This window comes from Variovorax sp. 01N425, assembly GCF_056399465.1.
The window spans coordinates 275,085-330,667 of sequence record NZ_JBFTRJ010000001.1 but is presented as its reverse complement, the minus strand read 5'-3'; the positions used below and the strand labels follow the sequence as shown (position 1 = coordinate 330,667).

Genomic DNA, 55,583 nt, shown 5'->3' with positions numbered 1-55,583 from the left:
CGGCCAGCTCAAGCTCGATGTGGCGATCGACGGACCCACGGTGGTGATCGACATGGAATCGCCACTGGACAACATCGTCGGCTTCGAGCGCGCGCCCAAGACCGACGCCGAGAAGAAGACCGCCGAAGACGCTATCGCCCAGCTGCGCGCAGCCGACAAGCTGTTTGCCATCGACCCGGCCGCCAACTGCAAGCTCGGCCCGGTCGAGCTGCGCTCCAGCGCACTGGGCCTTGGCAACCCCGACCCGGCAGAGCCCGCGGGCCATGCCGACCTCGACGCGACCTTTTCGTTCAACTGCACCCATGGGGCCGCGGCAAAGTTCATCGATGTGAATCTGTTCTCCGCCTTCAAGGGCACGCGCCAGATCGATTCGCAGATTGCATCCGCCCAAGGCCAGTTCAAGCGCCAGCTCAAGCGCCCGGCCGGCGCACAGGCCGCCCAGCCCGTTCGCCTGAACCTGGGCAAGTGACACTGTGAGCACCGTCCCCCAGGGCGAGGCCGCGCCGCCGCTGCGCGTGGTGCTCGCCGCCGAAGGGTTGCGCTTCTCGTGGCCCGGCATGCCAAGGCCGTGCATCGATATCGAGGCCTTGCGCATCACCGCGGGCGAGGCCGTCTTCCTGCACGGGCCGAGCGGCTGCGGCAAGAGCACGCTGCTGTCGCTTCTGGCCGGCGTGCTGGTGGCGGACGAAGGCCGCGTCACGCTGCTGGGGCACGACTGGTCGCAGCTCTCGGGCGCCGCGCGCGACCGCTGCCGCGTTGCGCACGTCGGCTACATCTTCCAGCAGTTCAACCTGCTGCCCTACCTGAACGTGCTCGACAACGTGCTGCTGCCCTGCCGCTTCTCGCAGCGGCGAGAGGCGCAGGCCGCACGCGGCGGCAGCGCGCGCGAAGAGGCCGAGCACCTGCTCGATCAGATGGGACTCGACCGCAACCTCTGGAAGCGCCAGGCGATGCAGCTCTCCGTGGGCCAGCAGCAGCGCGTGGCCGCGGCGCGCGCGCTCATCGGCCAGCCCGAAGTGGTGATTGCCGACGAACCCACCTCGGCGCTCGACGAGGACCGGCGCGAAGCCTTCCTCGACGTGCTGCTGACGGCCTGCGCCGTGAACAACAGCGCGCTCGTGTTCGTGAGCCACGACCAGCGCATTGCGCAGCGCTTTGCGCGGCACGTGCTGCTGCCCGAGATCAACCGCGCGGCGCCCGCGGCCATGGCGGCGGACAGCTGAGATGAAGGCACTTTTTTCCATTGCCTGGCGCAGCGCCTGGAATCGGCGCTTCACGCTGGCGCTCACGGTGTTCTCGATCGCGCTGTCGACCTTCCTGCTGCTCGGCGTGGAGCGCATCCGCACCGAGCTGCGCGAGAACTTCGCATCGTCCGTCTCGGGCACCGACCTGATCGTGGGCGCGCGCACCGGCGCCACGCAATTGCTGCTGTACTCGGTGTTCCGCATCGGCGCGGCCACCAACAACATTTCCTGGAAGAGCGTGCAGGCCCTGGCCGCGCATCCGGGCGTCGACTGGGTGGTGCCGCTTTCGCTCGGCGACTCGCACCGCGGCTTCGCGGTGCTCGCAACCTCGCCCGAATACTTCGCGCGCTTTCGCTACGGCAACCGCCAGCCGCTCGCGCTGCGCGAGGGCAAGCCCTTCAGCGCGCTGTTCGATGCGGTGGTGGGCGCCGAGGTGGCCGACAAGCTCGGCTACCACGTCGGCCAGAGGATCACGCTCGCGCATGGCAGCGGCGAACTCAATGCGTCCGAGCATGCCGACAAGCCCTTCACCGTGGTGGGCGTGCTCGCGCGCACCGGCACGCCGGTCGACCGCACGGTGCACATCGGCCTCGAAGCGATGGAAGCGATCCACCTCGAATGGGTGGGCGGCGCGCCGATGCCGGGCGTGAAGATCCCGGCCGAGCAGGTGCGCAAGTTCGACCTCACGCCCAAGAACGTGACGGCCGCGCTCGTGGGCCTGAAGAACCGCTCGGCCGTGTTCGGCGTGCAGCGCTGGATCTCCACCTACACCGGCGAGCCGCTGATGGCCATCCTGCCCGGCGTGGCGCTCGACGAGCTGTGGAGCGTGATCGGCATCGGCGAGAACGCCCTGCTGCTGATGTCGGCGCTGGTGGCGCTGGTGAGCCTTGCGGGCCTGGTCTCGGTGGTGATGGCGGGGCTGAACGAAAGGCGGCGCGAGCTGGCCGTGCTGCGCGCCGTGGGTGCCGGCCTGCGCCATGTGCTGGCGCTGCTTGCGCTGGAGGGCGCCATGGTCACCGTGCTGGGCGTGGCCCTCGGCGTGGTGATGGCGGTGCTTGGCATTGCCCTGCTCGCGCCATGGCTGCAGGCGCAGTTCGGGCTGACATTGAGCCTTTCGCCACCTACACTGAATGAATGGCTGCTGATGGCGAGCCTGCTGGTCGCGGGCTGGCTGGCAAGCCTGCTGCCGGGCATCCGCGCCTATAGGCTCTCGTTGGCCGACGGCCTTTCCCCGAGGATTTGAACCATGCGCATCGCAAAGAAGAACTCCACGGTCAACGCCTTCACGCGGCTTTCGATGCTGCTGGCTGGCGCCGGCCTTGCCGCCGCCACATGGGCCGCCGACCCGGCACCCAAGGACACGACCGCATCGAACCCGCTCGGCGGCAAGGCCGCACCGCCTGCTGCCGCAGCCAAGGCTGCGCCGGGCCAGCCGCGCCAGATCACCTGGGAAGAGCTCGTGCCCAAGGACTGGGACCCGGCCAAGGAATTCAAGGGCATGGACCTGAGCGCGCTCAACGACGGCGACCCGCGCGCCAACGAGCTGCTCATGAAGATGCAGGAAGTGTCGAACAACGCACCGACCAACCCCTCCATGAACGGCGCGGACATCAAGATCCCGGGCTTCATCGTGCCGCTCGAGGAAGCCAAGGGCGAAGTGACCGAGTTCCTGCTCGTGCCCTACTTCGGCGCCTGCATCCACACGCCGCCGCCGCCGGCCAACCAGATCCTGCACGTGGTCACGCCCAAGGGCGCCAAGTTCCGCGCCATGGACACCGTGTGGGTCACCGGCAAGCTGCAGACGCTGCGCAACGATTCGATGATGGGCGTGAGCGGCTACCACGTGAACGCAACGAGCGTCAGCAAATACACAGGCGGCGCCAAGTAGAGCCTGGGGCTTGTGGTTCTGCGCCGACAGCGCAGGCGGCGCAACACCGACACAGACCGTTGCATCGACGATGCAGGCTGGCGTCGTCGCTACAGGTGGCGCGCCGTTGAAGAGTTTCGAAGGCGCGGCTTCTGCGCCCATAGGAACTCCAGATGACAACATCACTGCGCCGCACACCGCTCGCGCGGCTCCTGACGATCTCGCTGTGCATCGGCGCAATCGGCATCGCCGGCTGCAACAAGACCGACAGCACGCCTTCGGCCCCGGCACCTGCGCCCGCGCCTCCGGCAGCTGCCGCGCCGGCACCCGCGCCAGCCGCCCCCGCTCCCGCGGCCTACACGCCGCCCTCCGCCGAGCAGCTCTACCAGCTGGTCGCGCCCATCGCGCTGTACCCCGACAAGCTGGTGGCGCAGGTGCTGGCCGGCGCCACCTATCCCGACCAGATCACGGCCGCGCACGGCTGGCTCGCGCAGAACGCGTCCCTCAAGGGCGGCCCGCTCGCGGACGCGGCCAATCAGCAGCCCTGGGACCCGAGCGTGAAATCGCTCACCGCGTTCCGCCCGGTGCTGGACCAGATGGCCGGCAACATCGCGTGGACCGAAGCGCTCGGACAGGCCTACTACAACGATCCCGCCGACGTGATGAACGCGATCCAGGTCATGCGCCAGCGCGCATCGGCAGCGGGCCGGCTCAAGAACAACGACAAGCTGCGCGTGGCCAGCGCCGCCACACCGCGCAACTACGCACCGGCGCCTGACGTGCAGCCCGTCTATGCGGGCCCCGCCGTCGTCGAGCCGCCGCCGCAGTTCATCACCATCGAGCCTGCGCAGCCCGACGTGGTCTACGTGCCGAGCTACGACCCGCAGCGCATCTACGGCGAACCCGTGCCCGTGTATCCCGGCTATGCGTACACCCCGCCCGTCGAGGTTGCGCCCGGCTACAGCCGCGGCCAGATGGCGGCGGCCGGCGCGTTCACCTTCGGGCTCGGCGTGGTGGTGGGCGCCGCGCTCGAGCGGCACGACTGGGGCTGGCGCTCGTGGGACGTGAACTGGGGCGCGCCGCGCTACCGGGATCGCGACCGCGCGGTGCCGCCGGCCTATGCGCGGCCCGCCGTGGTCTACAACAACAGCACCTACATCTCGCGCTCGACGACCGTGGTCAACAACGTGCGCAATGTCTACAACAACAACGCGCCGCGCGGCCTGCCGCCGGGCGCGCCCCCGCCCAATTTCGCGGCCGCGCCGGGTCTGCCCCCGCCACAGAACGCCCAGTTCGCGCAACAGCAGCAACAGCAGCAACAGCAGCAACAGCAGCAACAACAGCAACGGGAGCAGCAGGCACGGCAGCAGCAAGCCTTCATGCGCCAGCAGCAGGAGCAGCAGCAAGCCGCACAACAAGCACAGCAGCTGCAGGCCCGCCAGCGCCAGCAGGAGCAGCAGGAGCGGCAGGCACGCCTTCAGCAGCACCCGCAGCAAGACCCATTGCAGCGCCAGCAAGCGCAACAGGCGCAGCAACAGGCGCAGCAACAAGCACAGCGACAGGCGCGGCAACAGGCACGACAACAGGAGCGGCTGGCGCGGCAGCAGGCGCACAACACGCCCCCGCAAGCGCCGCAGGCCTTGCTTCAACAACAGCAGCAGCAGCAGGACCTCGCGCGGCGGCAGCAGGCGGCCCAGCAGCAACAGCAACAGCAACAGGCGCGCGCGGCCAGCCAGGCCCAGCAGCAGCAGGCCATGCAGGAGCGCCAGCAACAAAGGCAATCGGCGCAGCAGGAGCAATCACGGCGCCAGCAGATGCAGCAACAGCAAGCCCAGCAGCAGGCCCGCGTGCTCCAGCAGCAGCAAGCGCAACAGCAGCAGATGCAGCGGCAGCAGGCGCAGCAGCAGGCCCGGCAACAGCAGCATCAAGAGCAACTGCAGCGGCAGCAGCAAGAAGCGCAAGCAGCGCGCCAGCAGCAACAGCGGCAGCAGGCGATCCAACAACAGCAGCAACAGCAGCAGCAACGCCAACAGCAACAGGCTCAACAGCAAGCGCAGCAGGCACAGCAAATCCGCCAGCAGCAGCAACAGGCCCAGCAGCACGCGGCCGCCGCCGCAGCGGCCCATCGGCGCCCGCCCGGCCGCCCCGGCGAACCGCCCAAGGACCAGCCCTGAAGGCGGCGGCCGCGAGGCCGGTTACTGCTTGCCGATTTCCGTCAGCAACCGGGTGACGAGATAAAGGCGCGGCACGATCGAGTCGACCTCGATGTATTCGTCGCGTGCGTGATAGCCGAAGCCCGCGAGGCCGAAGCTCTCGACCACGGTGGCCTTGCCGGAGCGGCCCGCATAGCCCGCATCGGTGCCGCCGCCGGTCATGGGCGTGAGCGCGAGCTCGCGGTCGATCTCCTTGTAGATGGCCTGGGCCTTCTCGCCCAGCGCGCGGCCCTTCTCGCCCGCCACGAAAGCCGGGCGGCCCACTTCCACCTTGAGCGTGGTCTCGGTGTCGGGCACCAGCTTGCCGCTCGCGAGCTTCGCCTGCAGCGCGGCTTCGAGCTTCTTCTCGGCGCCGGGCTGCGTGATGCGGATGTCGCCGAGCGCCTGCGCCTTCTCGGTGATCTGGTTGATCGGGCCGGTGGCGCGCGCCACGGTCCAGTTGAGTGCCACGCCGGGGATGTCCTTGGCCACGTCGCGGGTCTGCAGCAGCTGGTACGACAGCTCGTACAGCGCGTTGCGGCCCAGCTCGGGTGCGGCGCCCGCATGCGATGCGCGGCCCTTCACGTCGAGCGTGGCCTGCGCGATGCCGGCCGCGCCCAGCAGCAGCGATTCGCCCTTGGCCACCGACTTGGCGGCGGTGGGCTCGAAGGACAGCACCGTGTCGTGCTGGTCGGCCATGGTTGCGATGAGCTCGCCCGAGCCCACCGAGCCCACTTCCTCGTCGGGGTTCATGAGCACCGTGAGCGTGTCGTAGTCGCGCCAGCCCGCATCGGCCAGGATCTTCAGCGAAGCCATCATGACCGCGAGCCCGCCCTTGTCGTCCGCGATGCCCGGCCCGTAGATGCGGTTGCCGTCGACCTTGTAGGGCTGGCTGTTCAGGATGCCGGCGGCGTACACCGTGTCCATGTGGCCCTGCAGCATGATCCTGCGCTTGCCCGTGCCCTTGAGGGTGCCGATGACGATGTCGGCGCCCGCGCCCGCCGTGGCCTTGCGCCGCTCCGTCTTGAAGCCCGCGGCCTTCAGGCGCGCTTCCACCACGTCGGCCATCTTGAGCAGGCCGTCGACGTTGAGGCTGCCCGATTCGATCAGCACCATTTCCTTGAGGTTGTCGATCACCGCGGGCTGCGCCTTTTCGGCGGCGGCGAGCAGCTTGGCATCGGGCGCGGCGTGCACGGCGGCGGCGGCGCCAAGGGCGAGGCTGCAGGCCAGCGACACGGACCGCAGGGCAAGGAAGGACGAGGGCAGGTTCATGATGGTTTCTTGTCGGAGTGATTGGCGGGCGCCAGCATAGCGACCCTCGCCAGCATTCGCGCGCAAATCGGCGACAGCAGGACGGCGCGGCGAAGCGTCAGGCCCCGCGGCCTCGCGTGGCTTTCTTCGTGGCGGCTGCGGGCTTGGATCTGGGCGGCACCTTCCCCACCGGCCCGGAAGCAGGCGCCTCGCGCGCCGACCGCATGTGCCCGCTCTCCGCCGTGGTCATGCCCACGATCTTCGCGAGCTGCCGGCTCACGCTCACATAGGCATGGCCGAGCCGGCTGTCGAAATACAGCGAGTCGCCGCGCGCAAGCTGCACCACTTCGCCGTTCTCGAAGTGCACCTCGATCTCGCCCGACAGCACATAGGCGAATTCCTCGCCCGCATGCCGCACGAAGTCTTCCGGCCCATGGATGCGCCGCGCATGCACCGTGCCCACGATGGGGCTCATCTGCTTGCCGGCCGCCGTGGTGCCGAGGAATTCGTAGGCGATCGAGAGGCCCCGGTACACCACGCCCTTGCCGGCGCGCGTGACGACCGGCCCGTCGAGCTGCGCGGGCTTGACGCCGGCGCCCGCGAACATGGCGTTCATGTCCATCTCGAGCGCGCGGCCGAGTGCGGTGAAGTTCTCGTAGCCCAGCGCGAGCTGGCCGCGCTCGGCGCGCGAGATGGTGGTGATCGACACGCCCGAGCGCTCGGCCAGCTGCGCCAGCGTCCAGCCGAAGCGCTTGCGCGCGGCGCGCAGCCGATGGCCGAAAGTGGTGCGGTCCAGCGTGGGCGCCTCGTCCTTCGGCCTTGTTCCCGGCTTGGTCCCTGTGTGTGGATTCACGCTTGGCTTTCTCTTGTGGTGCAGCGCAATTCTGCCAGCCCGGCGCCGCGCCATCCATGACAGCCCGCACGGCGCAGGCCTGGAATTTGCGTATGCGCAAATTGCGTTGACGCAAATTTCACCGATGCGGTGCACCATGGTTTCCCCTTGGTGCCTCCTATTTTATTTGCGTATCCGCAAATTTCTACCTACACTTTTCGCCGATGACTGCAAACTCCAAAGCGCCCACGGTGGCCGACTACCTTGTGATTGGCGGCGGCATTGCCGGGGCTTCGGTGGCCCACTGGCTCGCCCCGCATGCCCGCGTTATCCTGCTCGAACGCGAAGCCCAGCCGGGCTACCACTCCACCGGCCGCTCGGCCGCGCTCTTCATGGAAAGCTACGGCACCGCGCAGGTGCGCGCCCTCACCATGGCGAGCCGCGCCTTTCTCGAGCATCCGCCCGAAGGCTTTTCCGAGCACCCGCTGCTCACGCCGCGCGGCGCGATGATGGTCGCGAGCACCGAGCACCTGGCCGAGCTCGAGGCCCACTGGAACGTGCTGCGCGCCATGAACACCGGCGCCACGCGGCTTGGCAGCGAAGAAGCGCTGGCAATGGTGCCTGCGCTCAGGCCCGGGCAGGTGGCCGGCGCCGTCTACGAACCCGACGCCGCCGACATGGACGTGCACGCCATCCACCAGGGCTACCTGCGCGGCATGCGGCAGGCCGGCGGCAAGCTGGTGTGCGATGCCGGCGTGACGGCCATCGAACGCATCGGCGAGCGCTGGCGCGTGACGGCTGGCGGCAATGTCTACGAAGCACCGGTGCTGCTCAACGCCGCGGGCGCCTGGGTCGACACCATCGCGCGGATGGCCGGTGTGAAGCCCATCGGCATCGAGCCGCGCCGGCGCTCGGCCTTCGTCTTCGCGCCGCCCGAAGGCAGCAGCGTCGCGCACTGGCCCATGGTGTTCGGCGCCGACGAAGGCTGGTACATCAAGCCCGATGCCGGCATGCTGCTCGGCTCGCCGGCCAATGCCGACCTGGTCGAGCCGCAGGACGTGCAGCCCGAGGAGCTGGACATCGCCTTCGCGATCCACCGCATCGAGGAAGCGACCACGCTCGCCATCCGCCGGCCCGCGCGCACCTGGGCCGGCCTGCGCTCCTTCGTGGCCGACGGCGACCTGGTGGGCGGCTTCGATCCGGACGCGCCGGGCTTCTTCTGGGTTGCGGCGCAGGGCGGCTACGGCATCCAGACCTCGGCGGCCATGGGCGAGGCCTGCGCCGCGCTGGCGCGCGGACTGCCGCTGCCCGAACGCATCGCGGGCTTCGGCCTCACGGCCGAGATGCTCGGGCCGCAGCGGCTGCGCACGGCCGCAGCCGGCTGACAAGAACACTCCCACCACCACAGAGACAAACCCATGCGTGTCTTCAGCGCCTCCCTGGCCACCGAAACCAACACCTTCGGCCCGATGCCGACCGGCCTCGCCTCCTTCAAGGACCGCGGCTACTTCCCGGCCGGCCGGCATCCGGACGCGATGACGCTGTTCTCGGGCCCGCTGTGGGCCGCACGCATGCGCGGCGCCGACCGCGGCTGGGAGCTGTTCGAGGGCATGGTGGCCGGCGCGCAGCCCAGCGGCACCACCACGCGCCACGCCTACGAAACGCTGCGCGACGAGTTGCTGGCCGACCTGCGTGCGGTGCTGCCGGTCGACATGGTGCTGCTCGGCCTGCACGGCGCGATGGTGGCCGACGGCTACGACGACTGCGAAGGCGACCTGCTGGCGCGTGTGCGGCAGATCGTCGGGCCGGGCGTGGTGATCGGCGCCGAGCTCGATCCGCACAACCATCTCACGCCGCAGATGGTAGCCAACGCCGACCTGATGATCTCGTTCAAGGAATATCCGCACACCGACGTGCTCGAACGCGGCCTGGAGCTGGTGGACATCTGCGCCGCGATGGCCGAAGGCAAGGTGAAGCCGGTGGCCGCGGTGGTCGACTGCGACATGATCGTCACGGTGCACACCTCGCGCGAGCCGGCGCGCGGCTTCGTCGAGCGCATGCAGTCGCTCGAGGGCAAGGACGGCGTGCTGTCGATCTCGCTCACGCATGGCTTCTCGTGGGGCGACGTGCCCGAGATGGGCACCAAGGTGCTGGTCTACACCGACGGCGACCAGGCCAAGGCCGATGCGCTGGCCCGCCAGCTGGCCGACGAAGTCATCGCCATGCGCGAGGGCCTCGCGATCGACTACCCGGGCATCGACGCCTCGCTCGACCAGGCGCTGGCCTTCGACGGCGGCCCGGTGGTGCTGTCCGACGGCGCCGACAACCCCGGCGGCGGCGCGGCCAGCGACTCCACCTTCATCCTGCGCCGCATGGTCGAGCGCGGCATCACCAACGCGGCCATTGGCCCGATGTGGGATCCGATCGCGGTGCGCATTGCCTTCGATGCAGGCGTGGGCGCCAAGCTCGCGATGCGCATCGGCGGCAAGATCAGCCCGCTGTCGGGCGACCCGATCGACCTCGACTGCACCGTGAAGGCGCTCAAGCACGACCTGGTGATGACGGGCCTCGCGGGCACGCCCACGCTCATGGGCGACAGCGCGCTGGTCGAGGCCAACGGCATCGAGATCGTGCTGATCACGCTGCGCAACCAGGCCATGGGCACCGACCTGTTCACGCAGCTGGGCTGCGACCTTGCGGCCAAGAAGATCATCGTCGTGAAGTCGTCGCAGCACTTCTATGCCTCGTACTCGAAAGTCGCGAAGCACGTGATCTACGCCGGCGCTCCCGGTGCAGTGACGCTCGACCTCAACACCCTGCCCTACCGCAAGGCGCGCCTGCCCAAGTGGCCCATCGGCGTCGCCGCCTGACCTTTTCTTTCGCCCCCAACGGAGAACCGACGATGAAACGACGAACGCTTGCCGCCCTTGCCACCCTGGCGCTTTCCGCCGCGTGCCTGCCGGCCCTCGCCCAGACGCCGGCGCCCAAGACGCTCAAGGTGGTGGCGCATGCCGACCTGAAGATCCTCGACCCGACCTTCACCACCGCCTACATCTCGCGCAACTTCGGCTACATGGTCTACGACACGCTGTTCGCGCAGGATGCAAACGGCAAGCCGCAGCCGCAGATGGCCGAGAAGTACACCAGCTCCAAGGACGGCAAGCAGTGGAGCTTCACGCTGCGCCCGGGCCTGAAGTTCTCCGACGGCGCCGCCGTGACCTCGGCCGATGCCATTGCCTCGCTGCAGCGCTGGGCCGCGCGCGACAGCATCGGCCGCGCCATGGTGGCGGGCGGCGCCGAGTGGAAGGCGGTGGATGCGCGCACCTTCACGCTCACGCTCGCCGAGCCCTTCGGCCTGGTGCTCGAGGGCCTGGCCAAGCCCTCGAGCTTTCCGCCCGTGATCCTGCCCGAGCGGCTCGCGAAGATGCCCGCCACGGCGCCGCTGCCCGAGGTGATCGGCTCCGGCCCCTTCATCTTCAAGCGCGACGAATGGGTGCCGGGCAACAAGACCGTCTTCGTGCGCAACCCCAACTACCTGCCGCGCAGCGAACCGCCGAGCGGCCTGGCCGGCAGCAAGAAGACCAGCTTCGACCGCGTGGAATGGCTCTACCTGCCCGACGCCAACAGCGCCATCGCGGCGCTCAAGCGCGGCGAGGTCGACCTGGTGGAGCAGGTGCCACCCGACTACATCGCGCCGCTGCGCACCGACCCCGGCGTGAAGATCGGCTCGGGCGGCACCTACCAGGGCTTCCTGGTCATGAACCACCTGCTGCCGCCCTTCAACAACCCGAAGATCCGCCAGGCGCTGCTGCAGGCCGTGAGCCAGGAGCGCATCGTCGCGGCCATGGGCTATCCGCTGGACATGCGCATGGCCTACTGCCCGACCTTCTTCATCTGCGGCAGCCCCAACGAAACCCCCGCGGGCGCCGAGCCCTACCGCAAGGCCGACGTGGCCAAGGCCAAGAAGCTGCTCGCGGACGCGGGCTACAAGGGCGAGAAGGTCACCATCCTGGTGCCGAGCGACGTCACCTACCTCAATGCCGAGGCGCTGATGGCCGCACAGACCATGCGCAGCATCGGCATGAACGTCGATGCGCAGACCATGGACTGGGCCTCCATCGGCGCGCGCCGCGCCAAGCGCGACGCGCCGGAAGCGGGCGGCTGGAACATGTACGTCACCGTGGCCGGCGAGTTCGACGTCAACTCCCCCATCACCAACGCCTACCTGAGCGCGGCCTGCGGCAACACGCTGCCCGGCTGGCCCTGCGACAAGACGCTCGATGACCTGCGCAACGCCTGGCTGAAGGAAACCGTGCCGGCCAAGCGGCGCGAGATCCTCGACGCCTTCCAGGCCCGTGCCTATGAAACGGTGCCCTACATCAACGCAGGCCAGTACACGGCCGCGTTTGCCGCCCGCGCCAGCCTCAAGGGCACCGACAAGCTCTGGGCCGGCATGCCGACGGTCTGGATGCTCGACAAGTAAGCGGCACCACACGGCAGCACCATGGGCTACATCCTCAGGCGATTTCTCTCGACGCTGCCGGTGATGGCAGTGGTGGCGGTGGTGGTGTTCCTGCTGATCCACCTGTCGCCGGGCGACCCGGCGGCGCTGATCGCGGGCGACCTGGCCTCCGTCGAAGATATCGAGAAGCTGCGCGCCGCGCTGGGACTGAACCTGCCGCTGTGGCAGCAGTTCGCGATCTGGCTCGGCAAGCTCTTCACGGGCGACCTCGGCACCTCGATCTTCACGCAGGTGCCGGTGGCGCAGCTGCTCGCGCAGCGGCTGGAGCCCACGGTGTCGATCGCGGTGCTGACCATGGCGCTCACGCTGGTGCTGGCGGTGCCGCTGGGCACGCTCGCGGCCTACCGCGCGGGCAGCTGGATCGACCGGCTCGTGATGCTGTTCGCGGTGCTCGCGTTCTCGGTGCCGGTGTTCCTGGTGGGCTACCTGCTGATCTACGCTTTTGCGATCCAGCTGCCGTGGTTTCCGGTGCAAGGCTACGTGCGCTTTTCCGACAGCCCTGGGCAGTGGCTGCGCGGCCTGGTGCTGCCCTGCGTGAACCTCGCGCTGGTGTACATCGCGCTCGTCACACGCATGACGCGCGCCACCGTGCTCGAGGTGCTGCATGAAGACTACATCCGCACCGCGCGCGCCAAGGGCCTGGGCGTGCTGCCGGTGCTGGGCCATGCGCTGCGCAACGCGGCCATTCCCATCGCCACCACGGTGGGCGTGGGCATCGCCCTGTTGATCGGCGGCGTGGTGGTGACGGAGACGGTGTTCGCCATTCCGGGCGTGGGCCGCCTCGTGATCGATTCGGTGCAGCGCCACGACTACCCGGTGATCCAGAGCGTGCTGCTGCTGTCGGCCGGCGTGTACGTGCTGATCAACCTGCTGATCGACCTGAGCTACCGCTTGTTCGATCCGCGCATCACGTACTAGATGTCCTCATGTCCACCGTACTTCCGATGAGTGAACTTCCACCACCCGTTGCCACCGCCGCGCCCGTGGCCATGGCCGACGAAGCGCCCTTCGTGCCGCCGCGCTGGCGCTGGGTGCGCAAGCATCCGACGCTGATCGTCGGCGGGCTGCTGCTGGTGGCAGTGGCCGCCGTCTCCATCGGCGCGCCCTGGATCGCCACCTTCGATCCGCAGGACATCGATCCGCTCGCGCGCATGCAGCCGCCCTCGGCCGAGCACCTGTTCGGCACCGATGCGCTCGGCCGCGACGTGTTCAGCCGCGCCGTGTGGGGCGGGCAGGTGTCGATGATCGTCGGCGCCTCGGTTGCGCTGCTCGCCACCTTCTTCGGCGTATTGATCGGCCTTTTCGCGGGCTTCGTGCGCTGGGCCGACGGGCCGGTGATGCGCGTGATGGACGGGCTCATGGCCATTCCCGGCATCCTGCTGGCCATTGCGCTCATGGCGGTGACGCGCGCCAGCCTCACGACGGTGATCGTCGCCATCACGGTGCCGGAGATCCCGCGCGTGGTGCGGCTGGTGCGCTCGCTCGCGCTCACCCTGCGCGAGCAGCTGTATGTCGAGGCCGCGCATGCGGTCGGTACGCGCTTGCCGGTGATCCTGCTGCGCCACGTGCTGCCCAACATGGTGGCGCCCTTGATCGTGCAGTCGACCTTCGTGGCCGCCGCCGCGGTGCTGACCGAAGCGGCGCTTTCCTTCCTTGGCGTGGGCGTGCCGGCGCAGACGCCGAGCTGGGGCAACATGATGGCCGAGGGCCGCAACTTCGTGGCGGTGGCGTTCCACATCATCCTGTACCCGGGCCTGCTGCTGGCGGCCACGGTGCTGGCAATCAACCTGCTGGGCGACGGCCTGCGCGATGCGCTCGACCCGCGCCTGGCGCGGCAGCTGTGAGGCCCGCCATGGCACCCATGTCCCATCTTGCGCTCGCGCCCGGCGAGCCCCTGCTCGAAGTCGACAACCTGCGCACCCATTTCCATACGATGGCCGGCGTGGTGCGCTCGGTCGACGGCGTTTCATACACCGTGCGCGCGGGCCGCACGCTCGGCGTGGTCGGCGAGTCGGGCTGCGGCAAGAGCGTGACCGCGCTCTCGATCCTGCGGCTGGTGCCCACGCCGCCCGGCCGCCACATGGGCGCGGTGCGCCTGCGCGGCACCGACCTGATGCGGCTCAGCGAACGCGAGATGCGGCAGATCCGCGGCAACCGCATCTCGATGATCTTCCAGGAGCCGATGACCTCGCTGAACCCGGTGCTCACCGTGGGCCGGCAGATCGCCGAGACGGTGCAGCTGCACCAGAAGGCCAGCCGCGCCGACGCGCTGCAGCGCGCGGTGGAAATGCTGCGCGTGGTGCAGATCCCCGAGCCCGAGCGGCGCGTGAAGGAGTATCCGCACCAGCTCTCTGGCGGCATGCGCCAGCGCGTGATGATCGCGCTGGCCCTGGCCTGCAACCCCGAGGTGCTGATTGCCGACGAGCCCACCACCGCGCTCGACGTGACGATCCAGGCGCAGATCCTCGACCTCATCAAGCGGCTGCAGAAGGAACTGGGCATGGGCGTGGTGATGATCACGCACGACCTCGGCGTGGTGGCCGAGAGCTGCGACCGCGTGGTCGTGATGTATGCCGGCAAGAAGGTCGAAGAGGCCGACGTAGTCGACCTGTTCGACCGGCCGCTGCACCCCTACACGCGCGCGCTGATGGCCTCGATGCCGTCGATGAACACCGCGAGCACGCGGCTGGCCGAGATCCCGGGGCTGGTGCCGGCCGCGCACGAACTGGGCCGCGGCTGCGCCTTTGCGGCGCGCTGCAGCCAGGCGCGCGAGCGCTGCCGCGCGGAGACGCCGCACCTCACACTGCAGGGCGGCGACCACGTGGTGGCCTGCTTCGCCGTCGAAGAACAATGGGCCGATGCCGCCGAGGTGAGCGCATGACGACGACAACCACAGCCCCGCTGCTCCAGGTGCGCAACCTGCGCAAGCACTACCTCTCGCCCAAGCGCTGGCTGCGGCCGGCCAGGCCCGCGATCCAGGCGGTCGACGGCGTCTCGTTCTCGGTGGCGCGCGGCGAAACGCTGTCGCTGGTCGGCGAATCGGGCTGCGGCAAGACGACCACCGCCAAGTCGGTGATGCGGCTGGTGGAGCCGACCTCGGGCTCGGTGGAGCTCGAAGGCGAGGAATTGCTGACGCTCTCCGCCAACGAGATGCGGCTGCGCCGGCGCCAGCTGCAGATCATCTTCCAGGACCCGTATGCCTCGCTCAATCCGCGCCTCACGGCCGGCGACATCGTGGCCGAGCCGATGCGCAACTTCAGCAGCTTCGGCACGGGCACGGCGGCCGAGCGGCGCGAACGCGTGCAGTGGCTGTTCTCGCGCGTGGGCCTCAGGCCCGAGGCGGCGAAGAAGTTTCCGCACGAGTTCTCGGGCGGCCAGCGGCAGCGTCTGGGCATTGCGCGCGCGCTGGCGCTCAACCCCAAGCTGATCGTCTGCGACGAGCCGGTGTCCGCGCTCGACGTGTCGGTGCAGGCGCAGGTGGTGAACCTGCTGATGGACCTGCAGGCCGAGTTCGGCATCGCCTACCTGTTCGTCGCGCACGATCTCGCGGTGGTGCGCCACATCAGCCACCGCGTGGCCGTGATGTACCTCGGCCACATCGTCGAGATCGCGGACCGGAACACGCTGTTTTCCGCGCCGCGGCATCCCTACACCGAGATCCTTCTTTCGGCCGTGCCCGTGCCCAATCCGCGCACACCGGCGTGCCGCATGCTGCTGCAGGGCGACCCGCCGAGTCCCGCCAACCCGCCGTCGGGCTGCCGCTTCCACACGCGCTGCCCGATGGCACAGGCGGTGTGCAAGGAACAGGTGCCCGAGTTGACGGAACGACCCTCGTCTTCCAATGGCGGGCATTGGGTGGCTTGCCACTTTCGCTGAGGTGGAGGTGTGGATGCCGCTTGTTCAGGGCGTTGCTCCCGCCGACGGGGTACCTTGCTCCGCGAATGTCCTCCGGCCTGCGGCCTCCCCCTTGATTTCGCTGCGCAAGGCACCCCATCAGCGGGTGCGTTGGACAGAGCAGTCGTCGATCAGCGGTACACCCAGAGCGTGCCCAGGTGCACAGGGCATCGGGTGCTCCCCGCAGCGAAATCAAGGAGGAGGCCGCAGGCCGGGGGACATTCGCGGAGGGGAGTACCCGGTGGCCTGTGCACGCGCCCCGAACAAGAGCGCCCCAAACAAACGTCCTTGAAAACATGAAAGGCCTCGCATGAGCACACTCAAAAACCACTACGACCTGCTGATCCGCGGCGGCACCGTGATCGACGGCACCAAGGCGCCGCGCTTCGAGGCCGACGTAGGCATTGCCCGCGGCCGCATCGCCGCCATCGGCAATCTTGCAGGCCACACCGCCGACCGGACGCTCGACGCCACCGGCCGCATTGTCGCGCCCGGCTTCATCGACTCGCACACGCACGACGACCAGGCCGTGCTGTCGCAGGCGCAGATGCCGTTCAAGGTGTCGCAGGGCGTGACCACCGTGATCGCGGGCAACTGCGGCATCAGCGCCGCGCCGCTGCGCGAAGACATGGAGCTGCCGATGCCGCTGAGCCTGCTCGAGTCGCCGGCCGCGGGACGCTTCACGAGCTTCGCGGCCTACCTCGATGCGCTGCGCGCCACGCCATCGTCCGTGAACGTGGCCGCGATGGTGGGGCACTCGACCCTGCGCGCCGTGGTCATGTCCGACCTCGACCGACCCGCCAACGACAGCGAGATTGCCGCCATGCAGGCCCTGGTCGAGGAAGCGATGCAGGCCGGCGCCATCGGCCTGTCGACCGGCACCTTCTACCCACCGGCCGTCAAGGCGACGACCGAGGAGATCATCGAGGTCGCCCGCCCGCTCAGCGCGCGCAAGGCGCTCTACGTGACGCACATGCGCGACGAGGCCGACCGCGTGATGGAGTCGCTCGAAGAAACCTTCCACATCGGCCGCGCGCTCGGCATTCCCGTGGTGGTGTCGCACCACAAGGTGCAGAACGCGCAGAACTTCGGCAAGAGCAAGGTCACGCTGCCCTTCATCAAGGAAGCGATGCGCCACCAGTGCATCGGGCTCGACTGCTATCCCTACACGGCAGGCTCCACCATGATCCGCACCGACCGCGGCATGATGGACGGCCGCGTGCTGATTGCATCGAGCGTGCCGCACCCCGAATGCGCCGGGCGCGACCTGAAGGACATCGCGGTCGAATGGGGCGTGTCCGGCGAAGAGGCGGCCAAGCGGCTTTCGCCGGGCAGCGCGATCTATTTCATGATGGACGAGGACGACGTGCAGCGCATCCTCGCCTTCGAGGACACCATGATCGGCTCCGACGGCATTCCGCTCGGCGAGAAGCCGCATCCGCGGCTATGGGGCACCTTCCCGCGCGTGCTGGGCCACTACAGCCGCGACGTCGGCCTGTTTCCGCTGGAGACGGCGGTGTGGAAGATGACCGGGCTCACCGCGCGCAACTTCGGGCTGCACGAGCGCGGCGCGCTGAAGCCGGGCCACCATGCGGACGTGGTGATCTTCGATGCCCAGGCGGTGCGCGACACGGCCAGCTACGCGTCGCCGACCTTGCCGGCCGAAGGCATCGATGCGGTGATCGTGAACGGCGCCGTCACCTGGCAGCACGGCGCGCACAGCGGCGCGCGCAACGGGCAGGTGATCACGCGGCGCGACGCGAAGGCCTGACGGGGATCAGTCGGGGGCGTTCATCACGCGGTCGAACTCCTCGTCGGCCGGAACGTTGTCGGCGTCGAGCTCGCTCGCATCGGTGAGATCGATGCCGGTTTCCTCCGACAGGTCGTCGGAGATTTCGCTGTCGGTCTCCTCGAAGTCGTCGGCTGGCGTGTTGTCGTCGTCTTCGTCGGACGACGAGGCGGAACGCGCGGTGGCGTCGACGTGAATCATGATCGGCTCCTCAGGCTGAATACGGAACGAACCCCTATAGTGCGCCTGTTTCGGCCATTCCGGTTCACCTCAGGCGCGGCGTCGGTGTCGGAAAGTTTCGCTGCACCGGCGCCGGCGGCCTGGCCGCCCTGCTCTCAGTCCTTGTGGACGTGGCCATGTTCCCCGTGGCCTTCGTCCTGGCCATGGTCGCCGTGGCCGTGCTCGCCGTGCGCGAGCCGGCTCACCAGCGTGACCAGCGCGATGCCCACCACCAGCCACACGATCTGCGCCGCGGTCTGCCGCGCGGGCAGCCGCTTCTGCAGCTGGGGAATCAGGTCGGCCAGCGCCACGTAGACGAAGCTGCTGCTGGCCAGCACCAGGAAGTACGGCAGCCAGCCGTGCAGCTGGTCGACCAGCCACCATCCCACGATGCCGCCGAGCATGGTCATGGTGCCGGCCAGCGACACCTTGACGAGCGCCGCGCGCTGGTTGGCCGAGCTCTGGCGCAGCACGACCAGGTCGCCGATGTGGTGCGGCACCTCGTGCGCCAGCACGGCCACGGCCGCCACCAGGCCGAGGCGTATGTCCGCGATGAAGGCCGACGCAATCAGGATGCCGTCGCCGAAGCAGTGCACGCTGTCGCCGGTGAGCACGGCCCAGCCGCCGCCGGTGCGGGGCGCGTGGGCATGCGCATGGCCGTGGTGGTGGCCGTGGTCGTGGCCATGGCCGTGATCGCCGTGATCGCCGTGATCGCCGTGATGGTGCTCGTGCCCGTGGTGCCAGAGCTCGGCCTTGTCGAGCAGGAAGAAGAACACCAGGCCGAACAGCAGCACGCCGAACAGCAGCGCGGGCTCGATGCGGCTTTCGAAGGCTTCGGGCAACAGGTGCATGAACGCGGTGGCCAGCAGCGCGCCTGCGGCCAGGCTCAGCAGGTGCTGCGAATTCACGCCGCCCGAACCGTTGCGAACGCCCACGCGCAAGAGCAATGCGGCCAGCCACACGCTTCCGATGCCGGCCACCAGGGTCGCCGCGATGATCACTATCAAATTCATAGCTGCTTGCGCAATGTCGATGGGCATCGATGCCCGATACCGTTCATAAAAAGAGAAAAGGCCGTCACGGGGACGGCCTTCGGCGGAGGGTGGCTGCTGGCTGCCCGTCAGGCGACGCCATTGGCTTTGAACCAGGCCGTGGCGCGCTGCCATCCGTCTTCGGCCGCGCTCTTCACGTAGCTCGGGCGGTAGTCGGCATGGAACGCGTGGCCTGCTTCGGGATACACGACGAAGCTCGAAGCCTTGGCCGCCGGGGTTCCGGTGGCGAGGGCGGCTTTCATCTTATCAACCGTGTCAAGGGGGATGCCCTGGTCCTTGCCGCCGTAGAGGCCGAGCACCGGCGCCTGCAGGCTGGCCGCGACGTCGATCGGATGCCTGGGCGTGAGTTGGCTCGGCTGGCCGACCAGCCGGCCGTACCAGGCCACGCCGGCCTTGACCTTGCCGGTGGCCGCGTAGAGCCACACGAAGCGCCCGCCCCAGCAGAAGCCGGTGATGCCCGCCTTGGCCACGTTGCCGCCGTTGGCCGCGGCGTACGCGAGCGCGCCGTCGAGGTCGGCCAGCACCTGCGCATCGGGCACCTTGCTCACGATGTCTGCCTGCAGCTTGGGAATGTCGGTGTAGCTCTTGGCATCGCCCTGGCGCGCATAGAGCTCGGGCGCAATGGCCAGGTAGCCGAGCTGGGCGAAGCGGCGGCAGGTGTCGGCGATGTATTCGTGCACGCCGAAGATCTCCTGCACCACCAGGATCACGGGCAGGCCGGTCTTGCCGGCCGGCGCGGCCGTATAGGCCGGCACCTCGAAGCCATTGACGGTGTACTTGACGGGGCCGGCCTTCAGGCCTTCGGCCGAGGTGCTGATGGCAGTCTGCGCCACGACCGGCATGACCGCAGCCGCGTAGCCCACGCCAATGGCGGCCTTGAGCGCGGTGCGCCGCGTGGCGCCCTGCTCGGTGCTCTGGCCGGGGCGAAGCGAATCGAAATCGGAACGGCTGTCGTCGCGAAGGGACATGGGTAGGGCTCCAGTTGAATCGTCGGACAAGGACGGCATGCACGAAAAACGCACGCCGCAATGTAGGCGAAATCAGCCAGCCCCGTCTGCCGGCAGGGTTGCTTGCTAGTCGCGGTAGGCGCGGCGCGCCAGTGCGGCGGCCAGCACCTGTGCCGGGTCGACCAGGCTCAGCCCGGCCACGGCGGCCGAGCCCTGCAGCCCGAGCGGAACCTCGGTGCAGCCCATGATGATGGTGACCGGCCCGTGGCGCTCTGCGAGCCGCAGCGCCACCTGAGAAAAACAGGCCTCGGCGAGCTGCATGTTGCCGGCCTTGACGCCGTCGAAGATGCCGCGCGTGATGATGCGGCGCTCCTCGGCCAGCGGCACATGGCAGTCGAGCCCCGCCTCGGCCAGCGCCTGTTCGTAGAGCCGCACGCGGTAGGTGCCTTCGGTGGCCATCAGCGCCACGCTGCCCGTGCCCTGCGCGGCCAGATGCAGCGCCACCTCGCGTGCCATGTGCAGCAACTCGACCTGCGGAAAGCGTTCCTGCAGCCGGGCATGCCAGGCATGCGCGGTGTTGCAGGCAATGGCCACCGCCTGGCTGCCCAGCGCGGCAAGCCGCCCGAGCGCCTGCAGCATCGGCTCGAGCGGCTGGTGCGCGCCGTTCTCGGCCGAGCCCAGCGCATCGGTGCGGTCGGGCACCGGCACCTGCGCGAGCCAGTGCTCCGGAAAGGACTGGTCCCGCACCGGCTCCCCGCGCGCGCGCATCTGCTGCGCGCAGGCCTGCACGAACAGCCGGACGAAATCGGCTCCCGCCGCAGGGCCCATGCCGCCCAGGATGCCGACTACGTTCGTGGAAGCCATGGTCCGGTCCGTCCGTGGGTCAGGTCGCTGGCTTGTCGGAAGGCGCCTTGATGTTGTCCTTGAGCTGCTGGCTCATGGGCAGGTTCAGCGGCACGTTCTTCGGCGGGATCGGCGACATGAACCACTTGTTGTAGAGCTTCTCGAACTCGCCGCTCTTCATCATGCCGATGAAGGTGTCGTCCACCAGCTTCTTGAAGGCCGGGTCGTCCTTGGGCAGCATGCAGGCATAGGGCTCGACCTGCAGCGGCTCGCCCACCACCTCGTAGTCGGCCGGGTTCTTGGCGTTGGCGATCAGGCCGAACAGCAGGATGTCGTCCATTGCAAACGCCACGGCGCGGTCGCTTTCCACGAGCAGGAAGGCATCGGCGTGGTCCTTGCCGAGCACGATGTCCATGTCGAGGTTCTTCTCGGTGTTGTACTTGCGCATGACCAGCGCATTGGTGGTGCCGGTGGTGCTGGCCACCGTCTTCTTGGCGAGGTCGGCGTAGTCCTTGATCTTCGAGGACTTCTTCACCAGCAGGCGCGTGCCGGTGTAGAAATGGTTCACGGCAAAGGCCACGTCCTTGCCGCGCGCGCTGTTGTTGGTGGTGGAGCCGCACTCCAGGTCGACGGTGCCGTTGGTGATGAGCGGAATGCGGTTCTGCGAGGTCACCGGCATCAGCTGCACCTGCAGGCTGGGCTTGTTGAGCTTCTTCTTCACCGCCTCGACCACGGCGTTGGAGAGTTCGACCGAGAATCCGATCGGCTTGTTGGGGCCGTCCAGGTAGCTGAAGGGCACCGACGACTCGCGGTAGGCGAGCGTGATCTTGCCGGACTCGGCGATCTTGGCCAGCGTGTCGGCGGCCTGGACGCCCGTGGCGGTAAGCAGCACCACGGCAGCGGCAGCCATCAATGCGGAGAGTTTCATGCGAGCCTTCTTCAGGTTGGTTGAACAGAACAGCCAGTGTAAGAAGGAGTGACACATCGCGACAATTCCAAATGAACCCTAGGCCATACCCAAAGGTTATGGGTTAAGGCAGGCGGACGGACGGGGCATGCGCTTTGGCTATGGGCCACCGCGCTTTTGGCATTTCCGGCCGGCGCGGCGCGCACCTACAGTCGATGCCGTCCCCTCTTCACTCCCTCTTCGGAAAGCTGCCTCCATGCATGTGTGTGTGCTCGGTGCCGGCATCGTGGGCCTGGCCACCGCCTGGCAGCTCGAACGCCGGGGCCACCAGGTCACGGTCGTCGACCGCGCCGCCCCCGGTGCGGGCGCCAGCGGCGGCAACGGCGCGCAGCTCAGCTACTCGTACGTGCAGCCGCTGGCCGATCCATCGATCTGGAAGCAGCTGCCCAAGCTGCTGCTCTCGCCCACGTCGCCGCTCAAGCTGCGGCCCCAGCTCGACCCGCTCCAGTGGCGCTGGGGCCTGGCCTTCCTGGCAGCCTGCAATGCGCAGACCTCCCGCGGCACCACCGCCCAACTGCTCGCGCTGGCCGCGCTCAGCCGCACCGGCTTCGAGGAAATGCAGGCCGACGTGGCACCCGACTGCGACTTTTCCGCCACCGGCAAGCTGGTGCTGTACGCCAGCGCAGCCTCGCTCGACGGCGCACGCGCGCAGCTCGAACTGCAGCGCGCCATGGGCAGCGAGCAGCGCATCGTCTCGCCCGACGAATGCGCCGCCATCGAACCCGCGCTCGCGGACTACCGCGGCCAGATGGCGGGCGCCGTCTACACGCCGAGCGAATGCGCGGCCGACTGCCTCAAGGTCTGCGCCGAACTGCAGCGGGTGCTCGGCGCGCGCGGCGTGCGCTTTTTGCTCGGCACCGACGTGCATGGCTCCGCGCGCAGCAACGGCCGGGTGGCGGCGGTGCAGACGAGCGCCGGCGACATCGAGGCCGATGCCTTCGTGATGGCGCTGGGCTCGGCGTCACACAGGCTCGGGCGCGCGCTGGGCGCCTACCTGCCGGTGTATCCGCTCAAGGGCTACAGCATCACGGTGGAGGTCGACCCCTCGCCCGGCGCCGCGCCCACGGTGAACGTGACCGACAGCGCCCGCAAGGTGGTGTTCGCGCGCATCGGCTCGCGGCTGCGCGTGGCGGGCATGGCGGAACTGGTGGGGCACGACGCGAGCATCCCGGCCACGCGCATCGAGACGCTGGCTGCCGCCACGCGCGCCGTGTTCCCGCATGCAAGCCGGCTCGAGGAGCTGCATCCGTGGACCGGCATGCGGCCGGCCACGCCCAAGGGGCTGCCGATCATCGGGCGGCTGGCGAGCGCGCCCGCGAACATGCTGTTCAACACGGGGCATGGCGCACTGGGCTTCACGCTGGCTTTCGGCTCGGCACAGCGGATTGCCGAGGCGCTGGAGCCCGCGGCTTCCTGAGTTGCCGCGCCAGCGGTGTCAGACGGCCTGCTCGATCGCCTCGCGCATGCAGCGCGTGATGCCGCGCACTGCCACCGAATCGGGCTTGCCCGCAAAGCGCAGGGCGCGCACCGGCACCGGAATGTGCGGCTCCAGCGCCAGCACGTCGACCTTGGCGGCGTCCGCCGAGCGGGCCGTGCAGCCGTCGACCAGCGCCACGCCGAGGCCGTGGTGCGCCATCGACAGGGCGGCGTGGTAAGTCTGCACCGTGACCACCGCCTGCTGGAAGCCGACGCCCGCCTGGCGGCAGGCCTGGCTCAGGCTGGTGCCCACCGGATCGCGGCTGTCGAGCCCGATGACCGGCCGGTCGACCAAGTCGTGCAGCGCCACCGAGCCGTTGCGCACCAGCGCGCGCGGCAGCATGCCCTTGGGCGCGATGCACACCATGCGCGTGTCGGCCAAGGTTTCCTGCGTGAGCGAGGGATGCACCGCGGGGCTGAAGACAAAACCCACGTCGGCCTCCTGCAGCAACAGCGCCGACATGATCTGCGGCGAGTGCAGCGATTCCACCGTGATCGCATAGCCCGGGTGCTTCTCGCGGAAGGCCTTGAGCGCGCGCGGCAGCACCTCGTAGCTCAGCGCCAGCACGCTCAGGATGCGCAGCTCGCCGGTGTCGCTGCCCGCGCGCAGGTTGGCCGCGAGGCGCTGCACCTCGTCGAGCTGCGCAAACAGCCGCTCGATGTGCGGATACAGCGTGAGCGCCTCGGTGGTCGGTGTGAGCCGGCCCTTGGCGCGCTGGAACAGCGGAAAGCCCAGCTGCAGTTCGGCATGCTGCAAGGTGCGGCTCACCGCCGGCTGCGTGATGTTGATGAGCCGCGCCGCCGCGCTCACGCTGCCCGTGAGCATGATCGCGTTGAAAACTTCGATGTGGCGCAGGCGCATGGCCGGCTCAGTTGCCTGCGATCTTGCTGCGGGAGAGGTCCATCACCATGCGGGTCGCAAGATAGAGCCTCGGCTCGATGGAGTCGACCAGCACGTACTCGGCATCGGCCGAATGCGCGCCGAAGCCCTGCAGGCCGAAGCGCTCCACCACCGGCGCCTTGGTCTTGAGCGCGGCAAAGGCGGCATCGGTGCCGCCGCCGGCCACCTTGTCGTCGGCGCCCAGCGGCCGGCCGAGCTCGTCCTTGTAGATCTGCTGCGCGTGCTTGGCAAGCGCGAGCGAGGCATCGGTGGCTTCGAGCGGCGGACGGCGGCGCTCGAACTTCATCGCGACCTTGGCCTCCGGGATCAGCTGCTTCTTCACGCGCTCCTGCACCTGCTGCTCAATGCGGTCGTAGTCGCTCACCTTGAGCACGCGCACATCGGCGCCCGCGGTGGCGCTGGCCGGAATCACGTTGCGGTTGCTGCCCGAACGCGAGATGGTCCAGTTCATCTTGAGCCCGGTGGCCGGGTCGGACAGGTCGCGCATCTGCAGGATCTGGTGCGACAGCTCGTAGAGCGCATTCACGCCCAGCTCCGGCGCCGAGCCTGCATGCGAGGCCTTGCCCGTGACGTTGAGCGAAACCGAGGCAATGCCCGCGGTGGCCAGCGAGAGCTTGTCTTCCTTGACCGATGCGCCCTCGAACGACAGCACCGCGTCGTGCTCGCTGCCCAGCCGCGTGATGAGCGCGCGCGAACCGGGCGAGCTGATTTCCTCGTCGCCGTTGATGAGCACCGTGAGCGTGCCGTAGTCCTTGAACTTCAGCGCCTGCAGCATCGCGACCGTGTGCGTGATGACGGCCACGCCCTGCTTGTCGTCGGCAATGCCCAGGCCATAGGCCTTGTCGCCTTCGACGCGGAACGGCTGCTTGTCGAGCATGCCCACGGTGTAGACCGTGTCCATGTGCGCGATGAGCATGATCTTCTTCTTGCCCGTGCCCTTGAAGGTGGCGCGCACCGCCCGGCCGATCTTCTCGGGCGTGTCTTCCATGCGGTAGGCCTCGGCGCTGGTGTCGACGAGCTCGACCTCGCCGCCCATGGCCTTGAACTTTGCGGCGATGAGGTCGGAGATCTTCTCCAGGCCTTCGAGGTCGCGGCTGCCCGATTCGATCGAGACCAGCTCCTTCAGCGTCTCGAGCAGCGCGAGCTTTTCCTTGGCGGCCAGCGAGGCGATGCGGGCATCGGGGGCGGCAAACGCGGTGCCCAGGCAGGCGGCGCAAACGGCGGCGAGCAGGAATTTGCGGGGCTGGAATGTCATGTGCGTGCTTCTTCTTTCTTTCGTCGGTTGATCAGTGCGCCTTGTCCCAGTTGGGACCGATGCCGATCTCGGCCAGCAGCGGCACCTTGAGTTCGGCCACGCCGGCCATCAGGCGCGGGATTTCGGTGCGCACCCATTCGATCTCTGCCTCGGGCACCTCGAACACCAGTTCGTCGTGCACCTGCATGATCATGCGGGTGGCGCGCTTCTCTTCGTCAAGCACGTTCTGTACCTTGATCATGCTGAGCTTGATGAGGTCGGCCGCCGTGCCCTGCATCGGCGCGTTGATGGCCGCGCGCTCGGCGCCGCCGCGGCGCGGGCCGTTGGGCGAATTGATCTCGGGCAGGTAGAGGCGCCGGCCGAACACGGTCTCGACATAGCCCTTTTCCTTGGCCAGCGCCTTGGTCTCGTCCATGTACGCCTTCACGCCCGGATAGCGCGCAAAGTAGCGGTCGATGTAGGAGGCCGCGGCCTTGGTCTCGATGCCCAGGTTGCGCGCCAGGCCGAAGCTGCTCATGCCGTAGATGAGCCCGAAGTTGATCACCTTGGCATAGCGGCGCTGCTCGCTCGACACCTGGTCGGGCGTGGCGCCGAACACCTCCGCCGCGGTGGCGCGGTGCACGTCGATGCCCTCCCTGAAGGCGCGCAGCAGCGACTCGTCGCCGCTGATGTGGGCCATGATGCGCAGCTCGATCTGCGAGTAGTCGGCGCTCGCGATCACGCTGCCGGCCGGTGCAATGAAGGCCTCGCGCACGCGGCGGCCTTCGGGCGTGCGGATCGGGATGTTCTGCAGGTTGGGGTCGTTGCTCGACAGCCGCCCCGTCACCGCCACCGCCTGCGCATAGTGCGTGTGGACGCGGCCGGTGCGCGGGTTGGCGAGCTGGCCGAGCTTGTCGGTGTAGGTGCCCTTGAGCTTGGACAGGCCGCGGTGCTCGAGGATCTTGGCCGGCAGCGGATAGTCCTCGGCCAGTTTCTCGAGCACTTCCTCGTCGGTGCTCGGCGCGCCGCTCGGCGTCTTCTTGACCACCGGCAGGCCCAGCTTGGTGAAGAAGATCTCGCCGATCTGCTTGGGCGAACCCAGGTTGAAGGGCTGGCCCGCGATCTCGTAGGCCTCCTGCTCGAGCGCCATGATGCGCGTGCCGAGCTCGTGGCTCTGCGCGGCCAGCGTGGGCGCATCGATCAGCACGCCGTTGCGCTCGACGCGGTAGAGCGCCTCGCTCGAATCCATCTCGAGCTGGTAGATGAAGCGCAGCTTCTCGTCGCGCTCGATCTGCGGCCACAGCGCCAGGTGGACGTCGAGCGTCTGGTCGCTGTCCTCGCACGAATATTCGGCGGCCTTGGCGATGTCGACCTGGCTGAACGGGATCTGGTGCGCGCCCTTGCCGCACAGGTCTTCGTACGAGATGCCGCTGCGGCCCAGGTGGCGCTCGGCCAGGCTCGCAAGCCCGTGCGGACGGTGCGCCTCGAGCACGTAGCTCTGCAGCATGGTGTCGTGCGCATAGCCCTGCACCTCGATGCTGTGGTTGGCGAACACATGGCGGTCGTACTTGATGTGCTGGCCGAGTTTTTTCTTCGCGGGGTTTTCGAGCCAGGGCTTGAGCCTGGCGAGCACCTCGTCGATGGGCAGCTGCGCGGGTGCATCGGGGTAGTTGTGCGCCAGTGGAATGTAGGCCGCCTCGCCGGGCTCGACGCTGAAGCTCACGCCCACGATCTGCGCGACCATTTCATCGAGCGACGTGGTCTCGGTGTCGATGGCGGCCAGGTCCGCGGCTTCCAGCTTTGCGAGCCAGGCGTCGAACTGGGCCCAAGTCGTGATCGTCTCGTACTTCAGGTTGCTCGCGGGCGCAGCGGCCTCCAGCGCGCCGAGTTCGGCCGATTCGTCGAACAGGCCGCCCTGGTCGGCGCTCGCAGCGGCGCCGCGGGCCATCTGCTTCTTGATGTTCTCCTCGATCAGCTCGGGCGGCACTTCCAGCGCCTCGATCGACTTGACCAGGCTCTTGAAGCCGAACCGCTCGTAGAAAGGCTTGAGCTCGGCGGTCTGCGGCGCGCCCACCGGCAGGCCTTCGAGCGAAGGCAGGCCGGCGACGTGCGCGGCCAGGTCGCAATCGGTGCGGATGGTGACGAGCTGGCGGCTCAGCGGGAGCTTGTCCAAGGCCTTGCGCAGGTTTTCACCCGCCTGGCCCTTGACCTCCGCGGCGCGCTCGATCAGTGCATCGAGCGAACCGTACTCGAGCAGCCATTTGGCGGCTGTCTTGGGGCCGACCTTCTCGACGCCGGGCACGTTGTCGACCGCATCGCCGACCAGCGTCTGGTAGTCGATCATCAGGTTGGGCGGCACGCCGAACTCCGACGTGACGCCCGCCACGTCGCGCTTCTTGCCGTTCATCGTGTCGATGATGGTGATGTGCTCGTCCACCAGCTGGCTCAGGTCCTTGTCGCCGCTCGAAACGATCACCTCGACGCCCTGCTGCGCCGCGGTCTTGGCGAGCGTGCCGATCACGTCGTCGGCCTCGATGTCGGGCACGCACAGCACCGGCCAGCCCATCAGCTTGACCACCTCGTGGATGGGGTCGATCTGGCTGCGCAGGTCGTCGGGCATGGGGGAGCGGTTGGCCTTGTATTCGGGATACAGGTCGTCGCGGAAGGTCTTGCCGGGCGCATCGAAGATGCAGGCCGCATAGTCGGCGCGCACCTCGCGGCGCAGCGCCGTCATCATGTTGATCATTCCGCGGATGGCGCCGGTCGCCGGGCTCTTCGGATCGCCGGGCACGGCCCGCAGGTCGGGCATGGCATGGAAGGCGCGGTAGAGATAGCTCGAGCCATCGACGAGCAGCAGCGTTTTCTTGTCGGTCATCGGGCCATTTTGCCGTGCCCGGACCGGCATCCCGAACCACGCCTGCAAGCGCCGCCCGCCGACACGCCGAAAGCGCCCCCGCGCCTACAATCCCTCCATGCCTAGCCCCACACTCCTGGTCGCCCGCCGCATCCTGCTGGCGCTGGCCTTTGCCGTCCCCGTTGCCGCCGTCCAGGCGCAGCCCGCGCCCGCCGCAACGCCTGCGCCGGCCGAGCCGCTACAAAATCAGGAGCAGGCCGAGGGCCGCCGCAACCAGAAGGTCGAGCACATCCACACGGAAGACAGCGGCGCCTCGGTCGACGAAGTGCGCTACGGCGGCCGCACGCAGAGCATCAACGTGAAGCCCAAGGCCAACGTGCCGGGCTACGAGGTGCGGCCCAACGATCCAGGCGCGCGTGCGGGTTCCGGCGATGCCAACTCGAACGGCAACGGCGCCCGGGTCTGGAACGTGATGAAGTTCTGACCGTGCCGCGCCTTCCAACTGCAGCAAGACGCTGAGCACCGCCATGGCAGTTTTTACCGAAGTCGAGTTCGGCGAGGCGGACGCGCTCGTGCAGCGCCTGGGCCTCGGCCCGCTGCGCGAGCTGCGCGGCATCGAGGGCGGCATCGAGAACACCAACTACTTCGCGACCGCCGAAAGCGGCGAGTTCGTGCTGACGCTGTTCGAGCGCCTCGGCGCCGAGCAGCTTCCCTACTACCTTGGCCTCATGAAGCACCTGGCGGGCCGCGGCCTGCCGGTGCCCGAGCCGGTGGCCGATCCGGCCATCCAGCCGCCCTCGGGCCATGCGCTGACGATTCCCGCGAACGCCCCGTGCGAACTGCTGCTCAAGGTGGCGGGCAAGCCGGCCGCACTGGTGCAGCGGCTCTCGGGCCGCAGCGAGCTCGCGCCGGGCACGGCCCATTGCGCCGAGCTGGGCGCCCTGCTCGCGCGCATGCACCTGGCCGCGCGCGACTTTCCGCGCATCCAGCCGAACCTGCGCGGCCTCGCATGGTGGAACGACACCGTGCCGGTGGTGCTGCCCTACGTGGACGAATCGCAGGCGGCGCTGCTGAGCGCCGAACTCGCGTATCAAAACCACATCGCCGAATCGTCGGCCTACGCGGCGCTGCCGCGCGGCCCGGTGCATGCCGACATGTTCCGCGACAACGTGATGTTCGCCACCGGTGAAGACGCCGGCGCGGCGCCGCGCCTCACCGGCGTGTTCGACTTCTATTTCGCGGGCACCGACACCTGGCTGTTCGACCTGGCCGTGTGCCTGAACGACTGGGCCATCGATCTTTCAACGGGCCGGCACGACGCCGAACGCGCCGATGCGCTGCTCGCGGCCTATGAAAGCGTGCGCCCGCTGAATGCGTCCGAGCGCGCCCTGCTGCCCGCCATGCTGCGCGCCGCGGCGCTGCGCTTCTGGATTTCGCGGCTGTGGGACTTTCACCTGCCGCGCGAAGCCAGCATGCTCAAGCCGCACGACCCGGCGCACTTCGAGCGCGTGCTGCGCGAGCGCGCCACCCATCCGCATGCCATGGCGCAGTCGCTCGAGCCGCTGCCCGCCTGAGCCTTCAAGAATGAAACTCCACATCGTGCCGGCGCGAACCGGCGCCGAATGGGTCCGCCTCGGGCTCAAGACCTTCTGGCGGCAGCCGCTCGCCTTCATCTCGCTGTTCTTCCTGCTGATGGCGCTGATCTCGACGGTGTCGCTGCTGCCGCTGGTGGGCAGCGTGCTGGCGCCGATCCTGCTGCCCTTCATGACGCTGGGCCTGATGGTGGCCACTTCAATTGCCTACACCGACAACGCCGAGGGTGCCGGCACCGCCGGCCATGCGCAGCGGCCCACCGGCTCGGCCATGTTCGTGGCGGTGGCGGCCGCCATGCGCACCGAGTGGCGCTCGCTGGTCAAGCTCGGCGTGATCTCGGCGGCGTATTTCGTGGTGGCGGTGCTGCTCACGAGCTTCATCGACGGCGGGCAGCTGGCACGCGCCTACCTGCTCGACGACATGCCCTCGGCCGAGACCATCGCGAGCAGCGACTTCCAGGTCGCGCGCATGTTCCTCATGTGCCTGAACCTGCCGCTCTCGCTGGCGATGTGGCACGCCCCGGCGCTCGTGCACTGGCACGGCGTGGAACCGGTCAAGAGCATCTTCTTCAGCGTGGTGGCGCTGTTCCGCAACTTCGGCGCCTACGCGCTCTTCGTGCTGGCGTGGTTCGGCGTGTTCCTGCTCGCGGGCATCGGAATGGGGCTCATCGCCACCGTGCTGATCGGCGTGGGCGCGGCGGCCGGCGGCGCGGCGCTCATCGGCAACGTGCTGATCGTGGGATCGGCGCTGGTGCTCGCGGCGATGTCGCTGAGCTCCACCTGGTTCACCTTCCGCGACAGCTTCGATCCGAGCTGATCCGCCTTCCTCAATCGGCCGCGGGCTTGTCCTTGCGCAGGCTCGCGAACAGCGACCAGGCCATGCCGGCCAGCAGCAAGAGGCCGATGCCCAGCGCGCCCCACAGCCACCACTTGCGCGCCGGATCCGGCGGCGTGGGCACCGGCAATTGCGCCGCCGCGGCCACTGCTGCATCGACGGCGGCCACCGGCGGCTGCGGCAGCACGACGGTGGCCTCGTCCGCCGCCACCGGCTTGTTCGCGCTGTAGCCCGGCAGCAGGGTGGCAAGCGCGAGCGCCGCGCCGGGCGGACCGCCCTGCACGGCGTTCTTCGGCGGCACGGCATTCCAGGCCAGCGAATAAGGCGCGGCACCTTGCGCCAGGAACACCAGCGTGCGCGGCGTGGCGCCCACCACAATCGACGGCGGCGCCGCGCCCAGCAGGCTCACCGGTCCGGCGGTGCGCAGCCGCAGGTGCGTGTAGCGCGCGCCGTCCAGCGCCAGCACCGGCGAGCGCGCCTCGCCGCCCGTTTGCGCAAGGCGGTACACCACCGTGTCGAGCAGCGGCACCTCGCCCGCGCTGCCGGTGGGCGCCACAGGCGGGCGCTGCCGATGCCGCAGCGCATAGAGCGGATTGCGCGGCACGGGCGCCGGGTCGGCGGGAACCGTCGGTGTGGCGGCGAGCAGGCCCGAGATGCCGACCTGCGCCAGCGTGTTGACGTCGGCCAGGTCGATGCGCAGCGCTTCCACCGGCAGGCCGCGCGGCAGTGCGTAGTCGCAATGGTCGGCGCCGCAGCGCTCCGGCTTGAGCGCGCCGGACCATTGGAGCGGCGCCGCGGGTTCGGCCTCCTGCACGCTGTCGATTGCCACGCCGGTCAGCGGCACGCCGTTCTGCGGATCGCTCCAGCGCAGGCGCAGGAAGCGCGCATGCACGCCGCCCAGTTCGACCGCGAGGCGTTCGATGGTCTGCCCGCCGTGCGCGAGCCGCACCAGCTGCTCCTCGCCTCCCACGGGCCGCCAGTGCCGCAGGTCGTCGCTGGCCTCCAGCCTGAAGGCGAACAGGCCGCGCGCCTCCGGCGCCACCTCGAAGCGCGCCTGCAGCAGGCCGCCCTTGAGCTGGCTCGCATCGATCAGCCACTGCGCCGCCTCGGCCTGCTGGCGCGCCGGCCTGCGGGCCAGCGCCAGCGAGCCGTCGGGCCGCACCCTGAAGCCCAGCGATGCATCGTCCGATGCATCTGCGGCACTCGCGGGCAGCGCAAAGATCGGCACTTCCTTCGAGCTGAAGCGCGGGGCCGCGGCCTCGTCGCGCAGCCATGCATAGGGCACGGCATTGCCGGTGGCATTGCGCACCCGGATGTCGCGCAGGTCGCTGCGCGCGGCCAGGCCGTGGATGCCCAGCGGCAGTGTGAGCCGGTAGTACGGCCCGCTGCCCTGCAGGGCAATGGGCGCGGTGGTGGCGGGCTGCGCGCCAGCCGCACCACACCAGGCCGCGGCCATGGCCACGGCGAGGCGAACACCCGCCAGGAGAAGCGACGGCTTCGTGTTCTGCTTCATGCTGCACCTCCTTCGGGCAACACAACATCTTTCTCCTTTTCGATCTTCTTTGGCGGCACGGGCGCGAAATAGCCCACCAGCAGCAGCAATGCGCCCACCGCGATGAACGACACGATGCGGAACAACCCGCCCCGGTCCGCCAACTCGACAAAGAACAGTTTCAGCACCACAACGCCAAGCAGCGCCGCGCCGCCGACCCACAGGGTGCGCACCCCGCGTGCATGGCCGAGCACCATGGCGGCCACGCCGCAGACGGCCCAGGTGATCGAAAGCGCCGCCTGCGTGAGCCACGAGGCGTAGAGCGCATCGAAGCGCCACTCGACGCCCGCATAGTGATGGCAGCTGCGCAGCACCATGCCCGTCAGGAGCGCCAGGCCGGTGAGGCCGAGCACGCCCTTCGCCACCATGGGCTGCACGCGCGCGAACGACGCCTCGGGCAAGGCGCGCCACCACAGCACCAGCGCGAACAGCACCAGCCACTGCGCGAGTTCGAGCGGGTTCAAGAGCGGCACGTAGGGCAGCGGCGCCGCGTCGCCCGGGCTCGCGCCGTTGGTGACCCAGGCCCAGGCGAGCAGATAGGCCGCCACCGGCATCGCCGCGACTTCGAGGTAGGCGGCGCGGTATTCGGCCAGCGGCCAGCGCTGCAGCAGCGCGCGCGAGCGCAGCATCCACAGCGCCACCGCGGGCACGATGGCCCAGCCCAGCAATTGCCAGCTCGACCATTCCGCGCCGACGCGCCCGAGCTGCCACTGGCACTCGCGCGCCGCGAGCAGCACAAAGAACCAGAAGCCCGCCACGTGGAAAGGCACCAGCGCCGATGCGCCCAGCCAGCGCCTTTGCGCATGCAGCAGCCGCAGGTGCCACAGCAGCGCCAGCGGCCAGGCGATCCAGCCGAGCGCACGCGACGGCACGTAGACCAGCGGCGCTGCCAGCGCAACGGCATGGACGGCGATCAGGCCGAGGTCCGGCAAGGTGGCCAAGGTCGCGCGGCCGAGCTGCGGCCAGCCGCGACGGTGCGCCACGAGCGCCGAAAGCGCGGAGGTCACGAGCACGATCGCCACCGCGGCCGCGGCCAGGTGCGCGGCCAGCCCGTTGCGGCGCAGTACCTCGCCACTTTCGTCGAGCCAGCCGAAGAGCCACCAGCCCAGCCCCCAGACCACCGGCAGCCACAGCGCCAGCGGATGGGCACACCAGTCGTTGATCCAGCGCTTGCGCGGAGCCGCCGCGCCGCCGGTGGCGCGCCGCCCTGCTTCGCCGCTGATCCAGCCGCCGGCCAGCAGCGCCGCGAGCCCCAGCACCACCGGCGTCCAGAAGCCCAGGTGCGCGAAAGCCGGCGGCGCGGCTTCGGCATGAAAGATGCGGCCGTAGATGTGAAGCAGCGCCGAGACAAGCTGCAGCACGCCCGCCAGCGCCGCGAGCGGCCCGTGCGCGATGCGCAGCGCCACCCAGAGCACCACGGTCGCCGTGATCGGCCACAGCAGCGCCGCCTGCGCAAGGCTCAGCTGGAACAGCATCGCCAGATGCAGCAGGCCCACGCCCGCGATCACCGCGATCGCATTGCCCAGCGACCACACCGGCTGGATGCCGCGCACCAATGCCGCGCGGTGCGCCTGCAGCATCGACCACGCGGCGCTGCCGAGCAGGCTCAGCGCGATCAGGCTCGCCGCCACTGCGCCCTGCCAGCCGCTCGCCAGCACCTCGTCGCCGCCGCGCGCGTCGACCGCCTGGTGCAGCGTGGCGATGAAGCCGGCCACCGCCAGCGCCTGCATGCCGTAGCTCACGAAAGCCAGCGGGCGCAGTTGCAAGCGCACCGCCACCGCAAAGGCGATGGAGGCCAGCACCGCGGTGGCCGCCGCTGCCCATGGCGGCGTGAACCACTGCCACAGCAGCAGCGTGAGCGCACCCATGCCGAGCCACGGCAGCGCGGTCCCCACGAGCGCCTCCCAGCCATTGCCTTCGTCGAGCCCGGCTCTGCGATGAATCGCCCACATCGCGAAGCCGCTGACCGCGACCAGCAGCGGCCCGATGACCGATCCCTGCAGCAGCGGATGCCCCGCCGCCGCGTCGAGCTGCGTGGCTTCGAGCAGCTTCCACACGGCGCCGGCAAACACCACGAACGAGAAGGCGCGCGCATACACGCGCTGCTGCCGCGCGCCCAGCCAGTACATGCCGGCCGCTTCCACGGCCCAGGCCGCACCGGTCCACCGGCCTTCGAGGCCCAGCGGAATGGCGAGCGTGCCGAAGATCACGCCCACGATGGCGTAGGCCTCCGCCAGCAGCGCGAGGCCCTTGGGCTGCGTGGCGAACACCAGGCGGCCCAGCACCAGGTAGAAGGCCGCAAGCGCCATGGCCGAGAACGCCGCGCCGTATTCCCACGGCTGCATCAGCAGCACCTGCATGCCGAAGGCGACCATGGGCGTGCCGAACACCAGCGAGCTGTCGACGCGGCCCGCACGGCGCAGCGTATCGAGCGCACGCGCGGCCAGCGGCTGCGCGGGCTGCACCGGCGCGTCGAACAATGTGCGGCGCGCGAACAGCAGGCCGATGGCGACGAACAGCAGGAAGAACACCAGCAGGAAGGGCTGCACGATGCCGTACTGGTCGGGCGTGTAGTACCTGTGCGCCCAGCCCGCGGCCAGCGTGAAGGTGCCGACGAAGCCGATCAGGTTCAGCACGCGCCAGGCCTTGAACCATGCGATCAGCACGATGCCCACGTCGAGCACCAGCAGGTAGGTAAAAAGCCCCACCGGCCGGTTCTGCCCGGTGGACGCGAGCACCGGCGCCGCAAAGCCCTCGAGCACCGCAACGATGGCCAGCAGCGGCGCGTTCTGCAGCACCGCGAGCACCGCGCTCAGCACGGCCACGCCGAACAGGAAGGCGAAGCCGGCGGTCGGCGGCAGCAGCTCGTGCAGCTTCATCGCCGCCAGCGTCGTCAGGTAGAACACGCCGATGCCGGCGCCCTGCAGGATCAGCGCGTAGCCGGTGCGCTTGCGGCGCAGCAGCCAGCCCAGCGCGAGCAGGCCCACGCCCACCAGCGCCACGGCCGCATAGCGCAGCTCGACAGGCACCGTGACGCGCTCGGCCGTGTAGCGCAGCAGGAAGGCCAGCCCCAGGAAGAGGATCAGCACGCCGAGCTTCACCAGCATGTTGCCGCCGAAGACCAGGTTGGCGATGGGCGCGGGCAGGCGGTCGCGCAGCGGGACCGGCGGTGGTGGTGGCGGCGGTGGCGGGCGCCGCGGTGTTGCCGGCATGGCCGCGGGCGGCCTGGCGGGCGCGGCGGCTTCGGGCGGCGGCTGGATTGCTGCGGGCCGGATCTCCGTCAGCGGAACATGCGCCGCGGCCACACCTGCATCGGCCACTGCCGCGGGCCGCACGGCAAGCGGCACGGGCGGCGCGGCCTCAGTTGCCTGATCGACAACTGGCGCAGCCACCGCACCACCGGCCCCCTGCGCCAGCCGCTGCTCCAGCAGGCTCACGCGCTGTTCGAGTTCGGCCACGCGCTGCTGCAGCGTCGAGGTGCTGCCTGCGGGTGGCGCGGCCGCACCGCTGGAAGGCTGTGCGCTCTCAGCCTCGCTGCGCGCGGGTCCGGCGGCGGTTTTCTTGCCGATGATCTTCGGCAGCGCGAACGCGCCGACCACCGCCAGGATCAGTGCGGCCGGAACCGATTCAGCCAGGGCCCCGATGAAAAGGCCGGCGATCATGCCAAGGAACCACATCCTCAACTCCCCCGTTTTTGGCGAGCATGGAGTGTACGGCGGTTGCCCGACTAAAAATCGCTCAAAAAGCCCGTGGTTACTGCGGCCTCAGCTATTTGTTTAATAGCAGCGCGCGCTCACACCGGCGTGAGCTTGGCCACAGACAGCGCAAGCCACTTCACGCCATGGCGCGCAAACTTGACCTGCGCGCGCGCGTCGTCGCCGCTGCCTTCGAGCGACAGCACCGTGCCTTCGCCGAACTTGTTGTGGAACACCTGCATGCCCGAGCGCAGGCCGTGCGAGGGCGCGGCCTTCTGCGGCGGCACCGGCGGGCTCGCGAAAGTGTCCTTGCTGCCGCCGTAGCCGCCACCGCTGCTGTAACTGCCGCCACCGCCGCGCGTGCTCGCATAGCCGCCGCCATAGCCGAAGGCCGAGGGCGTGAAGGCCTGGTTCTTTGGCGTGAGCCACTTGAGCGCGCCTTCGGGCAACTCCTCGAAGAAGCGGCTCTTCACGTTGTAGCGCGTCTGGCCGTGCAGCATGCGCGTCTGCGAATGGCTCAGGTACAGGCGCTTGCGTGCGCGCGTGATCGCCACGTACATCAGGCGGCGCTCTTCCTCGAGGCTCTCGAAGTCGCTCATCGAGTTCTCGTGCGGGAACAGGCCCTCTTCCATGCCGGTGATGAACACGCAGTCGAACTCCAGGCCCTTGGCGGCGTGGACGGTCATGAGCTGCACCGCGTCCTGCCCGGCCTGCGCCTGGTTGTCGCCCGACTCGAGCGCCGCATGCGTGAGGAAGGCGGCCAGCGGGCTCAGCGTTTCGCCGGTTTCGGCATCGGGCGCGAGCGGCTCGTCGATGACGGGCCGGTTCGGGTCCAGGCCCTGGCTCGCGGGCGACTGGCGCAGTTCGTCGATGGGCAGCGCCACGGCATCGCGGCCGAAGCCTTCCTGCGTGACGAAACTCTCGGCCGCATTCACCAGTTCTTCCAGGTTCTCGATGCGGTCGGCGCCTTCGCGGTCGGCCTTGTAGTGTTCGACGAGGCCGCTGTGGTCGAGCACCAGCTCGATGATCTCGCGCAGGCTCGCGCCCTGCGTCTGCTCGCGCAGCACGTCGATCTTAGCGACGAAGGCCGTGAGGTTCGAGCCCGCCTTGCCGCCGACGGCATGCACCGCGTCGTGCAGCGAGCGGCCGGCCGTGCGCGCCGCGTCCTGCAGCTGTTCCAGCGTGCGCGCACCGATGCCGCGCGGCGGAAAGTTGACCACGCGCAGGAAGCTGGTGTCGTCGTCCTTGTTCTCGAGCAGGCGCAGGTAGGCCAGCGCGTGCTTGATTTCGGCGCGCTCGAAGAAGCGCAGGCCCCCATACACGCGGTACGGCACCGAGGCGTTGAAGAGCGCCGTCTCGATCACCCGGCTCTGCGCATTGCTGCGGTAGAGCACGGCCATTTCCTTGCGGTCGAAGCCGTCGCGCACGAGCTGGCGCATTTCCTCGACCATCCACTGCGCCTCGGCCAGGTCGGTGGGCGACTCGTACACGCGCACCGGCTCGCCGGGGCCCTGGTCGGTGCGCAGGTTCTTGCCCAGGCGCTTCTTGTTGTGGCTGATGAGCTCGTTGGCCGAGTCGAGGATGTTGCTGTAGCTGCGGTAGTTCTGCTCCAGCTTGATCTGGTGGCGCACATCGAACTCGCGCACGAAGTCGGCCATGTTGCCCACGCGTGCGCCGCGAAAGGCGTAGATGCTCTGGTCATCGTCGCCCACGGCAATCACGCTGTTGTTCTCGCCCGGCACGAACTGGCCTCCGGCCGCGGTGCTGCCCGAGAGCATCTTGATCCATGCGTACTGCAGGCGGTTGGTGTCCTGGAACTCGTCGATCAGGATGTGGCGGAAGCGCCGCTGGTAGTGCTCGCGCACCGGGTCGTTGTCGCGCAGCAGTTCGTAGCTGCGCAGCATGAGTTCGCCGAAGTCGACCACGCCTTCGCGCTGGCACTGCTCTTCGTAGAGCTGGTAGAGCTCGACCTTCTTGCGGTCGTCTTCCGTGCGGATCTCCACGTCCTTCGGGCGCAGGCCGTCTTCCTTGGCGCCGGCAATGAACCACTGGGTCTGCTTGGCCGGAAAGCGCTCGTCGTCGACGTTGAACTGCTTCATGAGCCGCTTGATGGCCGAGAGCTGGTCCTGCGTGTCGAGGATCTGGAAGGTGGACGGCAGGTTGGCCAGCTTCCAGTGCGCGCGCAAAAAGCGGTTGCACAGGCCATGGAAGGTGCCGATCCACATGCCGCGCACGTTGACCGGCAGCATTGCCGTGAGCCGCGTCATCATTTCCTTGGCGGCCTTGTTGGTGAAGGTCACGGCCAGGATGCCGCCGGGGGAGACCTGGCCGGTCTGCAGCAGCCAGGCGATGCGGGTGGTCAGCACCCGCGTCTTGCCCGAACCGGCGCCGGCAAGGATCAGCGCATTGCCCGCAGGCAAGGTGACCGCGGCACGCTGCTCGGGGTTGAGGTTGGCAAGCAGGGGCGAATCGGCCGCTGGGGATGGGGGTGCGCCGGCAGTGGCGTCGTACGAGCCGAAAAGAGACATCCCGGCATTGTAGGAAGCCGGGGCGTCCCGACGCGGCGGCGGGGTTGCCCGCGCCCTTCTTTTACTTCACGAGTTTCAGCGTGCCCTTCATGATCGACGAATGGCCCGGGAAGGAGCAGAAGAAGGTGTAGCTGTCGGCCGCGCCCAGCTTGGCGACCGGAAAGCTCACGCTGTCGCTTTCGCCGCCGCCCACGACCTTGGTGTGCGCCACGACGCGCGCGTCGCCGGCCTTCACATAATCTTGCGGCAGGCCGGCAGCAACGCCGTCGGCGGCGACCGCCTGCACGTCGGCCGTCTTGGCAAGCACCCAGTTGTGGCCCATGGCCTGCTTCGGCAGCTTGCCGGCGTGCTTGAGCTTGACGGTGAATTCCTTGCAGCTCTTGCTCACCTCGATGGCAGGCTTGTTGAACTGCATGGCGTCGTTGCCTTCGATCTCCACGCTGCAGTCGGCAGCGAAGGCGGAGGAAGCGGCGAGAGAAGCGAGCGCCAGAACGGCGGTGGCGGCGAGGCGGCGGCGAAGCATGGGAACGGTCTCCAGAAGAAGAAATGAACGGGGCGCAAGAGGTGCTGCGCCAGCGGCATTGTCGAGCGCGCCCGCCGCGCGGCACTGATCTGCGTCAAATGGTACTGCTGCGGGGCGCGCTTCGCCAATACGGCCCGGCCGGGCAGACCGGCTGGCGAATAAGGTCTATACGAAAGCGCGCAGGAAGGCGCGGCGCCACCTCCCTATAATCAATCACCGGGCCCAAGTTTCTTGTCGCCCGGTTTTTTTGTGCCTGCATGGCGCCAATGACCGGGCCGGGACCAAGCGCCCACGCCGCTCCGAAATCGTTCGGCGGCGCACCTTTCACAGGAAGCTTGGTTTCTCATGCAGATCTTCGATTACGACAACATCCTTTTGCTTCCGCGCAAGTGCCGCGTGGAAAGCCGCTCGGAGTGCGACGCCAGCGTGACGCTCGGCGCGCGCAGCTTCCGCCTGCCGGTGGTGCCGGCCAACATGAAGACGGTGGTGGACGAGCCGATCTGCCTGTGGCTCGCGCAGAACGGCTACTTCTACGTGATGCACCGCTTCGACCTGGACAACGTGAAGTTCGTCAAGCAGATGCACGCCAAGGGCGTGTTCGCCTCGATCTCGCTGGGCGTGAAGAAGCCCGACTACGACACCGTCGACCAGCTGGTGGCCGAGGGCCTGGTGCCCGAATACATCACGATCGACATCGCGCACGGCCATGCCGACAGCGTGAAGAACATGATCGGCTACCTCAAGCAGAAGCTGCCGGGCTCCTTCGTGATTGCCGGCAACATCGGCACGCCCGAAGCGGTGATCGACCTCGAAAACTGGGGCGCCGACGCCACCAAGGTCGGCATCGGCCCGGGCAAGGTCTGCATCACCAAGCTCAAGACCGGCTTCGGCACCGGCGGCTGGCAGCTCAGCGCGCTCAAGTGGTGCGCGCGCGTGGCAACCAAGCCGATCATCGCGGACGGCGGCATTCGCGACCATGGCGACATTGCCAAGAGCGTGCGCTTCGGCGCCTCGATGGTGATGATCGGCTCGCTCTTTGCGGGGCACGAGGAATCGCCGGGCCGCACCGTCGAGGTCGACGGCACGCTCTTCAAGGAGTACTACGGCTCCGCCAGCGACTTCAACAAGGGCGAATACAAGCACGTCGAGGGCAAGCGCATCCTCGAGCCCATCAAGGGCAAGCTGGCCGACACGCTGATCGAGATGGAGCAGGACGTGCAAAGCTCCATCAGCTACGCGGGCGGCCGCGCGCTGATGGACATCCGCAAGGTCAACTACGTCACGCTCGGCGGCGACAACGCGGGCGAGCACCTGCTGATGTAGGCACGGCCGGGTCAGGCCTCCAGCAGCTGCACCGCATCGCGATGCAGCCTGTGGGCCGGATCCGCTAGCGCGTCGACGATGCTGAAGTGGTTCAGCCCGGCAAGCGATTCGCACACGGGCACGGCGTTGCGGCCCCACGCCTGGCGAATCAACGCATTCTGGCGAATGAACTCTTCGCTCTCCTCGGCCCCCACCAGCGCATGCAGCTGGCCGCGCGCGGGGGCCGTCCAGAGCGCGGGGCTGGCGCGTCGCGCATCCGCATCGCCGAGCTTCAGGACGTTTTCGAGGAACGGCGTGCGCTGCAGCGGCCGAAGGTCGTGCAGGCCCGAGATCGACAGCGCATTGCGCACCAGTTGCGCCGGCAGGTCGGGCGCGACCGCCTTCCAGTCGCAGGCCAGCAGCGCGGCCGCCATGTGGCCGCCGGCCGAGTGCCCGGCCACGGTGATGCGCGAGGGGTCGGCGCCAAAGCTCGCGGCATGGCGCCAGGTCCACTCGAGCGCGCGCACCATCTGCATGAGGATGCCCGGCACGGTGACGGGTTCCTCCGCCGTTCCGGGGCACAGCGCGTAGTTGGGCATCACCACGCACACGCCGCGGTCGTTGAATGCGGGCGCAATGAACGAATGGTCCCGCTTGTCCATCGCGCGCCAGTAGCCGCCGTGAATGAACACCAGCACCGGCGCGCCGGGCACGGGTGCGGGAAAGATGTCGAGCGTCTCGTTCACGCCCGGGCCATAGGGCACGTCGATGCGGCCGGCCAGGGCTTCGCGCACGGCTTGCGAGTCGCGCCCCCAGCGGGCGAAGTACGCCGGGTGATCCTTCACGCGCGCAAGATTGTTGTACATGCCTTCCAGCCAGGCGGGTTCGTACGAGGCCATGCAGGTGGTGCTTTCCTTCTTTTTTCGAAGGGCGCATCTTGGCATGCGGGCCATGCGCTGCCGGGCCTGTTCTGGTTAAAATCCGGTTTGCGTTGGGGGGGTAGCTCAGCTGGGAGAGCGCCGCGTTCGCAATGCGGAGGTCGTGAGTTCGATCCTCATCCTCTCCACCATCCCATCAGAAGGGCTCGGATTTTTCCGAGCCCTTTTTCTTTGCCTGGCCACCGGGCACTCCTCCGAGCGCCGATACATCTGCTGGCTGGCAGCCGCAATTTGCATCATTAAGTAACAAAAGTACACATTGCGGTCGGGGTTAAACAAAAAGTATTGCTTTCGACTACAAAAGTAGTAATGTGAAATCCTCGCAGTTATTAATTTTGGCGCAAAAGTGAACCAAGGTGTTACCTCCCAGAGCTTCCGTCCCAGGGGCATCGGTGCCCTGTCGTGGATGGCTGGCGAGGCATGAGCCGTTCTATGCACTCGAAACCGCGCCATGCAAGCCCACTCCATCGACCCGGATTCCGGGACCGACTCCAGCCTCAGTGCCGATGCGCTCATGGTGGCGCGGATGCGGCTGGTGCTGTCGGTGTCGGCGCTGCTGGCGGTCGCAGTTGACCTTCGCGACCCGCAGCTGCGCATAGGCGGCGCCGTCTGGCTCACCTTCTCCTGCTACGCGATCTACAGCCTGGGCGTGTATATCTGCACGCGCAAGGGCCAGCCCTATTTCCAGGGCAAGGCCATCCACTGGTTCGACGTGCTGTGGTTCACGCAGATCGTCTTCGCGAGCGGCGGCACGGGCAGCCTTTATTTTCTTTTCTACTTCTTCGCCATCCTCACGTCGTCCTTCCGGTGGGGATACGAGGAAGGCGCCCGGGTCACCATGGCCTCGGTCGCCTCGTTTGCCGTCTGCGGCCTGGGAGCGAGCCTCGCGGGCGACACGCCGCAGCTGCTGATGCGCACGACCTTCCTGCTGGCACTGGGCCACATGATCGGGCACTGGGGCGGATCGAAGGTCGAGCTGCGGCGGCGCCTTTCCCTGCTGAGCCAGGTGAGCCGGCTGTCGAACCCCCGGTTCGGCGTGGCCCGCACGATCGCCAGCACCATGGAGAAGACGCTGGCCTTCTACAAGGCAAGCCACTGCGTGCTCCTGACGCGCGACACGGCCACCGGCAGCTGGGTCATGCGCACGCTCAGGCAAAGCCACGCGGGCGAGGCGGTCGACGTCGAGACTATCGACCAAGCTTTCGAATTGCCGCTGATGACGCTGAACCCCGGCCACATCGTGCTGCGCAACCGCCTGCCCTGGCCGCTGAGCCGGCTGTGCGTGCAGGGGCATGCCTTCGACCTGCGCCTGCGCCGCTGGTACCCGCAGGACGAGCCGGGCCTGCGGCGCAGCGCCGCGGTTGCCGCCATGCTGGAGGCGCGCTCCTTCATCAGCGCACCGCTGCCGATGCGCCAGGGAGAAGGACGCATCTACGTCTCGTCCGGCGACGGGCATTTCCGCAAATCGGATGCGCTGTTCCTCTCGCACATGATGAACCAGGTCTTTCCCGTGATCGAGACGATCGGGGTGCTCGACCGGATGGCCTCGGAGGCGGCCTCGAAGGAGCGCCTGAAGATCTCGCTGGACCTGCACGACACCGCGATCCAGCCCTACATCGGCCTGAAGCTGGGGCTGAGTGCGCTGCGCAAGAAGGCGGGCGCCGACAACCCGCTGGTCGAAGACCTGGACAAGCTCGCCAGCATGGCCGATGGCGTGGTGGCCGACCTGCGCCACTATGCAGGCATCGTCAAGCATGGCGGCGAAAGCCACTGCGAGTTCATTCTTCCGCACCTGCACCGCCAGGCCGCGCGCATCAAGACGCTCTACGGCATCGACATGGAGATCCTGGTCGATGGCGATGTCCACCTGGACGACCGGATGACGGCCGAAGTGCTGCAGCTGGTGCGCGAAGGACTGAACAACATCTGCAAGCACACCCATGCGCACCGCGGCTGCATCCGCATCGGCTGCGGGGACGGCAAGCTGCAGATCAGGATCGAAAACGAGTCCTGCGGCATGGACTTCTCGAACTTCCGCCCACGTTCCATCAGCGAACGCGCAGCCGCCCTCGGCGGGCATGCGCAGGTCGGCCAGGGCGCGGGCGGCGCCACGGCCGTACTGATCGAAATACCCATCTAGGAAGGCGAAGGTGTCAAGATGCAAGCCACAACAACACCCCCCATCGGCGTCATGCTCGTGGACGACCACCAGACCATGCTGTGGGGCCTGTCGAAGCTGATCGACGGCGAGCAGCCGCGCATGAAGGTCGTTGCCACGGCCAACTGCTTCGAGCAGGCGCTGGAGCGGACCGAGCACCTGGTGCCCGACGTGATCCTGCTCGACCTGGACCTGGGGGGCCGATGCTCCCTCGACATCCTTCCCAAGCTGCTGTCGAACGACGTCTCGCGCGCGCTCATCCTCACGGCCGAGCGCAAGCAGCAGACGCTGGACCTTGCGGTGCTGCGCGGCGCCAGGGGTGTGCTGTGCAAGGATGCTTCGGCCGAAGAGGTGATCGATGCGATCGCACGCGTGCACAACGGCGAGCTGTGCATCGACGCGCAGGCCATGGGCCGCGTATTTTCCGAGCTGACCGCGCCGAAGAAGCCGGTGAAGGCGGACCCCGAAGCGGCCCGGATCGCGAGCCTCACGCAGAAGGAGCGGCAGATCATCCGCGCGGTGGTGGAAGGCAGCGGCGCCGCGAACAAGACGCTCGCCTCGCGGCTGTTCGTGACCGAGCACACCTTCCGCAATCACCTCACGTCGATCTACCAGAAGCTCGACGTGGCCAATCGGCTCGAGCTCTACATCTACGCCATCAAGCACCAGCTCGACGCCGCGCCCCATTGAGGGGGCGCGGGCGCCGGGCTCAATGCCCGCCGACGAGCATCGGCGCGATGATGCGGACCATGCGGATGATCGCCGGCGTAAGGATGACCATCGAGATGCATGGAAAGATGCACAGAACCAATGGCAGCAGCATCTTGGTCGGCACCTTGGCGGCCAGCTCTTCCGCGCGAACCTGGCGCTTGTGGCGCAGGTCTTCCGAGAACACGCGCAGCGACTCGCCGATGCTGGTGCCGAAGCGGTCGGCCTGGGTCAGCATGGTGGCAAAGGTTCCGATTTCCTCCACGCCGGTGCGAAGCGCAAGATTGCGCAGCGACTTCTCGCGCGTGCCGCCGGCGCGCATCTCGAGGTTGGTCCAGTGCAGCTCTTGCGCCAGGGCCTCGCTCTTGACGCGGATCTCCTCGGTGACCTTGACCAGCGCGGCATCGAGCCCGAGGCCCGCCTCGACGCAGACCAGCATCAGGTCGGCCGCATCGGGAAAGTTCTCGAAGATCTCGCGCTGGCGGCTCCTGATCATCGTGCGCAGCACGATGTTGGGCAGATAGCAGCCGAGCAGCGCAGCCATTGCCAGCCACAACAGGGTGGTGAGCCCATTGTCCGCCCCTGCCGCGCGCATCGCCACAAAAGCCAGGCCGGCGAGACCGAGCGGCAGCAGCGTCTTCAAGCCGAAATAGAAGAGGCTCGCGTCCGGGTGGCGGATGCCTGCGCTCAGGAATTTCAAGCGCAGCGGCGAGGTCTCGCCTTCGCCGGTGGGCGAAGACAGCTGGGCGAAGGGCCCGACGATCTTGACAGCGGTCTCGGTCCAGGCCGATTTGCTCGCAGGCGCCACCGCCCTCAAGCGCTGCGCGGTGCGCGAGGGCAGCATCCAGACCGCGAATCCGCCGATGGCGAGAGAGACGGCCACGAAAACGAGAATGGGGAACAGCATGGCATTTCTCCTTCAGACACGGATCTTCACGATCTTGCGCAGGATCAGCACGCCGACCACCATCAGGCCGAGCATGTACTTGACGACGGTGATGCCGATCGGGTCGGTCCACAACGGCGACATAAATTGCGGGTTGAATGCGTTCATCAGCGCCGCCAGTGCAAAAGGCATCAGCCCGAGGATCCAGGCCGACAGCCGCCCTTCCGCCGACAGCACCCGCACCCGCGCCAGCAGCTTGAGGCGGTCGCGGATGAGTCGGCTCAGGTTGCCCAGCACCTCGGTCAGGTTGCCGCCGGAGTCGCGCTGGATCAGCACCGACACCACGAAGTAGCGCATGTCGGTGAGCGGCACGCGCTCGCTCATATTCGTGAGCGCCTGCTGCAGCGAGACGCCGAAACCGACCTCGTCGGCCACCATGCGGAACTCGCCCGCGATGGGCTCGGACATTTCCTCGCCGATCATCTGCACGCTGCTCGCGAACGAATGGCCCGCGCGCAGGGCGCGCGTCACCAGGTCCAGCGCGTCCGGCAGTTGCCTTTCGAGATGCGCCAGGCGGCGCCTGCGCTGGTAATCCAGGTAAAGCAGCGGCACCGCCGCGCCGGCGGCGCCCACCAGCAGGGCAATCCATGCGGGCTGGTTCGCGAGCGATGCCATCGCAAAGAAAGCAAGCATGCCGGACAGCGCACAGGCCAGCAGCACATGGGACACGGTCCACTCCAGCCCGGCCTGGAGAATGAAGCGGTCCAGCCGGTGGGCCCGCGGAAGCTTCAAGAGAACGCGCTGCATCCATGGCGCCTCGCTGAGCACGCGGTCCTTCACGAGCCGCGCCTGCGCGATGCGGTCGGTGGCCGCCGACAGCGCCTGCAGCCGTTTGCCGATCTTCTGCACGCCAGGGCCCCTGTAGGAGCGCCACAGCATGTACAGCCCCTCGATCACCATCAGCACCGTCACGAAGACCAGCACCGACAGCGTGATGAGCGTGTCTCCAACCAGGTTCTGGAACATGGGGGCCTCCTATTCGTAGTGCTTGTCGGGATCGAACATGGCGTCGGGCAGCACCACGCCGAAGGAGTGCAGGCGCTCGACGAATTTCGGCCGCACGCCCGTGGCATGGAAGTAGCCGCGCACGCGGCCGTCGGGGCCCATGCCGGTCTGGCGGAATGCGAAGATCTCCTGCATCGTGACCACCTCGCCTTCCATGCCGGTGATCTCCTGGATGCTGGTGACCTTGCGCCGCCCGTCGACCATGCGCAGCACCTGGATCACGACCGTGATGGCCGACGCGATCTGCTGGCGCACCGAGTGGTGCGGCAGGTTCAGGTTGGCCATGCTGATCATGTTCTCCAGCCGTGCCAGCGCGTCGCGCGGGCTGTTGGCGTGGATGGTGGTCAGCGAGCCTTCATGGCCGGTGTTCATGGCCTGGAGCATGTCGACCGCCTCGGCCCCGCGCACCTCGCCAATCACGATGCGGTCGGGCCGCATGCGCAGCGCGTTCCGCACCAGCGCGCGCTGCGTGATCTCGCCCTTGCCTTCGATGTTCATCGGCCGGGTTTCCATGCGGGCGACGTGCGGCTGCTGCAGCTGGAGCTCCGCCGCGTCCTCGATGGTGATGATGCGTTCTGTGGCGGGAATGAAGCCCGAGAGAATGTTCAGCAGCGTCGTCTTGCCGGCGCCGGTGCCGCCGGAGATCAGCATGTTGATCTTCGCGCTGGCCAGCCCTTCGAGCATCAGCCCCATCTGCGGCGTGAGCGTCTTCAGGTCGTTCACCAGGTTCTCCATCTTCAGCGGGATCTTCGCGAAGCGGCGGATCGACATCATCGGGCCGTCCAGCGCCACCGGCGCGACCACCGCATTGACGCGCGACCCGTCCGGCAGCCGGGCATCGACCATGGGGCTCGATTCATCGATGCGCCGCCCCACCAGCGAGACGATCTTGTCGATGATGCGCAGCAGGTGCTTCTCGTCGGTGAAGCTCACGTCCGTGAGCTCCAGCCGGCCCCTGCGCTCCACGTAGACCTGGTCGTGCGAGTTGACCAGGATGTCCGACACCGTGGGGTCGGCCATCAGCAGCTCGATCGGGCCGAAGCCGAGCATCTCGTGCTGGATGTCGCGGATCAGCGTGCGCCGCTCGATGTCGTTCAGCGCCTCGGGCTCCTCCTGCAGCAGCCGGGTGACCATGGTGGAGATTTCCTGGCGCAGCACCTCGGGCTTCAGGGTTTCGAGCACCGCCAGGTCGAACCTGTCCAGCAGTCTCAAGTGCATTCGCTCCTTCAGGAGCTTGTAGGAGTCCGAGGCGAAGGACGACAGCACCCCATCGGCCAGGGGCGGTGCCGGCGCACGCGCGACCGGTGCGGCTTCGATCGCATTGAGCTGTTCTCTGAATGACATGGGGACCTGCCTTGCTGTTGGAGGAAGAAGATGCGTCGGGTTGCAGTGGGGTGTCAGGCCCGGCGGAAGAGCCGGCCGATCAAGCCTGGCGCTTCCTTCTGGCGCGGACTGAGCGTGTGGGCGATTTCCACGAGCCGCTTGCAGAGGGCGCTCCCACGCGACATCTCGGCCAGCGGCACGCCACGGTTGATCGAGGCGTCCACGTCCTTGCCGCCGTCGGGCACGCTGACCAGCGTGGCCCCGCCCAGCGAACGGCGCATGTCGGCCAGGCCGATCTCCGTGCCGCCGGCGCTGCGGTTGACCAGCAGCTCGACCTTGCCGGCCGCATAGCCGAGCGACTTGAACACCTGCATGAGGCGCGTCACATTGCGGATGTGCGGCAGGCTGGGCTGGAGCACCGGAAAGATCCGGTCCGCACGGTCCAGCACGCGGATGGCGAGCGGATCGATGCGCAGGCCCAGGTCGAACAGCACGAAGTCATACTGCGCCGCGGCCACCTGCAGGATGGCATCGATGTGCTCGGCCTTGACCTCCAATGCGCGCGATAGATCTTCGGGGGCTGCAAGGATGCTGAAGCCCGGCGCCACTTTTACCGTGCTTGCGGCCAGCAGCGAGGCATCGAGCCGGCCGATGTCGCGCGCCACGTCGGCCAGCGTGGAGGTGGGCCGCAGGTCGCTCACGTAAGACAGCGCATCGCCGAACTGCAGGTTCAGGTCGATCAGCAGCACCGATCGGCGCATCGAAAGCTGGTGCCCGATGTTGGTCGCAAGAAAGGTGGCGCCGCTGCCGCCCTTGGACGGCATGAACGCGACCACCTGGCCCGCCTCGCGCGCCTGGGTGCCGGCCATCTTGAGCGCAATGCGCTCCACGGCCGCTTCCAGCGCTGCCGGCTCGGGCGGCGAAGGCAGCACTTCGCGCACGCCGGAACGCATCGCAAGAATCAGGAACTCGGGCGTCTGCATCGCGCACAGCAGCACCACCGCAAGCGCGGGATGGCGCAGCGTGAGCTGCTCCACCATGGCCACCTCGTGGGGGTCGCAGCACATGCCGTCCACCAGCAGCAGCTCGGGCGCCGATTGCTCGACCACCCACTGCATGCGGCTCTTGCCTCCTTCGAACACGGAGACCGTGTGGGAGCGGGCCTCCAGCACCTTGCGCATGTCCTGCAGGTGGGCGGGATTGGGGGAGATGATGGAGATTTTCATGGTGATGTGACTCAGGGTTAGTTAAGTGCGGTCAGGAGCAGACGGCGCTGCTGTTCGGGTCCTGTCCCATGATTTCGCGCGGCAGGTAGGTGGAAAAACTCGGCATCGGGATCGGCGCATGCGTTCCGAACCCGATAGGCGAGATCCACTGATAGTCGAGATCGAGGATGCGGACATTCACGCCGCTGCAATTGGCGGCAGTGCACGTCGTGCTGACGTTGCCTGCCGCGTCGTACCAGTCGATGCTGACGTTGGCCGCCGTCAATTGAGGCAGGAACTTCTGCATGTTGGAAAGCACGATGGGGGCGCCTCGATCGCACACGACCGCTGCGCGAGCGCCCCAGCGCGTCGCTTCGGCAGCTGCATTCCACGTCCACAACATGCGCGCGAAATCCATGATGCCCAGCAGGAAGGTCAGGAAGAGCATCAGGACCAACGCAAACTCCACCGTGGTCGCACCGGTCTGCCTTGTTCGATTCATGATTGACCTCGCATGGTGGCGCTGATGTCCCCGAACGGGATCTCTCCGTTCGCATCGCCGAAGGTGAGCCCGAAAACCCCGGTGATGAGCGGGCGGAACTTGTATCCCGTGACCTTGATGGTCACGGTATTGATGGCCGGGGCGCTGCCCTTGAACTGCCAGGTCGGATCGGGAACGTGAGAAATTTTGAGGTCCAGGACCAGAGGCGAGACGCCGCCGGCCGGGTTGCCAAAGACCACCAGGTTCTTGGCGGCCGTAACCTTGGCGGGATCCGTGGTTACGATCGACGGATCTTGTGTGGACAGATAACGAGAGGCATCTCGCAGCGATTTCGCGATGGTGTTGTACTGGTACAGCGCTCGCCCGAATTCCGTCGTGATGAACGTCAGGATGAGCAGCAATGGAAGGATCAGGGCAAATTCGATCAGCGCCACCCCGTTCTGCTTCTTCTTCATGACATCTCTCCTACTGCACGAGCGTAGGTACTTTGGGCCCGCTCGTGCCGCCGGCCAGGCCCGCGGTGGCACAGGGACTGCCAGCTGACTCCGCATCGCCGATGAACTCGAGCCACATCTTCGAATTCTTTCCGCTCGCGTTCTTCTCCAGCGGATGCAGCATCAGCATGCAGGCAAAGCCCTTGAGCGTGATCGACGGGCAGTCGACCACGGCGGTCGTGACCACGCGTCGATTGGCGCCCTTCGTGTAATCGGTGGAACTGAAATTTCCCTGAGTGTTGAGGTTCTTGGTGTCGGGATTCTTGTTGTCCCCTTCGTAAGGCGCGGATGCGTTGCGCTTGGCGGCAAATCCGTTCGGGCCGGGATCGTCATACCTGCCTGGCTTCACGGCGGCAGCGCTGTCGGCATACCAGGCGTACCCGGTCTGATCGGGAACCGCAGTTGCAGCGCTGAGGCTGCCCTTATAGATACCGAAGCGGGTATTCCATGCCTCGACCGCGCCATTGGTCTTGCCCGCCTTGCCAACGTTCGTCTCTAAGCCGGGAAGACCGCATTGCCCGCTGCTCGTCAGGAGATCCTTGATCTCGCGTGCCCCGCCGCCGCTGCCGGAAAAATCCACCCAGCGGAACTGACCGGATTCCACATCGTCGTTGCTATTGGTCACGCCTTGGATCCATTCCCCCCGCGCAAACCCCCAGCCGGGCGTGGCGGATCTTTGGCAGACGCCAACGGGAACAAGGCAATTGGTTTGCGACGGCGCTCTAGTGGCAACGGCGACAGCAGCCACGCTCTGCGATGCCCCATACGTGCTGTTTCCACTGAAAGCGCTTAGTGCATGGAGGATCCAAGGCGCGATGCCCGACCTCGTGTGCAGGCACTTGACATACCGGGCATTCGCGACGGGCGTAAAGGTATGGCTGTAGGTGCCGATCAGCGAGTCGCTGAACACGACCTCAGCCTGGGCGATGCCGGTCGCCTCGCCTTGAAAGTTGATTTTGTTGAGATCGGCCGCGGTCTTCCCTGCGCTGGTGGCTCGCGTTAACGCATCGCTTGCGCCATCGAGTTCCTGCGCGGCCGACAGGGCACAGCTGTCCAGGGCGGTCTGCAGCTCCGTTTTCACGATGAAGAGGCGGCCAAAGTCCAGCGCAATGCCCATGAATCCGAGGAGGAACAGCAGGACCAGCGCGACGGTGATGATCACCGCGCCGCTTTGGCGGTGGCCGGAAGTGTGGACTTTCATGATCGACTTCCTGTGCAGTGGTTTTGGTTCGAAAAAGCCCCGCGCTTCAGCCGCAGTCCGCGCCGCCGAGGCAGTTGCGGACAAGATCGACAAGATCGCTAATGCCGGTGTCCGTTACCAATGGCCTCAACACGACGATCAGCAGGATCGAGATCACGGCAACGACCAGCGCGTACTCCACCACCTGGGCACCGCTTTCATCCCATAGAAAAAACTCGAACATGATGAGTACCTCGCTTTGTGCCGGACCGTTATATGGACGACGGGCGGCGGGCAACGGGCAAGCCGGCCCCGCCACCGCCGTCGTTCCAGTAAATGCGAATGCGATTACCGGACTTAAGGATTGCAGACGCCCATGTTGCCCGAGAGGCAGGCAGCCACGCGTGTAATGAAGGTTGCGAAGTAACCTCCGGTGGTCAGACCCTGCAGCGCGATGACCAGGGCAATCGATACAACTGCGATGATGAGCGCGTACTCGATAACTTGCGCGCCGTCCTCTTTCTTGGCGAACGAGGACATGAAGTTGCTGACGCGGACAAAAAGTTGGTTCATTTTTTCACCTTTGAAATTGCAGTAAGAAAACAAAAAATCTTGCGTTGGTTTCTGGGTTGATTGACTGCTATCTTTGTGAGGCAACTCCTTTCTGTTCGAATTCGAGAATCGGTTGAGGGCCGCCTAACGACCCTCACTACCGCCAGTTCCGCCACCAATCCCGCCACCGATGTTGATGACGTTGACTGCCGGCGGCGGCGCCTTGTAGGACTTCTGGTACTGCACCATCGACTCGCGCGCTGCACGCCCGTCCATGCCCACGACCGGGTCCCCGTCCTTCCCAGCATCGGGATTGATCGTCATCTTCCTTTTCGCGTCGCGCACCGCATCGCCAAAGCGCGCGTCGTAGTTGGGCGTGACGTGGGAGCAGCCGGTGGCCAGCAGCAGCGTCAGCGCGAGAGTGGTCGACTTGATGAACATGGTGGTGCTCCTCGCGGGTGTCATTGGGGTTGGGCGGCCGGTGCAACCGGTGCCGGGGTGGCGCTTTCGAGGCTGCCGTTCAGGTAGACCTCGGCGCGGCTGGGAACCACGTGGTTGTCGGTCGGCACGCGCGGCGACTCGGCCAGCGGACGCACCAGGCGCGGCGTGATCACGAACATCAGTTCGGTCTGGTCGTTCTGGAACTCGGTGCTGCGGAACAGCGCCCCCATCACCGGCACTTCGCCCAACCCGGGGTAGCGCTTGATGGATTCGGTGACGTTGCTCTTGATGAGCCCCGCGATGACGAAGCTCTGGCCGTCGTTGAGCTGCACGGTGGTGTCGGCGCGGCGCACCGTGAGCGAAGGCAGCACCGCGGTCACGCCGGTCACGGTGGTGAAGGGCGAGCCGGTCTGCGACAGGTCCGACACCTCCGAGACCATCTTGAGGTTGACGCGCCCGCCGTTGAGCACGGTCGGGGTGAACTTGACCCCGATGCCGAACTCCTTCTCTTCCAGCGTGATGTTGGTTCCCCCGCCGCCGGCGGCGCTCTGCGCCACCGGGATGAAGATCTTTCCGCCCGACAGGAAGCTTGCCTGCTGGCCGCTGATGGCCATGATGTTGGGCTCTGCCAGGATGCGCACCAGGCCGTCGTCCTTCTGTCCGTCGATGCCGACCGAGGTGCGCCCGATCCTGATCGCCTCGAGCAGGCCGCCGCCGCCGCTCAGGAAGCTGGAGATCAGCGAGTAGCTGTCGCGGCCGCCGCCACCCGTGCGGCTCAGGCCGACGCGCGCACCGAGCCGGTCCAGCAGCGTCTTGCTGACCTCTGCGATCTTCACTTCGAGCATCACCTGCTGCGGCGCCGTCACGCGCAGCAGGTTCACCACCTTCTTGCCGTCGGCGCCGTAGGCCATGGCCAGGCTCATCACGTCGTCGAGCTTGAGCGCATCGCTGATCTCGCCGGTGAGCACGATCGATTTCTCGGCGCTGCGCACGCGGATGTGGTTTTCTTCCGGCATCAGCTCGGCGAGCTTGGACTGCAGCGCGCCCGGATCGATGGTGACGATCACGTCCTTGATGTAGCAGGTGCCGTCGACGCTTTGCAGCACGACGTTCATCGAGCCCGCCTGGCGGCCGCGGAAGAACAGGTCGGTCGGGCTCAGCAGCGTGACGTCGACATCAGCGATGCCGTCGCCCGCGTTCGCCGCCGTGGCGGGGGCCGGTGCCGGCTGCCCTGCGGCTGCGGGTGCTGCGGCCGGCGCGCGGCTGGGCGGCTGGCCGCTGACCACGATGCGCGCAACGCGTGCCTTCAGCGGGATGACCACCGACTTGCCGAGCACGGCGTAGGTCGGCTGGTCGTCCGGGATGATCGCGGTGCAGCGCCGGGTGGCGGGCCCGGCCGGCGCTGCGGCCGGGGTTGCGGCAACGGCAGCAGCCGCCGCCGGGACCGCGTCCGCGGCCATCGCGGGTGCCGCCAGCGCCATGAGTGCCGCCAGCAGCCAGGCGGGTGAATAAGAAGAAGAAGAGAGATGTTGCACTTGGGTTCCTCCTGCGGGGTGATCAGAAGCAGTTGAGCGTGCGGGCTGCGTGCTGGATCACTTCCACGCACTCGGATTGCCGCTGCGCCATGGGGGCGGTGCGCGGCATGCGCGCGGGGGCCGGCCGCGCTGCCACGGTGGTGGAGATCGGCAGGATGTCCTTCTCGCCGAACAGCTGGCCCTTGGTGATGCCTGCGGTGGCAACCGTGGTCTTGTCCATCTGGTTGCGCAGCACCAGCGAGAGGGTTCCCACGCTGCGTGCCAGGTCGAGCTTTTCGGAGTCTTCGAGCGAAAGCTCCAGCGTCACGGCGCTGACCACCTTCGGCTTGGTGTCGTCGCGGTTGGCTTCCTGCGCCACCGCCAGCACCAGCACCTTCTCGAGCACAGTCTTGCTGATCTGGCGGCCCTCTTCGCCGCGGTTCTTGTCCTGCTGCGCGTTGACCATCACATCGACGTAGTTGCCCGGCAGCGCGAAGCCCGCCACGCCCACCACGTCGTTGACCCGCACGGTCATGGCACGCTTGCCGCTCGCAATGACCGCCGAGAGCCCGCCCTGGGTGCCGACCGGCGCGAGCTTGCCTTCCAGGATGGCTTCGCCGCGCAGCACGCCGACCTTGACCACGCGGTCCTCCAGCGACTTGGCGTCCTTGAACGAGCCGGCCGGCAGCGAGCCGCTCGGCCAGTCGACCAGCGACAGCATCTGCGGATTGACCCGGCTGCCCAGTTCGATGTCGACCGCGGCCACCACCACCTTGTTGGATGCGATTCCGCCCTGCCGGGAGACCCAGCCCGCTGCGTAGACCGCGGCCGCCAGGCCGGTCAGGAGGGCCAGCAGAAGCAGCCCGAGCGCCTTGATGTTTTTCATGCGAATCTCCGCCGTGGATGGATGGATGGAGGAAGGGACGGGCTAGACGAAGCCCAACTGATGCGCCAGGACCTGTACAACCGTCCCCACGCAAATACAGATGCCGTAAGGCAGCTTTCCGATGGATTGCCGCGTGTCGATCGTTCCGTTCGGTCGCACGCCCGCAATGCCCGAGACGACGATGCCCTGCGCCGCATCCTTGACGTTGGCCAGCATGTGGCCGAGCCGGCGCCGGTGGATGGCCACCGCCACGGCCGCGAAGCCGCCCGCGATGCAGGTGAAGAGAATGGCCTCCAGCGTCTGGTAGGGGCCGATGAAGGCGCCGACCATTGCCATCAGCTTGACGTCGCCCGCACCCATGATCCCCAGCACGTAGAACGGCAGCATGATCGCGAACCCGGTGCCCAGGCCGCCCAGGGCGTGCTGCAGGCCGGTCATCGGCGTGCGCGCCGCGAAGGCGCCGTAGATGATCGCGAAGGCCATGCCGCCGAAGGTCAGCCAGTTGGGAATGCGGTAGAAGCGCGCATCGCTCACGGCGGCCATCACCAGCAGCACGAAGAGCCCGCCCATGCGGAAGTCCGAGGCCAGCATGGCCAGCAGATCGAGGACGGCGTTGAATTCCTGCATGGTGCGAACCTCAGGCGCTGCGCCGCACGGCCAGCAGCAGGAGAAGGCACACAACCACCACCAGGGAGCCGATGAGCGCGAACTCCATGAACGACATGCCCGCGTCCTCGCGCAGCAGGGTCATGAAGCTTCGTGGCAGCAGGTTGAGCGTTTCCATGCGTGTTCCCCAGTGATGGTGTTGTCGACTGGCACCGCTTCGTTTTCCTTGCCGGGCCGAAGCGTCTTGCCGTGGAGTCACTGTAGAAATCGCGCCGCCTGCGCACATGAGCAGTGCGCCCCTTTTCCAGGGAGACAAGCGCCCCGCCCCCCGGGCCCGCACCCATGACAAACCGCCTGCCTGGGGGCGGCGGGCGGCGGAACGAAAAAAGGGCCCTGGCGTTGCCGCCAGGGCCCTTTTTGTTCGTCTTGTTTCAGCTCAGGTGTCGAGCGTCAGGTGCTGGCCGTGCAGCGCCGCGGCCGCGGGCGACGCAAGAAAGCCGATGGTCTGGGCCGCGACGGCGGTCGACACCCAGTCGGCGGGATTGGCGTCCGGCATGGCCTGCCGATTGGCCGGCGTGTCGAGCACGCTGGGCGCCACGCTGTTGATGGCCACGCCATGCGGGGCGGCCTCGGCGGCGGCGGCCTCGACCAGGCGCTGCAGCGCGCTTTTCGACGCGATGTACGCCGCCATGGCCGGCAGGCCGCGCGCCGCCACCTTGGCCGTCACCGCCACGATGCGGCCGGCACCGTGCTCGATCATCGAGGGCAGCACCGCCTGCGTCACCGCCACGAAGGACCAGGCATTGAGGTTCATCATGCGGTCCCAGCTTGCCCGCGAGAGCGCATGCGTGGCCTCGCCCATCTCGAAGCCGCCGGCAATGTGGACCAGCGCGTCGATGCGGCCGAAGGCCTTGAGCGCCTGGCTCGCGAGCTCGGTCATGTCGGCCGCCGAGGTCACGTCGCCCGCCAGCAGCAGGTGCTGCGAATTGTCCAGGCCCGGAAAGACCTCGGCCA

At 67.8% G+C, this 55,583-nt stretch carries 50 protein-coding genes and 1 tRNA gene (2 of these 51 cut by a window edge); 21 read left to right on the top strand and 30 right to left on the bottom strand.

The window, feature by feature from the left end:
• From AC1DSC_RS01600 to AC1DSC_RS01580, 5 genes are all read left to right on the top strand, one after another.
• Positions 1 to 469 carry the 3' portion of a DUF2796 domain-containing protein gene (locus AC1DSC_RS01600; RefSeq protein WP_062362496.1) on the top strand. Its footprint begins 113 nt before the window's first position, so the window shows 469 of its 582 coding nt (coding positions 114-582); its start codon lies beyond the left edge, outside the window; the stop codon is at positions 467 to 469.
• Between the two features lie 4 nt (positions 470 to 473).
• Positions 474 to 1,223, top strand: a complete 750-nt coding sequence (locus AC1DSC_RS01595) for an ABC transporter ATP-binding protein (RefSeq protein ID WP_062362498.1) — start codon at positions 474 to 476, stop codon at positions 1,221 to 1,223.
• Between the two features lies 1 nt (position 1,224).
• Complete coding sequence (locus AC1DSC_RS01590; protein WP_369664288.1) at positions 1,225 to 2,487, top strand: ABC transporter permease; 1,263 nt, start codon at positions 1,225 to 1,227, stop codon at positions 2,485 to 2,487.
• Positions 2,488 to 2,490: 3 nt separating this feature from the next.
• Positions 2,491 to 3,132, top strand: a complete 642-nt coding sequence (locus AC1DSC_RS01585) for a DUF3299 domain-containing protein (RefSeq protein WP_278878085.1) — start codon at positions 2,491 to 2,493, stop codon at positions 3,130 to 3,132.
• 152 nt (positions 3,133 to 3,284) lie between these two features.
• Positions 3,285 to 5,285, top strand: a complete 2,001-nt coding sequence (locus AC1DSC_RS01580; RefSeq protein WP_369664287.1) for a DUF3300 domain-containing protein — start codon at positions 3,285 to 3,287, stop codon at positions 5,283 to 5,285.
• A gap of 21 nt (positions 5,286 to 5,306) precedes the next feature.
• Here AC1DSC_RS01580 and AC1DSC_RS01575 read toward each other — a convergent pair whose 3' ends face one another.
• Positions 5,307 to 6,575 carry a glutamate carboxypeptidase gene (locus tag AC1DSC_RS01575; RefSeq protein ID WP_062362501.1) on the bottom strand — a complete coding sequence of 423 codons (1,269 nt, stop codon included), beginning with the start codon at positions 6,573 to 6,575 and terminating at the stop codon, positions 5,307 to 5,309.
• Positions 6,576 to 6,672: 97 nt separating this feature from the next.
• Positions 6,673 to 7,407: a helix-turn-helix domain-containing protein gene (locus tag AC1DSC_RS01570; protein WP_062362503.1), complete on the bottom strand. Its 735-nt coding sequence runs from the start codon at positions 7,405 to 7,407 to the stop codon at positions 6,673 to 6,675.
• 203 nt (positions 7,408 to 7,610) lie between these two features.
• Between AC1DSC_RS01570 and AC1DSC_RS01565 the strand changes: the two genes are divergently transcribed.
• The 8 genes from AC1DSC_RS01565 to AC1DSC_RS01530 all read left to right on the top strand — a co-directional run bounded on the left by AC1DSC_RS01565 (position 7,611) and on the right by AC1DSC_RS01530 (position 17,573).
• Positions 7,611 to 8,771 (top strand): NAD(P)/FAD-dependent oxidoreductase, encoded by a 1,161-nt coding sequence (locus AC1DSC_RS01565; RefSeq protein WP_062362505.1) that lies wholly within the window; start codon positions 7,611 to 7,613, stop codon positions 8,769 to 8,771.
• A 33-nt stretch (positions 8,772 to 8,804) separates the two neighbouring features.
• A complete protein-coding gene (locus AC1DSC_RS01560) occupies positions 8,805 to 10,256 on the top strand; it encodes a M81 family metallopeptidase (RefSeq protein ID WP_062362506.1) in 1,452 nt (483 codons plus the stop codon).
• A gap of 32 nt (positions 10,257 to 10,288) precedes the next feature.
• Positions 10,289 to 11,869: an ABC transporter substrate-binding protein gene (locus tag AC1DSC_RS01555; protein WP_062362509.1), complete on the top strand. Its 1,581-nt coding sequence runs from the start codon at positions 10,289 to 10,291 to the stop codon at positions 11,867 to 11,869.
• A gap of 21 nt (positions 11,870 to 11,890) precedes the next feature.
• Positions 11,891 to 12,826, top strand: a complete 936-nt coding sequence (locus tag AC1DSC_RS01550) for an ABC transporter permease (protein WP_012746698.1) — start codon at positions 11,891 to 11,893, stop codon at positions 12,824 to 12,826.
• A 26-nt stretch (positions 12,827 to 12,852) separates the two neighbouring features.
• Positions 12,853 to 13,752, top strand: coding sequence for an ABC transporter permease (locus AC1DSC_RS01545; protein WP_062362512.1), 900 nt, complete (start codon positions 12,853 to 12,855; stop codon positions 13,750 to 13,752).
• Between the two features lie 8 nt (positions 13,753 to 13,760).
• Positions 13,761 to 14,789: an ABC transporter ATP-binding protein gene (locus AC1DSC_RS01540; protein ID WP_062362515.1), complete on the top strand. Its 1,029-nt coding sequence runs from the start codon at positions 13,761 to 13,763 to the stop codon at positions 14,787 to 14,789.
• Complete coding sequence (locus AC1DSC_RS01535; RefSeq protein ID WP_062362518.1) at positions 14,786 to 15,784, top strand: ABC transporter ATP-binding protein; 999 nt, start codon at positions 14,786 to 14,788, stop codon at positions 15,782 to 15,784. The genes AC1DSC_RS01540 and AC1DSC_RS01535 overlap by 4 nt, the downstream gene beginning before the upstream one ends.
• Before the next feature lie 328 nt (positions 15,785 to 16,112).
• Positions 16,113 to 17,573 (top strand): N-acyl-D-amino-acid deacylase family protein, encoded by a 1,461-nt coding sequence (locus tag AC1DSC_RS01530; protein ID WP_062362522.1) that lies wholly within the window; start codon positions 16,113 to 16,115, stop codon positions 17,571 to 17,573.
• A gap of 6 nt (positions 17,574 to 17,579) precedes the next feature.
• Here the strand turns inward: AC1DSC_RS01530 and AC1DSC_RS01525 are convergent, their stop codons facing one another.
• The 5 genes from AC1DSC_RS01525 to AC1DSC_RS01505 all read right to left on the bottom strand — a co-directional run bounded on the left by AC1DSC_RS01525 (position 17,580) and on the right by AC1DSC_RS01505 (position 21,580).
• Positions 17,580 to 17,792, bottom strand: a complete 213-nt coding sequence (locus AC1DSC_RS01525; protein ID WP_012746693.1) for a hypothetical protein — start codon at positions 17,790 to 17,792, stop codon at positions 17,580 to 17,582.
• A gap of 134 nt (positions 17,793 to 17,926) precedes the next feature.
• Entirely contained in the window at positions 17,927 to 18,823 is an 897-nt protein-coding gene (locus AC1DSC_RS01520) for a ZIP family metal transporter (RefSeq protein ID WP_062362525.1), read from the bottom strand.
• A 107-nt stretch (positions 18,824 to 18,930) separates the two neighbouring features.
• Positions 18,931 to 19,830: a dienelactone hydrolase family protein gene (locus tag AC1DSC_RS01515; RefSeq protein WP_062362528.1), complete on the bottom strand. Its 900-nt coding sequence runs from the start codon at positions 19,828 to 19,830 to the stop codon at positions 18,931 to 18,933.
• A gap of 105 nt (positions 19,831 to 19,935) precedes the next feature.
• Positions 19,936 to 20,673 (bottom strand): aspartate/glutamate racemase family protein, encoded by a 738-nt coding sequence (locus AC1DSC_RS01510; RefSeq protein WP_062362530.1) that lies wholly within the window; start codon positions 20,671 to 20,673, stop codon positions 19,936 to 19,938.
• A gap of 19 nt (positions 20,674 to 20,692) precedes the next feature.
• Positions 20,693 to 21,580 carry a transporter substrate-binding domain-containing protein gene (locus AC1DSC_RS01505; RefSeq protein WP_012746689.1) on the bottom strand — a complete coding sequence of 296 codons (888 nt, stop codon included), beginning with the start codon at positions 21,578 to 21,580 and terminating at the stop codon, positions 20,693 to 20,695.
• Positions 21,581 to 21,815: 235 nt separating this feature from the next.
• On the opposite strand from AC1DSC_RS01505, the gene AC1DSC_RS01500 reads away from it, so the two are divergent.
• Positions 21,816 to 23,036, top strand: coding sequence for a D-amino acid dehydrogenase (locus tag AC1DSC_RS01500; RefSeq protein WP_478131769.1), 1,221 nt, complete (start codon positions 21,816 to 21,818; stop codon positions 23,034 to 23,036).
• Positions 23,037 to 23,054: 18 nt separating this feature from the next.
• Here the strand turns inward: AC1DSC_RS01500 and AC1DSC_RS01495 are convergent, their stop codons facing one another.
• From AC1DSC_RS01495 to polA, 3 genes are read right to left on the bottom strand one after another with little or no spacing between them, the layout of a single operon-like run.
• The gene (locus tag AC1DSC_RS01495) at positions 23,055 to 23,957 is read right to left on the bottom strand and encodes a LysR family transcriptional regulator (protein ID WP_012746687.1); all 903 of its coding nucleotides are present in this window, start codon (positions 23,955 to 23,957) and stop codon (positions 23,055 to 23,057) included.
• A gap of 7 nt (positions 23,958 to 23,964) precedes the next feature.
• Complete coding sequence (locus AC1DSC_RS01490; RefSeq protein WP_062362536.1) at positions 23,965 to 25,251, bottom strand: M20/M25/M40 family metallo-hydrolase; 1,287 nt, start codon at positions 25,249 to 25,251, stop codon at positions 23,965 to 23,967.
• Positions 25,252 to 25,282: 31 nt separating this feature from the next.
• Entirely contained in the window at positions 25,283 to 28,105 is a 2,823-nt protein-coding gene (polA, locus tag AC1DSC_RS01485) for a DNA polymerase I (protein WP_062362538.1), read from the bottom strand.
• A 97-nt stretch (positions 28,106 to 28,202) separates the two neighbouring features.
• Here polA and AC1DSC_RS01480 point away from each other — a divergent pair, with 97 nt between their 5' ends.
• Genes AC1DSC_RS01480 through AC1DSC_RS01470 form a run of 3 tightly spaced genes read left to right on the top strand, consistent with a single transcriptional unit; the run spans position 28,203 to position 30,493 of the window.
• Positions 28,203 to 28,568 carry a hypothetical protein gene (locus AC1DSC_RS01480; RefSeq protein WP_062362541.1) on the top strand — a complete coding sequence of 122 codons (366 nt, stop codon included), beginning with the start codon at positions 28,203 to 28,205 and terminating at the stop codon, positions 28,566 to 28,568.
• A 43-nt stretch (positions 28,569 to 28,611) separates the two neighbouring features.
• Entirely contained in the window at positions 28,612 to 29,658 is a 1,047-nt protein-coding gene (locus AC1DSC_RS01475; protein ID WP_062362545.1) for a homoserine kinase, read from the top strand.
• A gap of 10 nt (positions 29,659 to 29,668) precedes the next feature.
• Positions 29,669 to 30,493: a BPSS1780 family membrane protein gene (locus tag AC1DSC_RS01470; protein ID WP_018903138.1), complete on the top strand. Its 825-nt coding sequence runs from the start codon at positions 29,669 to 29,671 to the stop codon at positions 30,491 to 30,493.
• A 10-nt stretch (positions 30,494 to 30,503) separates the two neighbouring features.
• On the opposite strand, the gene AC1DSC_RS01465 is transcribed toward AC1DSC_RS01470, so the two are convergent.
• From AC1DSC_RS01465 to azu, 4 genes are all read right to left on the bottom strand, one after another.
• A complete protein-coding gene (locus AC1DSC_RS01465) occupies positions 30,504 to 32,024 on the bottom strand; it encodes a DUF3999 domain-containing protein (protein ID WP_062362548.1) in 1,521 nt (506 codons plus the stop codon).
• Positions 32,021 to 35,725, bottom strand: a complete 3,705-nt coding sequence (locus AC1DSC_RS01460; RefSeq protein WP_244883382.1) for a DUF2339 domain-containing protein — start codon at positions 35,723 to 35,725, stop codon at positions 32,021 to 32,023. The genes AC1DSC_RS01465 and AC1DSC_RS01460 overlap by 4 nt, the downstream gene beginning before the upstream one ends.
• A 131-nt stretch (positions 35,726 to 35,856) precedes the next feature.
• Positions 35,857 to 38,286: a UvrD-helicase domain-containing protein gene (locus tag AC1DSC_RS01455; RefSeq protein ID WP_062362555.1), complete on the bottom strand. Its 2,430-nt coding sequence runs from the start codon at positions 38,284 to 38,286 to the stop codon at positions 35,857 to 35,859.
• Between the two features lie 61 nt (positions 38,287 to 38,347).
• Positions 38,348 to 38,809: an azurin gene (azu, locus tag AC1DSC_RS01450; protein ID WP_012746678.1), complete on the bottom strand. Its 462-nt coding sequence runs from the start codon at positions 38,807 to 38,809 to the stop codon at positions 38,348 to 38,350.
• Between the two features lie 345 nt (positions 38,810 to 39,154).
• On the opposite strand from azu, the gene AC1DSC_RS01445 reads away from it, so the two are divergent.
• Complete coding sequence (locus AC1DSC_RS01445) at positions 39,155 to 40,132, top strand: GMP reductase (protein ID WP_062362558.1); 978 nt, start codon at positions 39,155 to 39,157, stop codon at positions 40,130 to 40,132.
• An 11-nt stretch (positions 40,133 to 40,143) separates the two neighbouring features.
• Here AC1DSC_RS01445 and AC1DSC_RS01440 read toward each other — a convergent pair whose 3' ends face one another.
• Complete coding sequence (locus AC1DSC_RS01440) at positions 40,144 to 41,010, bottom strand: alpha/beta hydrolase (protein ID WP_062362561.1); 867 nt, start codon at positions 41,008 to 41,010, stop codon at positions 40,144 to 40,146.
• 94 nt (positions 41,011 to 41,104) lie between these two features.
• Here AC1DSC_RS01440 and AC1DSC_RS01435 point away from each other — a divergent pair.
• The 3 genes from AC1DSC_RS01435 (at position 41,105) to AC1DSC_RS01425 (ending at position 43,897) form a co-directional block, all read left to right on the top strand.
• A tRNA-Ala gene (locus tag AC1DSC_RS01435) sits at positions 41,105 to 41,180 on the top strand.
• Positions 41,181 to 41,500: 320 nt separating this feature from the next.
• Complete coding sequence (locus AC1DSC_RS01430) at positions 41,501 to 43,189, top strand: sensor histidine kinase (protein ID WP_062362563.1); 1,689 nt, start codon at positions 41,501 to 41,503, stop codon at positions 43,187 to 43,189.
• Positions 43,190 to 43,207: 18 nt separating this feature from the next.
• On the top strand, positions 43,208 to 43,897 hold the full coding sequence (locus AC1DSC_RS01425; RefSeq protein WP_012746674.1) for a response regulator: 690 nt from the start codon (positions 43,208 to 43,210) through the stop codon (positions 43,895 to 43,897).
• 19 nt (positions 43,898 to 43,916) lie between these two features.
• Here the strand turns inward: AC1DSC_RS01425 and AC1DSC_RS01420 are convergent, their stop codons facing one another.
• The 15 genes from AC1DSC_RS01420 to AC1DSC_RS01350 form a co-directional block, all read right to left on the bottom strand.
• Positions 43,917 to 44,822 carry a type II secretion system F family protein gene (locus tag AC1DSC_RS01420; RefSeq protein WP_062362566.1) on the bottom strand — a complete coding sequence of 302 codons (906 nt, stop codon included), beginning with the start codon at positions 44,820 to 44,822 and terminating at the stop codon, positions 43,917 to 43,919.
• Between the two features lie 12 nt (positions 44,823 to 44,834).
• Positions 44,835 to 45,827, bottom strand: coding sequence for a type II secretion system F family protein (locus AC1DSC_RS01415; protein WP_062362570.1), 993 nt, complete (start codon positions 45,825 to 45,827; stop codon positions 44,835 to 44,837).
• A gap of 9 nt (positions 45,828 to 45,836) precedes the next feature.
• On the bottom strand, positions 45,837 to 47,210 hold the full coding sequence (locus AC1DSC_RS01410; protein WP_062362574.1) for a TadA family conjugal transfer-associated ATPase: 1,374 nt from the start codon (positions 47,208 to 47,210) through the stop codon (positions 45,837 to 45,839).
• A gap of 53 nt (positions 47,211 to 47,263) precedes the next feature.
• On the bottom strand, positions 47,264 to 48,415 hold the full coding sequence (locus AC1DSC_RS01405; protein ID WP_062362575.1) for a CpaE/TadZ family protein: 1,152 nt from the start codon (positions 48,413 to 48,415) through the stop codon (positions 47,264 to 47,266).
• 31 nt (positions 48,416 to 48,446) lie between these two features.
• Positions 48,447 to 48,896, bottom strand: a complete 450-nt coding sequence (locus AC1DSC_RS01400) for a TadE/TadG family type IV pilus assembly protein (RefSeq protein ID WP_062362577.1) — start codon at positions 48,894 to 48,896, stop codon at positions 48,447 to 48,449.
• A complete protein-coding gene (locus AC1DSC_RS01395; RefSeq protein ID WP_062362580.1) occupies positions 48,893 to 49,351 on the bottom strand; it encodes a TadE/TadG family type IV pilus assembly protein in 459 nt (152 codons plus the stop codon). The genes AC1DSC_RS01400 and AC1DSC_RS01395 overlap by 4 nt, the downstream gene beginning before the upstream one ends.
• Positions 49,352 to 49,361: 10 nt before the next feature.
• Positions 49,362 to 50,591 (bottom strand): pilus assembly protein TadG-related protein, encoded by a 1,230-nt coding sequence (locus AC1DSC_RS01390; RefSeq protein ID WP_062362583.1) that lies wholly within the window; start codon positions 50,589 to 50,591, stop codon positions 49,362 to 49,364.
• Positions 50,592 to 50,637: 46 nt separating this feature from the next.
• A complete protein-coding gene (locus tag AC1DSC_RS01385) occupies positions 50,638 to 50,814 on the bottom strand; it encodes a Flp family type IVb pilin (RefSeq protein WP_062362585.1) in 177 nt (58 codons plus the stop codon).
• 113 nt (positions 50,815 to 50,927) lie between these two features.
• On the bottom strand, positions 50,928 to 51,143 hold the full coding sequence (locus AC1DSC_RS01380) for a Flp family type IVb pilin (RefSeq protein ID WP_062362588.1): 216 nt from the start codon (positions 51,141 to 51,143) through the stop codon (positions 50,928 to 50,930).
• Between the two features lie 123 nt (positions 51,144 to 51,266).
• Positions 51,267 to 51,563, bottom strand: a complete 297-nt coding sequence (locus AC1DSC_RS01375) for a hypothetical protein (protein WP_062362591.1) — start codon at positions 51,561 to 51,563, stop codon at positions 51,267 to 51,269.
• 20 nt (positions 51,564 to 51,583) lie between these two features.
• Positions 51,584 to 53,098: a type II and III secretion system protein family protein gene (locus tag AC1DSC_RS01370; RefSeq protein WP_062362594.1), complete on the bottom strand. Its 1,515-nt coding sequence runs from the start codon at positions 53,096 to 53,098 to the stop codon at positions 51,584 to 51,586.
• Between the two features lie 22 nt (positions 53,099 to 53,120).
• Entirely contained in the window at positions 53,121 to 53,963 is an 843-nt protein-coding gene (gene cpaB, locus AC1DSC_RS01365; protein ID WP_012746661.1) for a Flp pilus assembly protein CpaB, read from the bottom strand.
• 42 nt (positions 53,964 to 54,005) lie between these two features.
• Positions 54,006 to 54,590, bottom strand: a complete 585-nt coding sequence (locus AC1DSC_RS01360; RefSeq protein ID WP_012746660.1) for an A24 family peptidase — start codon at positions 54,588 to 54,590, stop codon at positions 54,006 to 54,008.
• A 10-nt stretch (positions 54,591 to 54,600) separates the two neighbouring features.
• On the bottom strand, positions 54,601 to 54,747 hold the full coding sequence (locus AC1DSC_RS01355; RefSeq protein WP_012746659.1) for a hypothetical protein: 147 nt from the start codon (positions 54,745 to 54,747) through the stop codon (positions 54,601 to 54,603).
• A gap of 258 nt (positions 54,748 to 55,005) precedes the next feature.
• Positions 55,006 to 55,583, bottom strand: the 3' portion of a protein-coding gene (locus tag AC1DSC_RS01350; protein WP_012746658.1) for an SDR family NAD(P)-dependent oxidoreductase. Its footprint extends 130 nt past the window's final position; 578 of the gene's 708 nt are visible here — the last part of the coding sequence; its start codon lies beyond the right edge, outside the window — the gene reads right to left on this strand; it ends in the stop codon at positions 55,006 to 55,008.

Excerpts from the sequence above, each read along its gene's own strand:
- AC1DSC_RS01590 (WP_369664288.1), top strand. The coding sequence starts at position 1,225 with ATGAAGGCACTTTTTTCCATTGCCTGGCGCAGCGCCTGGAATCGGCGC.
- AC1DSC_RS01585 (WP_278878085.1), top strand. The coding sequence starts at position 2,491 with ATGCGCATCGCAAAGAAGAACTCCACGGTCAACGCCTTCACGCGGCTT.
- AC1DSC_RS01580 (WP_369664287.1), top strand. The coding sequence starts at position 3,285 with ATGACAACATCACTGCGCCGCACACCGCTCGCGCGGCTCCTGACGATC.
- AC1DSC_RS01575 (WP_062362501.1), bottom strand. The coding sequence starts at position 6,575 with ATGAACCTGCCCTCGTCCTTCCTTGCCCTGCGGTCCGTGTCGCTGGCC.
- AC1DSC_RS01565 (WP_062362505.1), top strand. The coding sequence starts at position 7,611 with ATGACTGCAAACTCCAAAGCGCCCACGGTGGCCGACTACCTTGTGATT.
- AC1DSC_RS01560 (WP_062362506.1), top strand. The coding sequence starts at position 8,805 with ATGCGTGTCTTCAGCGCCTCCCTGGCCACCGAAACCAACACCTTCGGC.
- AC1DSC_RS01555 (WP_062362509.1), top strand. The coding sequence starts at position 10,289 with ATGAAACGACGAACGCTTGCCGCCCTTGCCACCCTGGCGCTTTCCGCC.
- AC1DSC_RS01550 (WP_012746698.1), top strand. The coding sequence starts at position 11,891 with ATGGGCTACATCCTCAGGCGATTTCTCTCGACGCTGCCGGTGATGGCA.
- AC1DSC_RS01545 (WP_062362512.1), top strand. The coding sequence starts at position 12,853 with ATGAGTGAACTTCCACCACCCGTTGCCACCGCCGCGCCCGTGGCCATG.
- AC1DSC_RS01540 (WP_062362515.1), top strand. The coding sequence starts at position 13,761 with ATGGCACCCATGTCCCATCTTGCGCTCGCGCCCGGCGAGCCCCTGCTC.
- AC1DSC_RS01535 (WP_062362518.1), top strand. The coding sequence starts at position 14,786 with ATGACGACGACAACCACAGCCCCGCTGCTCCAGGTGCGCAACCTGCGC.
- AC1DSC_RS01530 (WP_062362522.1), top strand. The coding sequence starts at position 16,113 with ATGAGCACACTCAAAAACCACTACGACCTGCTGATCCGCGGCGGCACC.
- AC1DSC_RS01525 (WP_012746693.1), bottom strand. The coding sequence starts at position 17,792 with ATGATTCACGTCGACGCCACCGCGCGTTCCGCCTCGTCGTCCGACGAA.
- AC1DSC_RS01520 (WP_062362525.1), bottom strand. The coding sequence starts at position 18,823 with ATGAATTTGATAGTGATCATCGCGGCGACCCTGGTGGCCGGCATCGGA.
- AC1DSC_RS01515 (WP_062362528.1), bottom strand. The coding sequence starts at position 19,830 with ATGTCCCTTCGCGACGACAGCCGTTCCGATTTCGATTCGCTTCGCCCC.
- AC1DSC_RS01510 (WP_062362530.1), bottom strand. The coding sequence starts at position 20,673 with ATGGCTTCCACGAACGTAGTCGGCATCCTGGGCGGCATGGGCCCTGCG.
- AC1DSC_RS01505 (WP_012746689.1), bottom strand. The coding sequence starts at position 21,580 with ATGAAACTCTCCGCATTGATGGCTGCCGCTGCCGTGGTGCTGCTTACC.
- AC1DSC_RS01500 (WP_478131769.1), top strand. The coding sequence starts at position 21,816 with ATGCATGTGTGTGTGCTCGGTGCCGGCATCGTGGGCCTGGCCACCGCC.
- AC1DSC_RS01495 (WP_012746687.1), bottom strand. The coding sequence starts at position 23,957 with ATGCGCCTGCGCCACATCGAAGTTTTCAACGCGATCATGCTCACGGGC.
- AC1DSC_RS01490 (WP_062362536.1), bottom strand. The coding sequence starts at position 25,251 with ATGACATTCCAGCCCCGCAAATTCCTGCTCGCCGCCGTTTGCGCCGCC.
- polA (WP_062362538.1), bottom strand. The coding sequence starts at position 28,105 with ATGACCGACAAGAAAACGCTGCTGCTCGTCGATGGCTCGAGCTATCTC.
- AC1DSC_RS01480 (WP_062362541.1), top strand. The coding sequence starts at position 28,203 with ATGCCTAGCCCCACACTCCTGGTCGCCCGCCGCATCCTGCTGGCGCTG.
- AC1DSC_RS01475 (WP_062362545.1), top strand. The coding sequence starts at position 28,612 with ATGGCAGTTTTTACCGAAGTCGAGTTCGGCGAGGCGGACGCGCTCGTG.
- AC1DSC_RS01470 (WP_018903138.1), top strand. The coding sequence starts at position 29,669 with ATGAAACTCCACATCGTGCCGGCGCGAACCGGCGCCGAATGGGTCCGC.
- AC1DSC_RS01465 (WP_062362548.1), bottom strand. The coding sequence starts at position 32,024 with ATGAAGCAGAACACGAAGCCGTCGCTTCTCCTGGCGGGTGTTCGCCTC.
- AC1DSC_RS01460 (WP_244883382.1), bottom strand. The coding sequence starts at position 35,725 with ATGATCGCCGGCCTTTTCATCGGGGCCCTGGCTGAATCGGTTCCGGCC.
- AC1DSC_RS01455 (WP_062362555.1), bottom strand. The coding sequence starts at position 38,286 with ATGTCTCTTTTCGGCTCGTACGACGCCACTGCCGGCGCACCCCCATCC.
- azu (WP_012746678.1), bottom strand. The coding sequence starts at position 38,809 with ATGCTTCGCCGCCGCCTCGCCGCCACCGCCGTTCTGGCGCTCGCTTCT.
- AC1DSC_RS01445 (WP_062362558.1), top strand. The coding sequence starts at position 39,155 with ATGCAGATCTTCGATTACGACAACATCCTTTTGCTTCCGCGCAAGTGC.
- AC1DSC_RS01440 (WP_062362561.1), bottom strand. The coding sequence starts at position 41,010 with ATGGCCTCGTACGAACCCGCCTGGCTGGAAGGCATGTACAACAATCTT.
- AC1DSC_RS01430 (WP_062362563.1), top strand. The coding sequence starts at position 41,501 with ATGCAAGCCCACTCCATCGACCCGGATTCCGGGACCGACTCCAGCCTC.
- AC1DSC_RS01425 (WP_012746674.1), top strand. The coding sequence starts at position 43,208 with ATGCAAGCCACAACAACACCCCCCATCGGCGTCATGCTCGTGGACGAC.
- AC1DSC_RS01420 (WP_062362566.1), bottom strand. The coding sequence starts at position 44,822 with ATGCTGTTCCCCATTCTCGTTTTCGTGGCCGTCTCTCTCGCCATCGGC.
- AC1DSC_RS01415 (WP_062362570.1), bottom strand. The coding sequence starts at position 45,827 with ATGTTCCAGAACCTGGTTGGAGACACGCTCATCACGCTGTCGGTGCTG.
- AC1DSC_RS01410 (WP_062362574.1), bottom strand. The coding sequence starts at position 47,210 with ATGTCATTCAGAGAACAGCTCAATGCGATCGAAGCCGCACCGGTCGCG.
- AC1DSC_RS01405 (WP_062362575.1), bottom strand. The coding sequence starts at position 48,415 with ATGAAAATCTCCATCATCTCCCCCAATCCCGCCCACCTGCAGGACATG.
- AC1DSC_RS01400 (WP_062362577.1), bottom strand. The coding sequence starts at position 48,896 with ATGAATCGAACAAGGCAGACCGGTGCGACCACGGTGGAGTTTGCGTTG.
- AC1DSC_RS01395 (WP_062362580.1), bottom strand. The coding sequence starts at position 49,351 with ATGAAGAAGAAGCAGAACGGGGTGGCGCTGATCGAATTTGCCCTGATC.
- AC1DSC_RS01390 (WP_062362583.1), bottom strand. The coding sequence starts at position 50,591 with ATGAAAGTCCACACTTCCGGCCACCGCCAAAGCGGCGCGGTGATCATC.
- AC1DSC_RS01385 (WP_062362585.1), bottom strand. The coding sequence starts at position 50,814 with ATGTTCGAGTTTTTTCTATGGGATGAAAGCGGTGCCCAGGTGGTGGAG.
- AC1DSC_RS01380 (WP_062362588.1), bottom strand. The coding sequence starts at position 51,143 with ATGAACCAACTTTTTGTCCGCGTCAGCAACTTCATGTCCTCGTTCGCC.
- AC1DSC_RS01375 (WP_062362591.1), bottom strand. The coding sequence starts at position 51,563 with ATGTTCATCAAGTCGACCACTCTCGCGCTGACGCTGCTGCTGGCCACC.
- cpaB (WP_012746661.1), bottom strand. The coding sequence starts at position 53,963 with ATGAAAAACATCAAGGCGCTCGGGCTGCTTCTGCTGGCCCTCCTGACC.
- AC1DSC_RS01360 (WP_012746660.1), bottom strand. The coding sequence starts at position 54,590 with ATGCAGGAATTCAACGCCGTCCTCGATCTGCTGGCCATGCTGGCCTCG.
- AC1DSC_RS01355 (WP_012746659.1), bottom strand. The coding sequence starts at position 54,747 with ATGGAAACGCTCAACCTGCTGCCACGAAGCTTCATGACCCTGCTGCGC.